Source organism: Burkholderia sp. AU33545 (genome assembly GCF_020419685.1).
Classification (GTDB): domain Bacteria; phylum Pseudomonadota; class Gammaproteobacteria; order Burkholderiales; family Burkholderiaceae; genus Burkholderia; species Burkholderia diffusa.
In genome coordinates this window covers 738,948-793,714 of record NZ_JAIZRQ010000002.1, presented here as the reverse complement: position 1 = coordinate 793,714, position 54,767 = coordinate 738,948, and the positions used below count along the sequence as shown (strand labels likewise).

At 66.9% G+C, this 54,767-nt stretch carries 59 protein-coding genes and 1 tRNA gene (2 of these 60 cut by a window edge); 33 read left to right on the top strand and 27 right to left on the bottom strand.

Annotated elements, in window-relative coordinates:
* The 7 genes from LGM71_RS09510 to LGM71_RS09480 all read left to right on the top strand — a co-directional run.
* A protein-coding gene (locus LGM71_RS09510; protein WP_226114712.1) for a LysR substrate-binding domain-containing protein crosses the window boundary here: on the top strand, positions 1-350 show its final stretch. The gene continues 622 nt to the left of window position 1, outside the view; only the last 350 of its 972 coding nucleotides appear in the window; the start codon falls outside the window, past its left edge; it ends in the stop codon at positions 348-350.
* Between the two features lie 317 nt (positions 351-667).
* Positions 668-1,621 (top strand): choline ABC transporter substrate-binding protein, encoded by a 954-nt coding sequence (locus tag LGM71_RS09505; protein ID WP_059600224.1) that lies wholly within the window; start codon positions 668-670, stop codon positions 1,619-1,621.
* A 100-nt stretch (positions 1,622-1,721) separates the two neighbouring features.
* The gene (locus LGM71_RS09500; protein WP_124622092.1) at positions 1,722-2,651 is read left to right on the top strand and encodes a 3-keto-5-aminohexanoate cleavage protein; all 930 of its coding nucleotides are present in this window, start codon (positions 1,722-1,724) and stop codon (positions 2,649-2,651) included.
* Positions 2,652-2,738: 87 nt separating this feature from the next.
* Positions 2,739-3,704 carry an L-carnitine dehydrogenase gene (locus tag LGM71_RS09495; protein ID WP_059600223.1) on the top strand — a complete coding sequence of 322 codons (966 nt, stop codon included), beginning with the start codon at positions 2,739-2,741 and terminating at the stop codon, positions 3,702-3,704.
* A gap of 6 nt (positions 3,705-3,710) precedes the next feature.
* Positions 3,711-4,199, top strand: coding sequence for a thioesterase family protein (locus tag LGM71_RS09490; protein WP_059534242.1), 489 nt, complete (start codon positions 3,711-3,713; stop codon positions 4,197-4,199).
* A gap of 43 nt (positions 4,200-4,242) precedes the next feature.
* Entirely contained in the window at positions 4,243-5,199 is a 957-nt protein-coding gene (locus LGM71_RS09485) for an alpha/beta hydrolase (protein ID WP_226114711.1), read from the top strand.
* 22 nt (positions 5,200-5,221) lie between these two features.
* On the top strand, positions 5,222-6,418 hold the full coding sequence (locus LGM71_RS09480; protein ID WP_226114710.1) for a TauD/TfdA family dioxygenase: 1,197 nt from the start codon (positions 5,222-5,224) through the stop codon (positions 6,416-6,418).
* A gap of 192 nt (positions 6,419-6,610) precedes the next feature.
* On the opposite strand, the gene LGM71_RS09475 is transcribed toward LGM71_RS09480, so the two are convergent.
* The 3 genes from LGM71_RS09475 to LGM71_RS09465 form a co-directional block, all read right to left on the bottom strand.
* Complete coding sequence (locus LGM71_RS09475; RefSeq protein ID WP_059600219.1) at positions 6,611-6,913, bottom strand: DUF4148 domain-containing protein; 303 nt, start codon at positions 6,911-6,913, stop codon at positions 6,611-6,613.
* A gap of 212 nt (positions 6,914-7,125) precedes the next feature.
* Positions 7,126-8,112: an oxidoreductase gene (locus tag LGM71_RS09470; RefSeq protein ID WP_226114709.1), complete on the bottom strand. Its 987-nt coding sequence runs from the start codon at positions 8,110-8,112 to the stop codon at positions 7,126-7,128.
* Between the two features lie 130 nt (positions 8,113-8,242).
* Positions 8,243-8,533: a DUF3331 domain-containing protein gene (locus LGM71_RS09465; protein WP_044847789.1), complete on the bottom strand. Its 291-nt coding sequence runs from the start codon at positions 8,531-8,533 to the stop codon at positions 8,243-8,245.
* A gap of 697 nt (positions 8,534-9,230) precedes the next feature.
* On the opposite strand from LGM71_RS09465, the gene LGM71_RS09460 reads away from it, so the two are divergent.
* The 9 genes from LGM71_RS09460 (at position 9,231) to LGM71_RS09420 (ending at position 18,447) form a co-directional block, all read left to right on the top strand.
* Positions 9,231-9,995, top strand: coding sequence for an SDR family oxidoreductase (locus LGM71_RS09460; protein WP_059600218.1), 765 nt, complete (start codon positions 9,231-9,233; stop codon positions 9,993-9,995).
* A 38-nt stretch (positions 9,996-10,033) separates the two neighbouring features.
* Positions 10,034-10,876, top strand: coding sequence for an ureidoglycolate lyase (locus LGM71_RS09455; RefSeq protein WP_226114708.1), 843 nt, complete (start codon positions 10,034-10,036; stop codon positions 10,874-10,876).
* 23 nt (positions 10,877-10,899) lie between these two features.
* Complete coding sequence (locus tag LGM71_RS09450) at positions 10,900-12,177, top strand: L-fuconate dehydratase (protein WP_124622079.1); 1,278 nt, start codon at positions 10,900-10,902, stop codon at positions 12,175-12,177.
* Between the two features lie 81 nt (positions 12,178-12,258).
* On the top strand, positions 12,259-13,035 hold the full coding sequence (locus LGM71_RS09445) for an SDR family oxidoreductase (RefSeq protein WP_226114707.1): 777 nt from the start codon (positions 12,259-12,261) through the stop codon (positions 13,033-13,035).
* 12 nt (positions 13,036-13,047) lie between these two features.
* A complete protein-coding gene (locus tag LGM71_RS09440; RefSeq protein WP_226114706.1) occupies positions 13,048-14,589 on the top strand; it encodes a sugar ABC transporter ATP-binding protein in 1,542 nt (513 codons plus the stop codon).
* A 30-nt stretch (positions 14,590-14,619) separates the two neighbouring features.
* Complete coding sequence (locus LGM71_RS09435; protein WP_059685655.1) at positions 14,620-15,657, top strand: ABC transporter permease; 1,038 nt, start codon at positions 14,620-14,622, stop codon at positions 15,655-15,657.
* A 76-nt stretch (positions 15,658-15,733) separates the two neighbouring features.
* Positions 15,734-16,675 carry an ABC transporter substrate-binding protein gene (locus tag LGM71_RS09430; RefSeq protein WP_059600212.1) on the top strand — a complete coding sequence of 314 codons (942 nt, stop codon included), beginning with the start codon at positions 15,734-15,736 and terminating at the stop codon, positions 16,673-16,675.
* A gap of 48 nt (positions 16,676-16,723) precedes the next feature.
* Positions 16,724-17,614, top strand: coding sequence for an amidohydrolase family protein (locus LGM71_RS09425; RefSeq protein WP_226114705.1), 891 nt, complete (start codon positions 16,724-16,726; stop codon positions 17,612-17,614).
* Between the two features lie 71 nt (positions 17,615-17,685).
* A complete protein-coding gene (locus LGM71_RS09420; protein WP_226114704.1) occupies positions 17,686-18,447 on the top strand; it encodes a FadR/GntR family transcriptional regulator in 762 nt (253 codons plus the stop codon).
* 16 nt (positions 18,448-18,463) lie between these two features.
* On the opposite strand, the gene LGM71_RS09415 is transcribed toward LGM71_RS09420, so the two are convergent.
* Positions 18,464-19,705, bottom strand: coding sequence for an NAD(P)/FAD-dependent oxidoreductase (locus LGM71_RS09415; RefSeq protein WP_226114703.1), 1,242 nt, complete (start codon positions 19,703-19,705; stop codon positions 18,464-18,466).
* A gap of 609 nt (positions 19,706-20,314) precedes the next feature.
* Between LGM71_RS09415 and LGM71_RS09410 the strand changes: the two genes are divergently transcribed.
* The 9 genes from LGM71_RS09410 (at position 20,315) to LGM71_RS09370 (ending at position 29,401) form a co-directional block, all read left to right on the top strand.
* The gene (locus LGM71_RS09410; protein WP_151047557.1) at positions 20,315-21,022 is read left to right on the top strand and encodes a YfiR family protein; all 708 of its coding nucleotides are present in this window, start codon (positions 20,315-20,317) and stop codon (positions 21,020-21,022) included.
* Positions 21,019-22,287: a diguanylate cyclase domain-containing protein gene (locus LGM71_RS09405; RefSeq protein ID WP_124622068.1), complete on the top strand. Its 1,269-nt coding sequence runs from the start codon at positions 21,019-21,021 to the stop codon at positions 22,285-22,287. The genes LGM71_RS09410 and LGM71_RS09405 overlap by 4 nt, the downstream gene beginning before the upstream one ends.
* 84 nt (positions 22,288-22,371) lie before the next feature.
* Positions 22,372-22,881 carry an OmpA family protein gene (locus LGM71_RS09400; protein WP_226114702.1) on the top strand — a complete coding sequence of 170 codons (510 nt, stop codon included), beginning with the start codon at positions 22,372-22,374 and terminating at the stop codon, positions 22,879-22,881.
* A gap of 363 nt (positions 22,882-23,244) precedes the next feature.
* On the top strand, positions 23,245-23,688 hold the full coding sequence (locus tag LGM71_RS09395; protein WP_226114701.1) for a hypothetical protein: 444 nt from the start codon (positions 23,245-23,247) through the stop codon (positions 23,686-23,688).
* Between the two features lie 739 nt (positions 23,689-24,427).
* A complete protein-coding gene (locus tag LGM71_RS09390; RefSeq protein ID WP_059534285.1) occupies positions 24,428-25,546 on the top strand; it encodes a branched-chain amino acid ABC transporter substrate-binding protein in 1,119 nt (372 codons plus the stop codon).
* Positions 25,547-25,720: 174 nt separating this feature from the next.
* Positions 25,721-26,647, top strand: a complete 927-nt coding sequence (gene livH / locus LGM71_RS09385) for a high-affinity branched-chain amino acid ABC transporter permease LivH (protein WP_124622061.1) — start codon at positions 25,721-25,723, stop codon at positions 26,645-26,647.
* An 11-nt stretch (positions 26,648-26,658) separates the two neighbouring features.
* Complete coding sequence (locus LGM71_RS09380; protein WP_059447699.1) at positions 26,659-27,930, top strand: high-affinity branched-chain amino acid ABC transporter permease LivM; 1,272 nt, start codon at positions 26,659-26,661, stop codon at positions 27,928-27,930.
* Entirely contained in the window at positions 27,927-28,700 is a 774-nt protein-coding gene (gene livG, locus LGM71_RS09375) for a high-affinity branched-chain amino acid ABC transporter ATP-binding protein LivG (protein WP_059600203.1), read from the top strand. Before LGM71_RS09380 ends, livG begins: the two co-directional genes overlap by 4 nt.
* Positions 28,700-29,401: an ABC transporter ATP-binding protein gene (locus LGM71_RS09370; RefSeq protein WP_006484776.1), complete on the top strand. Its 702-nt coding sequence runs from the start codon at positions 28,700-28,702 to the stop codon at positions 29,399-29,401. The genes livG and LGM71_RS09370 overlap by 1 nt, the downstream gene beginning before the upstream one ends.
* A gap of 148 nt (positions 29,402-29,549) precedes the next feature.
* Here LGM71_RS09370 and LGM71_RS09365 read toward each other — a convergent pair whose 3' ends face one another.
* The 3 genes from LGM71_RS09365 to LGM71_RS09355 all read right to left on the bottom strand — a co-directional run bounded on the left by LGM71_RS09365 (position 29,550) and on the right by LGM71_RS09355 (position 31,991).
* Complete coding sequence (locus tag LGM71_RS09365) at positions 29,550-29,957, bottom strand: DUF2000 family protein (RefSeq protein WP_059600202.1); 408 nt, start codon at positions 29,955-29,957, stop codon at positions 29,550-29,552.
* A 44-nt stretch (positions 29,958-30,001) separates the two neighbouring features.
* Positions 30,002-30,859: an AraC family transcriptional regulator gene (locus LGM71_RS09360; RefSeq protein ID WP_226114700.1), complete on the bottom strand. Its 858-nt coding sequence runs from the start codon at positions 30,857-30,859 to the stop codon at positions 30,002-30,004.
* A 154-nt stretch (positions 30,860-31,013) separates the two neighbouring features.
* The gene (locus tag LGM71_RS09355; protein ID WP_226114699.1) at positions 31,014-31,991 is read right to left on the bottom strand and encodes an AraC family transcriptional regulator; all 978 of its coding nucleotides are present in this window, start codon (positions 31,989-31,991) and stop codon (positions 31,014-31,016) included.
* A 41-nt stretch (positions 31,992-32,032) separates the two neighbouring features.
* Here LGM71_RS09355 and LGM71_RS09350 point away from each other — a divergent pair, with 41 nt between their 5' ends.
* Positions 32,033-32,782, top strand: coding sequence for an SDR family oxidoreductase (locus tag LGM71_RS09350; protein ID WP_151047543.1), 750 nt, complete (start codon positions 32,033-32,035; stop codon positions 32,780-32,782).
* Between the two features lie 84 nt (positions 32,783-32,866).
* On the opposite strand, the gene LGM71_RS09345 is transcribed toward LGM71_RS09350, so the two are convergent.
* A complete protein-coding gene (locus tag LGM71_RS09345) occupies positions 32,867-34,168 on the bottom strand; it encodes an aspartate aminotransferase family protein (protein ID WP_226114698.1) in 1,302 nt (433 codons plus the stop codon).
* A gap of 78 nt (positions 34,169-34,246) precedes the next feature.
* Between LGM71_RS09345 and LGM71_RS09340 the strand changes: the two genes are divergently transcribed.
* Positions 34,247-35,131: a LysR family transcriptional regulator gene (locus LGM71_RS09340; protein ID WP_226114697.1), complete on the top strand. Its 885-nt coding sequence runs from the start codon at positions 34,247-34,249 to the stop codon at positions 35,129-35,131.
* A gap of 172 nt (positions 35,132-35,303) precedes the next feature.
* Here LGM71_RS09340 and LGM71_RS09335 read toward each other — a convergent pair.
* Positions 35,304-35,388: transfer RNA gene (locus LGM71_RS09335), tRNA-Leu, on the bottom strand.
* Positions 35,389-35,529: 141 nt separating this feature from the next.
* Here LGM71_RS09335 and LGM71_RS09330 point away from each other — a divergent pair.
* Positions 35,530-36,852, top strand: a complete 1,323-nt coding sequence (locus LGM71_RS09330; RefSeq protein ID WP_226114696.1) for a leucine-rich repeat-containing protein kinase family protein — start codon at positions 35,530-35,532, stop codon at positions 36,850-36,852.
* 55 nt (positions 36,853-36,907) lie between these two features.
* Here LGM71_RS09330 and LGM71_RS09325 read toward each other — a convergent pair whose 3' ends face one another.
* The 9 genes from LGM71_RS09325 to LGM71_RS09285 all read right to left on the bottom strand — a co-directional run bounded on the left by LGM71_RS09325 (position 36,908) and on the right by LGM71_RS09285 (position 42,259).
* A complete protein-coding gene (locus LGM71_RS09325) occupies positions 36,908-37,537 on the bottom strand; it encodes a LysE family translocator (protein WP_226114695.1) in 630 nt (209 codons plus the stop codon).
* A 92-nt stretch (positions 37,538-37,629) separates the two neighbouring features.
* Positions 37,630-37,806, bottom strand: a complete 177-nt coding sequence (locus LGM71_RS09320; protein WP_170296371.1) for a hypothetical protein — start codon at positions 37,804-37,806, stop codon at positions 37,630-37,632.
* A 32-nt stretch (positions 37,807-37,838) separates the two neighbouring features.
* The gene (locus LGM71_RS09315) at positions 37,839-38,285 is read right to left on the bottom strand and encodes a copper chaperone PCu(A)C (RefSeq protein ID WP_059600194.1); all 447 of its coding nucleotides are present in this window, start codon (positions 38,283-38,285) and stop codon (positions 37,839-37,841) included.
* A 52-nt stretch (positions 38,286-38,337) separates the two neighbouring features.
* Positions 38,338-38,703, bottom strand: coding sequence for a copper homeostasis periplasmic binding protein CopC (gene copC, locus LGM71_RS09310; RefSeq protein WP_124622044.1), 366 nt, complete (start codon positions 38,701-38,703; stop codon positions 38,338-38,340).
* On the bottom strand, positions 38,700-38,837 hold the full coding sequence (locus LGM71_RS09305; RefSeq protein WP_226114694.1) for a hypothetical protein: 138 nt from the start codon (positions 38,835-38,837) through the stop codon (positions 38,700-38,702). The genes copC and LGM71_RS09305 overlap by 4 nt, the downstream gene beginning before the upstream one ends.
* 92 nt (positions 38,838-38,929) lie before the next feature.
* Positions 38,930-39,307: a DUF2946 domain-containing protein gene (locus tag LGM71_RS09300; RefSeq protein WP_151047530.1), complete on the bottom strand. Its 378-nt coding sequence runs from the start codon at positions 39,305-39,307 to the stop codon at positions 38,930-38,932.
* Between the two features lie 104 nt (positions 39,308-39,411).
* Positions 39,412-39,906: an SRPBCC family protein gene (locus tag LGM71_RS09295; protein ID WP_226114693.1), complete on the bottom strand. Its 495-nt coding sequence runs from the start codon at positions 39,904-39,906 to the stop codon at positions 39,412-39,414.
* A gap of 56 nt (positions 39,907-39,962) precedes the next feature.
* Complete coding sequence (locus tag LGM71_RS09290; protein WP_059527056.1) at positions 39,963-40,265, bottom strand: 2Fe-2S iron-sulfur cluster-binding protein; 303 nt, start codon at positions 40,263-40,265, stop codon at positions 39,963-39,965.
* Between the two features lie 104 nt (positions 40,266-40,369).
* Positions 40,370-42,259 carry a sigma-54-dependent Fis family transcriptional regulator gene (locus LGM71_RS09285; RefSeq protein ID WP_059600190.1) on the bottom strand — a complete coding sequence of 630 codons (1,890 nt, stop codon included), beginning with the start codon at positions 42,257-42,259 and terminating at the stop codon, positions 40,370-40,372.
* A gap of 281 nt (positions 42,260-42,540) precedes the next feature.
* Here LGM71_RS09285 and LGM71_RS09280 point away from each other — a divergent pair, with 281 nt between their 5' ends.
* Both LGM71_RS09280 and LGM71_RS09275 read left to right on the top strand, forming a co-directional pair.
* A complete protein-coding gene (locus LGM71_RS09280) occupies positions 42,541-42,732 on the top strand; it encodes a DUF2964 family protein (protein WP_059527249.1) in 192 nt (63 codons plus the stop codon).
* Between the two features lie 241 nt (positions 42,733-42,973).
* The gene (locus LGM71_RS09275) at positions 42,974-43,261 is read left to right on the top strand and encodes a DUF1488 domain-containing protein (RefSeq protein WP_014898618.1); all 288 of its coding nucleotides are present in this window, start codon (positions 42,974-42,976) and stop codon (positions 43,259-43,261) included.
* Positions 43,262-43,413: 152 nt separating this feature from the next.
* Here the strand turns inward: LGM71_RS09275 and LGM71_RS09270 are convergent, their stop codons facing one another.
* From LGM71_RS09270 to LGM71_RS09260, 3 genes are read right to left on the bottom strand one after another with little or no spacing between them, the layout of a single operon-like run.
* Positions 43,414-44,277, bottom strand: coding sequence for an MBL fold metallo-hydrolase (locus tag LGM71_RS09270; RefSeq protein ID WP_226114692.1), 864 nt, complete (start codon positions 44,275-44,277; stop codon positions 43,414-43,416).
* Positions 44,278-44,280: 3 nt separating this feature from the next.
* Positions 44,281-44,607, bottom strand: a complete 327-nt coding sequence (locus LGM71_RS09265) for a hypothetical protein (RefSeq protein WP_226114691.1) — start codon at positions 44,605-44,607, stop codon at positions 44,281-44,283.
* Between the two features lie 13 nt (positions 44,608-44,620).
* Positions 44,621-45,151, bottom strand: coding sequence for a sugar ABC transporter (locus LGM71_RS09260; protein ID WP_226114690.1), 531 nt, complete (start codon positions 45,149-45,151; stop codon positions 44,621-44,623).
* A gap of 199 nt (positions 45,152-45,350) precedes the next feature.
* On the opposite strand from LGM71_RS09260, the gene LGM71_RS09255 reads away from it, so the two are divergent.
* Complete coding sequence (locus tag LGM71_RS09255) at positions 45,351-46,202, top strand: LysR substrate-binding domain-containing protein (RefSeq protein WP_226114769.1); 852 nt, start codon at positions 45,351-45,353, stop codon at positions 46,200-46,202.
* 109 nt (positions 46,203-46,311) lie between these two features.
* On the opposite strand, the gene LGM71_RS09250 is transcribed toward LGM71_RS09255, so the two are convergent.
* Positions 46,312-47,613, bottom strand: coding sequence for an NCS2 family permease (locus LGM71_RS09250; RefSeq protein ID WP_059600185.1), 1,302 nt, complete (start codon positions 47,611-47,613; stop codon positions 46,312-46,314).
* Positions 47,614-48,374: 761 nt separating this feature from the next.
* On the opposite strand from LGM71_RS09250, the gene LGM71_RS09245 reads away from it, so the two are divergent.
* Positions 48,375-48,653, top strand: a complete 279-nt coding sequence (locus LGM71_RS09245) for a hypothetical protein (RefSeq protein ID WP_174906510.1) — start codon at positions 48,375-48,377, stop codon at positions 48,651-48,653.
* 173 nt (positions 48,654-48,826) lie between these two features.
* Here the strand turns inward: LGM71_RS09245 and LGM71_RS09240 are convergent, their stop codons facing one another.
* From LGM71_RS09240 to LGM71_RS09220, 5 genes are all read right to left on the bottom strand, one after another.
* Positions 48,827-49,201 carry a DUF2917 domain-containing protein gene (locus tag LGM71_RS09240; RefSeq protein WP_059600333.1) on the bottom strand — a complete coding sequence of 125 codons (375 nt, stop codon included), beginning with the start codon at positions 49,199-49,201 and terminating at the stop codon, positions 48,827-48,829.
* A gap of 251 nt (positions 49,202-49,452) precedes the next feature.
* Entirely contained in the window at positions 49,453-49,740 is a 288-nt protein-coding gene (locus tag LGM71_RS09235) for a hypothetical protein (protein WP_059600184.1), read from the bottom strand.
* 88 nt (positions 49,741-49,828) lie between these two features.
* Positions 49,829-50,734: a metal-dependent hydrolase gene (locus tag LGM71_RS09230; protein WP_226114689.1), complete on the bottom strand. Its 906-nt coding sequence runs from the start codon at positions 50,732-50,734 to the stop codon at positions 49,829-49,831.
* Between the two features lie 34 nt (positions 50,735-50,768).
* Positions 50,769-52,556, bottom strand: a complete 1,788-nt coding sequence (locus LGM71_RS09225) for an SDR family oxidoreductase (RefSeq protein WP_226114688.1) — start codon at positions 52,554-52,556, stop codon at positions 50,769-50,771.
* 49 nt (positions 52,557-52,605) lie between these two features.
* Positions 52,606-53,484 (bottom strand): M24 family metallopeptidase, encoded by an 879-nt coding sequence (locus LGM71_RS09220; protein ID WP_124622029.1) that lies wholly within the window; start codon positions 53,482-53,484, stop codon positions 52,606-52,608.
* Positions 53,485-53,956: 472 nt separating this feature from the next.
* Between LGM71_RS09220 and LGM71_RS09215 the strand changes: the two genes are divergently transcribed.
* Positions 53,957-54,767: the 5' portion of a haloacid dehalogenase-like hydrolase gene (locus LGM71_RS09215; RefSeq protein WP_226114687.1), read on the top strand. It continues 467 nt past the right edge of the window; only the first 811 of its 1,278 coding nucleotides appear in the window; the start codon lies at positions 53,957-53,959; the stop codon falls past the right edge of the window.

Below are 54,767 nucleotides of genomic sequence, written 5' to 3'. Positions count from 1 at the left end.
TGGACTGGATTCTCGGCGCGCCGCACACGCCGATGCGGGAGCAGGTGACCGACCTGTTCCTGTCGGCCGGCATCGCGCCGCCCGTGCCGATCGTCGAAAGCTACTCGTCGAAGCTGATCGGCGAAATGATCGCATCGAGCGACGACGCCGTATCGATCGTGCCGACCGATATCGCGGAAGAAATGGTGCGCATCGCCGGCGTGGCGATCGTGCCTTACTCGCTGGTCTGGACGCTGCCGCCCATCGCGCTGTTTACCCGCGCCGCCGAATCGCATGCGCCGACGCGGGATCTGCTCGTCCAGGCGCTGCGCGAGATCTGCAGGGAAACCTACGTCGAGGGACCGCGATAACGCGTCGGGCGCCGGCCCGCACCCGCCCGGCCGGAAGCGGCGCCACGCCCGCTCCGGCATCGCCGCCGAAGCACGCTCCGTCGGCATCCGTTACGCCGCATCCGGACAAACCCATCTTCACCGTAATTCGCCTGAAACCCCCGCCATACAAGCCATTGCCCGAGCGTAGTGGTTTTCACCCATAGTCGCAAATAGTCAAGAAAAGGTCGCCGCCGGTCGTCTTTCGACCAATATGGCTCGTTACTTTTACTCCCACGATGCAGGCCGGGACGCACTCCGCGAACCCGTCGGACATCGGTCCAATCGGGAGAGAAACCATGAAGTCGACAAAGATCGCCGCGTTCGTCGCGGCCGTGCTGGCGACCGGCGCATTCGCGACCGCGGCGCACGCCGAAACGGATGCCGCGACCTGCCGCAACGTACGCTTCGCGGATATCGGCTGGACCGACATCACGTCCACCACGGCGCTCGCCTCGACCGTGTTCGAAGGGCTCGGCTACAAGCCGACGACGACAATCGCATCGGTGCCGATCTCGTTCGCCGGCCTGAAGAGCAAGCAGCTCGACATCTCGCTCGGCTACTGGTGGCCGGTGCAGCAAAAGCAGCTCCAGCCGTTCCTCGACAGCAAGTCGATCAACGTGGTCGAGCCGCCGAACCTGTCGGGTGCGAAGGCGACGCTCGCGGTGCCGAGCTACGCATACCAGGCCGGCCTGAAGAGTTTCGAGGACATCGCGAAGCACCGCGCGGAACTCGACGGCAAGATCTACGGGATCGAACCGGGCAGCAGCGCGAACGCGACGATCCAGAAGATGATCGACACGAATCAATACGGTCTCGGTGGCTTCAAGCTGGTCGAATCGAGCGAAGCCGGGATGCTCGTCACGGTCGAGCGCGCGATCCGCGAGAAGAAGTGGGTCGTGTTCCTGGGCTGGGAACCGCATCCGATGAACATCCAGATCAGCATGAACTACCTGTCCGGCGGCGATGCGAGTTTCGGCCCGAACTATGGCGAAGCGCGCGTGTACACGCTGACGGCGCCCGACTTCATCTCGCGCTGCCCTAACGCAGGCAAGCTCGTCGAGAACCTGCGCTTCACGACGCAGCTCGAGAACCAGCTGATGCAGTCGGTGATGAACAAGACGAAACCGGCGGACGCCGCGAAGGCGTACCTGAAGAAGAATCCGCAGGTGCTCGATGCCTGGCTCGCCGGCGTCAAGACGTTCGACGGCAAGGACGGCCTGCCCGCGGTGAAGGCGTATCTCGGCCTGTAACGGCCCGTGCGCGCCGCAAGCGAGCGGCGCGCAGCGACAAATAATCTGCAGTACGACAGAAGTCGAGCGACACGAAACGAATCAAGCGAGGGCATTCAGCATGAACCACGAAGTCATCATCACCTGCGCGGTGACCGGCGCGGGCGATACGGTCGGCAAGCATCCGGCGATTCCGGTCACGCCGAAGGAAATCGCGGCCGCCGCGATCGAAGCGGCGAAGGCCGGCGCGACGGTTGCGCACTGCCACGTGCGCGATCCGCAGACGGGCCGCGGCAGCCGCGACCCGAACCTGTACCGCGAAGTGGTCGACCGGATCCGCTCGGCGGACGTCGACGTGATCATCAACCTGACGGCCGGCATGGGCGGCGATCTGGAGATCGGCCCGGGCGAGGACCCGATGCGCTTCGGCAAGGGCACCGATCTTGTCGGTGGCCTCACGCGCCTCGCGCACGTCGAGGAACTGCTGCCGGAAATCTGCACGCTCGATTGCGGCACGCTGAATTTCGGCGACGGCGACTACATCTACGTATCGACGCCCGCGCAACTGCGCGCCGGCGCGAAGCGCATCCAGGAACTCGGCGTGAAGCCGGAGCTGGAAATCTTCGATACGGGCCATCTGTGGTTCGCGAAGCAATTGCTGAAGGAAGGGCTGCTCGACGATCCGCCCCTGTTCCAGCTGTGCCTCGGCATTCCGTGGGGCGCGCCGGCCGACACCGGCACGATGAAGGCGATGGTCGACAACCTGCCGCCGGGCGCGCACTGGGCCGGCTTCGGGATCGGCCGCATGCAGATGCCGATGGTCGCGCAGGCGATGCTGCTCGGCGGTCACGTGCGCGTCGGCCTCGAAGACAACATCTGGCTCGATCGTGGCGTGCATGCGACCAACGGCACGCTCGTCGAGCGTGCACGGGAAATCGTCGAACGCCTCGGCGGCCGCGTGCTGACGCCGGCCGAAGGGCGTCGCAAGCTCGGCCTGCCGGCGCGCGGCGAGCGTCTGCTCGAACGCCGCGCGGTGACCGAATTCGCGTGAGCGTTCACGGCTGATTCCGATTCAATGCGGCGGCGCGCACGAGCGCGGTCGCCGTCCGATTTCCCTCGATTTGAAGGATGCGTTGACATGGCAGTGAAGACCGACATCAAGACGTTCGCCGCGATCGGCACCGGTGTGATCGGCAGCGGATGGATTTGCCGTGCGCTCGCGCACGGTCTCGACGTGGTCGTGTGGGACCCGGCGCCGGGCGCCGAGGCGCGGTTGCGCGCGAATGTCGCGAATGCCTGGCCTGCGCTCGAACGCGTCGGCCTCGCGCCGGGCGCCGATCCCGCGCGGCTGCGTTTCGAGTCGACGATCGAGGCCTGCGTCGCCGACGCGGACTTCATCCAGGAAAGCGCGCCCGAGCGGGAGGCGCTGAAACTCGAACTGCACGAACAGATCAGCCGCGCGGCGAAGCCCGACGCGATCATCGCGTCATCGACATCGGGGCTGCTGCCGACCGACTTCTACGCGCGCGCGACGCATCCGGAGCGCTGCGTGGTCGGCCATCCGTTCAATCCGGTCTACCTGCTGCCGCTCGTCGAGGTGCTCGGCGGCGCGCGCACGTCGCCGGAAGCGGTCGAGGCGGCGATGGCGATCTATCGCAACCTCGGCATGCGGCCGCTGCACGTGCGCAAGGAGGTGCCGGGCTTCATCGCGGACCGGCTGCTCGAAGCGCTGTGGCGCGAGGCGCTCCATCTGGTCAACGAAGGCGTCGCGACGACTGGCGAGATCGACGATGCGATCCGTTTCGGCGCGGGCATCCGCTGGTCGTTCATGGGCACGTTCCTGACCTACACGCTGGCTGGCGGCGACGCAGGCATGCGACACTTCATGCAGCAGTTCGGCCCCGCGCTCGAACTGCCATGGACCAAGCTGGTCGCGCCGAAGCTGACCGACGAACTGATCGACAGCGTCGTCGAAGGCACGAGCGAGCAGCAGGGCACGCGCAGCATCAAGGAACTCGAACGCTATCGCGACGAGTGCATCACCGAGGTGCTGAAGGCGATCGCCGCGGTGAAGGCGCGGCACGGGATGCGATTCGAGGACTGAACGAACATGACCGGCGATACCCCGCTGACGATTTACCACGACGTCGTGCGGCCCGAGTGGGTCGACTACAACGGCCACCTGCGCGACGCGTTCTATCTGCTGATCTTCAGTTTCGCGACCGATGCGCTGCTCGACCGCATCGGCCTCGACGACGCCGCGCGTCGCGAGCGGTGTCGCTCGGTCTACACGCTCGAGGCGCACGTGAACTATCTGCAGGAGATCAAGGAAGGCACGCGCGTGCGCGTCGACGCGCGGGTGTTCGCGCACGACGCGAAGCGGCTGCACCTGTATCTCGAGCTGTTCGCGGACGGTCATGACGGCGCGGTGTCGGCGAGCGAGCAGATGCTGCTGCACGTCGACACGCGCGACGGCGCGAAATCGGCGCCGTTCGACGACGACGTCGCCGCGCGCGTGGCCGAACTGCATGCGTTGCAGCGCGATTGCGCGGCGCCCGCGTATGCGGGCCGCGTGATCGGGCTGCCGCCGCGTCGCTAGCATCGGCGTTCGACTTTCGACCGTCGACTGCGGAGCGCACACGATGCTCGAACCGGAAATCGCGGCATTCGTTGCGGCCGTCGACGCGTGGTATCCAGCCGACGCGGCGGCGCGCTCGCCCGTCGAGCAACGCCGCGTCTACGATCGCTTCGCGGCCGCATGGACGCCCGCCGAACTGCCGGCCGGCATCGTGCGGCAGGACGCCGTGTGGCATGCGCCGGACGGACGCGCGATCGCACTGCGGCGCTACGCGCCCGCGCAGGGCAAGCCGCGCGGCACCGTGCTGTTCTTTCATGGCGGCGGCTTCGTCGTCGGCTCGCTCGACAGTCACGCGTTGATCACCGCGCAACTGGCGGCCGACACGGGGCTTGCCGTGATCGCGGTCGACTACCGGCTCGCGCCCGAGCATCGTGCGCCGGCCGCGCTCGAGGATTGCCTGGCCGTCACGCGTGCCGCGCGCGACGCGGTCCGCTGGCCGTTCGACTCGTGCGCACGACCGCTGACACTCGCGGGCGACAGCGCGGGCGGCAATCTCGCGGCGGCCGTCGCGACCGCGCTGCGCGACGCGGGCGAAGGCGGCATCGACGGGATCGCACTCGTATATCCGATGCTCGGCATCGAACCGCAATCGCCGGCGCGCGAAACGGAAGCGCGCGCGCCGATGCTGACGCTCGACGACGTCCATCGTTATCGCGCGCTGTACTGGGGCGATGCGGATGAAGCCGCATTGAACGACGATCCGCTGCTGCGTGCATCGGTGCCGCTCGCGGCGTCGCGCTTCGACGGGCTGCCGCCCGTGCTCGCGATCGGCGCTGAACACGATCCGCTGCGCGACGATGCACGCGTCTATGTCGAACGAATCCTTGCGGCCGGCGGCGCCGCGCGTTACTGGAGGGGAGAGGGGCTGGTGCACGGTTGCTGGCGCGCGCTCGGAACGAGCCCGCAGGCGGCGCGGATGCACCGGATGATCGGCGGGTTTCTGCTCACACCACACGCGTAGCGGGCGTTTCCGGGAGACAACGATGCAGGCAGCGCAACACCGTATCGAGGACTGGCGGACCTATTCCGCCGACGCGGCCATTGCGGCTGCGACGATTGGCGATGGAGCGGTGAACGTCGAGTGGAGCGACACGCGACGATCGCCGTTTCACTTCGACTGGCTGCGCGACAACTGCGCGTGTTCCGCGTGCGTGCATGCGCTCACGCGCGAACAGGTGTTCGAGATCGCCGACGCGCGCGAGGATCTGTCGGCGCTCGCCGTGCATGTCGAAACCGACGGCGCGCTGCACGTCGAGTGGAACGACGGGCATCGCAGTACCTGGTCGCCGGGATGGTTGCGCGCGCATGCATACGACGATGCGTCGCGCGCGGAACGCCAGGCCGCGCACGGGCGGCACGTATGGGCCGGCGACGATGCGACGGCGATCGGGGTGTTCGCGTGGCGTGACGTGATGGAGGACGATGGCGCGTTGCGCGCGTGGCTCGCCGCGTTGCAGCGCACGGGGTTGACGCTCATCGAGGGCGTGCCCGCCGAACGCGGCCGGGTCGACCAGATCGCGCGTCGTGTCGGTCTGATCCGCGAAAGCAATTTCGGCGTGCTGTTCGATGTCGAGTCGAAGCCGCGACCGGACAGCAATGCCTACACGTCGCTCAACCTGCCGCCGCACACCGACCTGCCGACGCGTGAATTGCAGCCCGGCGTGCAGTTCCTGCATTGCCTCGCGAACGACGCGGCGGGCGGAGACAGCATTTTCCTCGACGGCTTTGCGCTCGCGGAAGCGCTACGGCGCGACTATCCGGCCGATTTCGAACACCTTGCCTCGACGCCGTTCGAGTTCTGGAACAAGAGTGCGAACAGCGACTACCGCTGTTCGGCGCCGGTGATCGGCCTCGATGCACGCGGCAACGTGACGGAAGTGCGCGTCGCGAATTTCCTGCGCGGGCCGCTCGATGCGCCGGCCGGATCGGTCGCGGCCATCTACCGCGCGTACCGGCGCTTTCTCGGGCTGGCGCGCGAGCCACGTTTCCGGGTGCAGCGCCGGCTGCGGGCGGGCGACATGTGGGCGTTCGACAACCGGCGCGTGCTGCATGCGCGCACGGAGTTCGATCCGTCGACGGGCCGCCGGCATCTGCAGGGCTGCTACGTCGATCGCGACGAACTGCTGTCGCGCTGGCGCGTGCTGTCGCGTGCGGCGCCTGCGGCAGCCGCGGGGCGTTGACCGGCGCATACGGCATCGCCACGCATACCTCGCCGCGGAAAAAGCGCCCGGACGCAGCGCGCCCGGGCGAAGCCACCCGCTGCCGGGCGGCGGAGGTATGCGTTTCACAAAAAAAGACGAGCCCGCATCAGGGGCTCGTCCGGGTACAGCTTCGTCGCGCCGTGCGCGGTGCGCCCGTCAGGGCGCGTCGGCTTACTGGCCGAAGAAGATCGAGTCGCGAGCGTTCGACGACGCTGCGGCAACCGGGGCGCCCGAGTGGACGACCGGAGCCGGTTGCGCGCCATAGCCGCTGGCGTCGGCACCATGAACACGCGCTTCCGCCGACTGGATGTCGTTCGGGTAATACGGGCTCGACACGCCCGGCTTGTAGCCGGCTTGTTCGAGCTGGACCAGTTCGTTGCGGACTTGTGCGCGGGTCACGGTGCTTTGTGCGAAAGCGCCGAACGAAGCGGACAGGGCGACAGCGGCAACGACTGCGGAAACGAGCGATTTCATGATGACCTCCGGTGTTTTATTGGGTTCGCTTGCGACACCATGTCTGCAGCGATTGACTAAATCTTAGTCACCGGGTGGTTGAGGGTAAACGCTGATTTTGACGATAGATTGTTTCCGGACTGGTAACAGTGGGCTGTCCAATCAGGCTTTCACCAAGCTTTCGTTTCTGTAAATGTAATAAGTATGATGAATGTTGAGGCGAGGGGCGCGATTCAACGTGTCTCGGCCGACGTGTCGAGCGGCGTGGCGGGCAGGCGACCCTCGGCCACGCCCGAGCTCAGGAAACGCACGCCCGTCGCGGCTTCGGAGGCCTCCCACAGCAGCGCGGCGGTCGCTACATCGCGTGCCGCGCGCGGCACGCTTGCCGGTGCCGGCAGGCCGCGCGACTCGAACCAGCCGGACGGTCCGATGTACGAGCCGCCGGTGAGGTCGGGCGACGTCGCCGCGTGAATCGCGGGAAGCGCACCCTGGTCGGCCGGTTGCGCGAGATAACGGTTCGCCGCGCGCATCAGCGCGGCGCGCGTGGGCGAACGGTCCATCGCGGGGCCCGCGAACTGCAGATTGGTCGCCGCGTAGCCGGGATGCGCGGCGACGCTGATGCCCGCGAACGCCGCGCGCTGGAAGCGGCGCTGCAGTTCGATCGCGAACACGAGGTTGGCGAGCTTGCTGTCGCAGTAGGCGAGATAACGGTTGTAACGGTGTTCGGCCCGAAGGTCGTCGACGCGGATCCGGCCGCCGCGGTTCAAGCCGCTCGACATCGTCACGACCCGCGCGCGCCGCGCGGCGCGCAGCGCGGGCAGCAGATGGCCGGTCAACGCGAAATGGCCGAGGTGGTTGGTGCCGAACTGCATCTCGAAGCCGTCTTGCGTGTGCCGCAGCGGCAGGAACATCACGCCTGCGTTGTTGCAGAGGATGTCGACGCGGCCGTGGCGGTCGGAGACGTCGGCGGCGAAGCGCTGGATCGACGCGAGATCGGCGAGGTCGAGCGGATCGACTTCGACCCGTGCGGCGGGATGGAACCGACGGATCGCATCGGCGGCCTGCGCGGCGCGCGCGGCATCGCGGCAGCCCATCACGACGGTTGCGCCCTTGGCGGCCAGCGTTTCCGCGATGTGCCAGCCGAGCCCGCTGTTGGCGCCGGTCACGACCGCAACTTTGCCGCCTTGCGCCGGGACGTGGCGCGCGCTCCATGCGTGCATGTCTGCCTCCATCGGCGTGGCCGGTGCGCCACGACGCGTAATCGTTACATTGAATGCTGTAACGATAGTCCGCGCGGGCGGGGCAGACAAGCGGGGGAACTAGATCGGTGGTTCTAGGCCGGCTTGCGCGTTACCGGCTGCCGGCCAGGGCCAGCACTTCGGCGGCGGAGATCATCGCGGCCGCGTTCGCCGGTGCCGGGCGCTCGGCCGGGCGGAAGACTTCGTCGCCGCGCTGGATGACCTGGCGCGACAGCGCACAGGTGCCGGTGCGCTGCGCGAAGCGGCGGCGCCAGCGCTGTTCGCCGTAATGACAGCGGCCGGGTTCGACCCAGCGAACGACGAGCAGCGTATCGGAACGTTCCAGAATTTCGACGTGGACGTCGGCGGGATCGAGCACAGGCAGGGATTTGGAGGCCTTCATTTGCCGTTTCCTAAAGCTCGTGCGGTTTCGGCCGTGGCAGTGGATGTCACTACCCGACGGCGATTCCGTAGCGGTTTCCATGAGTGGTGCGCTAAATGTAAGCGTCTGTGACCGGAAAAAACATCCTGTCTGGCTCAAATTACCTTTTGCCGATTCAGAAACAATCGACGCGCATTTTCTTGAAAAACCAACGACAAAAGCGTGTAAGACCAACGACAAAAGCGCCCCGGACGCGAACGCCCGGGGCGGAAAATCGGCCCGCGCCGCCGTGTCTGCTCGCTCAGTCACGTGGACACCGCGGGGGACGGAGGTGCCCGTCAGGGATCGGCGACGGGCGGGGGGCGGTGATCCGGGAAGCGCGGTCCGGCATCATCATGATCGCGCGCGCCCCCCGTTGATACCCTGACGGGAACATGACTTTTTTGTCAGTTTCGCCGCGACGGCGGCGCGACCCAGGCGCCCGTGGCCGGCGCAAACCCCCGCCGACATTGGCTTTGCGGGACAGGTGGTTGGGCGCCGGAATCAGAACAAGACGGTCGCCGAAGTCCGGGGCACCGCCGCCGGCCCGATTCTGCTGTTCGGGAAAATACTGAATCCCGCGATCGTGACAAATCCGGAATCTGTCCTATGATTGGTTGGACCTTTGGTCCTTTGTGCCAATCAGTCGGCTCGGCCGGCTTCTACAGGAGTGGTGCTCATGAGATTGCAGGGCAAGCGCGCGCTGGTGACGGCGGCCGGGCAGGGTATCGGCCGCGCGACCGCGCTGCGGTTCGCAAGCGAGGGGGCCGACGTGCTGGCGACCGACATCAACGAGGCTGCGCTCGCGCAACTCGCGGCCGACGCCGAACGCGCCGGCGGCAGGCTGGCCACGCGGCGGCTCGACGTGACCGATGCGGGCGACGTTTCGGCACTCGCCGCGCAGGCGCGCGCGTTCGACGTGCTCTTTAACTGCGCGGGGTTCGTGCACCACGGCTCGATCCTCGATTGCGACGATGCCGCGTGGGCGTTCTCGCTGAACCTCAACGTCACGTCGATGTACCGGCTGATCCGCGCGCTGCTGCCGGCGATGCTGGAAGCGGGCGGCGCGTCGATCATCAACATGGCATCGGCCGCGTCGAGCGTGAAGGGCGTGCCGAACCGCTTCGTCTACGGCACCACCAAGGCGGCCGTGATCGGCCTGACCAAGGCCGTCGCTGCCGATTTCGTCGAGCGGGGCATCCGCTGCAACGCGATCTGCCCGGGCACGATCGAGTCGCCGTCGCTGGAGCAGCGGATCGCGGACCAGGCGCGCACGCGCCAGGTGTCGACCGACGAGGTGCGCCAGGCGTTCGTCGCGCGCCAGCCGATCGGCCGCATCGGTACCGCGGAAGAAGTGGCCGCGCTCGCGCTGTACCTCGCGTCCGACGAAGCGTCGTTTACGACCGGCGCGATTCACCTGATCGATGGCGGCTGGTCGAACTGACCGCGTCTTCCTCTTCACCTTCCGTTTCCTCACACAACATGAAACTGCTGAGATTTGGCGACAAGCACCACGAAAAGCCGGGCCTGCTCGATGCGCAGGGAAGGATTCGCGACCTGTCGGGCGTGATCGACGACATCGCAGGCGATGCGCTCGCACCCGCGTCGCTCGCGCGGCTGCGTGACATCGACCCGTCCTCGCTGCCGTTCGTCGAAGGCACGCCGCGGCTCGGCGCGTGCGTCGGCCGCGTCGGCAAGTTCATCTGCATCGGGCTCAACTATTCCGACCACGCGGCCGAATCGGGGATGGAAGTCCCGAAGGAGCCGGTCGTGTTCGGCAAATGGACGAGCGCGATCTCGGGGCCGAACGACGACGTCGAGATTCCGCGCGGCTCGGAGAAGACCGACTGGGAAGTCGAGCTCGGCGTGGTGATCGGCCAGGGTGGCCGCTATATCGACGAAGCCGACGCGCTGTCGCATGTCGCCGGCTACTGCGTGGTGAACGACGTGTCGGAGCGCGAATACCAGCTCGAGCGCGGCGGCACGTGGGACAAGGGCAAGGGCAACGACACGTTCGGCCCGCTCGGCCCGTGGCTCGTGACGGCCGACGACGTCCCCGATCCGCACGCGCTGCGGCTGTGGCTCGAGGTGGACGGCCACCGCTACCAGAACGGCACGACCGCGACGATGGTGTTCCGCGTGCCGCACCTGATCAGCTATCTGAGCCGCTTCATGAGCCTGCAGCCGGGCGACGTGATCTCGACCGGCACGCCGCCGGGCGTCGGCCTCGGGCAGAAGCCGCCGGTCTATCTGCGCGCCGGGCAGGTGATCACGCTCGGCATCGACGGGCTCGGCGAGCAGCGCCAGCGCACCGTGCAGGCCTGATTTCCTTTTACGGACCGTTCGTCATGCCTATCATTCGATCGATGCGCGTCCTCGACGTGCGCTTCCCGACCTCGCAGCAGCTCGACGGCTCCGATGCGATGAATCCGGACCCCGATTATTCGGCCGCGTACGTCGTGCTGGAAACCGACCACGACGGGCTCGAAGGCCACGGGCTCACGTTCACCATCGGGCGCGGCAACGAAATCTGCTGCGCGGCGATCGACGCGATGCGTCACCTCGTCGTCGGCCTCGACCTCGACTGGATTCGCGAGGACATGGGCCGCTTCTGGCGGCACGTGACGTCGGACAGCCAGTTGCGCTGGATCGGCCCCGACAAGGGCGCGATCCATCTGGCGACGGGCGCCGTCGTCAACGCGGTGTGGGATTTGTGGGCGAAGTCGGTGGGCAAGCCGCTGTGGCGGCTCGTCGCGGACATGAGCCCCGAGGAGATTGTGCGCGCGATCGATTTCCGCTACCTGACCGACTGCCTGACGCAGGACGAGGCGCTCGACCTGCTGCGACGGCAGGCGCCGGGCAAGGCGGCGCGGATCGCGACGCTCGAGCGCGAAGGCTACCCGTGCTACACGACGTCGGCGGGCTGGCTCGGCTACAGCGACGACAAGCTGCGTCGGTTGTGCCGTGAGGCGGTGGACGCCGGTTTCGACTACGTGAAGCTGAAGGTGGGCGCGAACCTGGAGCACGACATCCGTCGCGTGACGATCGCGCGCGAGGTGATCGGCCCGGACCGCAAGCTGATGATCGACGCGAACCAGGTGTGGGAGGTGGACGAAGCGATCGACTGGGTGCGCGAGCTGGCGTTCGCGAAACCGTGGTTCATCGAGGAGCCGACGAGCCCCGACGACGTCGAAGGGCATCGCAAGATCCGCGAGGCGATCGCGCCCGTGCAGGTCGCGACCGGCGAGATGTGCCAGAACCGCGTGCTGTTCAAGCAGTTCATCGCGCGCGGCGCGATCGACATCGTGCAGATCGACGCGTGCCGGCTCGGCGGCGTCAACGAGATTCTCGCGGTGATGCTGCTGGCCGCGAAATACGGGCTGGCGGTGTGTCCGCACGCGGGCGGTGTCGGGCTGTGCGAATACGTGCAGCATCTGTCGATGATCGACTATGTGTGCATTGCCGGCACGAAGGAAGGGCGCGTGACCGAATACGTCGACCACCTTCACGAGCATTTCGTCGAGCCGTGCGTCGTGCGCGGCGCGGCCTACATGCCGCCGACGGCGCCCGGCTTCTCGATCGAGATGAAGCCCGAATCGCTGGAGCGGTATCGATTCCGCGGCTGAAGCACGCGGCACGCAGCACGACGACGCGCGATGCACCGCGCGCGGCCCGCGCGGCGACAACATGAACGACGGAGACGCGAAGTGGATTTGAATCTGCAAGACAAGATCGTGATCGTGACCGGCGGCGCATCGGGCATCGGCGCCGCGATCTCGATGCGGCTGGCCGGCGAAGGCGCGATTCCGGTGGTATTCGCGCGCCACACGCCGGACGACGGCTTCTGGCGCGCCCTCACGCAGCAACAGCCGCGCGCCGCGTGCGTGTCCGTCGAACTGCAGGACGACGCGCAATGCCGCGATGCGGTCGCGCAAACCATCGCGCGCTTCGGCCGCATCGACGGCCTCGTCAACAACGCGGGCATCAACGACAGCGTCGGGCTCGACGCCGGGCGCGACGCGTTCGTCGCATCGCTCCAACGCAACCTGATCCACTACTACGTGATGGCGCATTACTGCGTGCCGCACCTGAAGGCGACGCGCGGCGCGATCGTCAACATCTCGTCGAAGACGGCCGTCACCGGGCAGGGCAACACGAGCGGCTATTGCGCATCGAAGGGCGCGCAACTCGCGCTGACGCGCGAATGGGCCGTCGCATTGCGCGACGACGGCGTGCGCGTGAACGCCGTGATTCCGGCCGAGGTGATGACGCCGCTCTACCAGACCTGGATCGCCGGTTTCGACGACCCCGAAGCGAAGCTCGCGGAAATCGCCGGCAAGGTGCCGCTCGGCAAGCGCTTCACGACCGCCGACGAGATCGCCGACACGGCCGTGTTCCTGCTGTCGGCGCGCGCGTCGCACACGACGGGCCAGTGGCTGTTCGTCGACGGCGGCTATACGCATCTCGATCGCGCGATCGGCTGAGGCCATCGAGTCATGCAACCCGATCTGAACCCGACCGCCGCACCCGCCGCGCTGATTGCGCTGACAGGCATCGGCAAGCGCTTCCCGGGCGTGCAGGCGCTCGACGATTGCCGGTTCGACCTGCATGCCGGCGAAGTCCACGCGCTGATGGGCGAGAACGGCGCCGGCAAGTCGACGTTGATGAAGATTCTCGCGGGTGTTTATCAGAAGGACGAAGGCGAGATCCGGATGGACGGCCGCGCGGTGGAGATCGACGATCCGCGCGCCGCGCAGGCGCTCGGCATCGGCATCATTCATCAGGAGCTGAACCTGATGAACCACCTGAGCGTCGCGCAGAACATCTTCATCGGGCGCGAGCCGCGCGGCCGCTTCGGCGTGTTCGTCGACGAGGACACGCTCAACCGCGACGCGGCCGCGATCTTTCAACGGATGCGGCTCGATCTCGATCCGCGCACGCCGGTCGGCCGGCTGACGGTTGCGAAGCAGCAGATGGTCGAGATCGCGAAGGCGCTGTCGTTCGACTCGCGCGTGCTGATCATGGACGAGCCGACCGCCGCGCTGAACAACGCGGAGATCGCCGAGCTGTTCCGCATCATCGGCGACCTGCGCGCGCACGGCGTCGGCATCGTCTACATCTCGCACAAGATGGACGAGCTGCGCCAGATCGCCGATCGCGTGACGGTGATGCGCGACGGCAAGTACGTCGCGACCGTGCCGATGGCGGACACGTCGATGGACGCGATCATCGCGATGATGGTCGGTCGCCAGCTCGATACGACGTTCCGCACGCCGCCCGATACGTCGGCCAACGAGGTCGCGCTCGACGTGCGCGGGCTGTCGCGCGGCCGCGCGATCCGCGACGTCGGCTTCACGGTGCGGCGCGGCGAGATTCTCGGCTTCGCGGGGCTGATGGGTGCGGGCCGCACCGAGGTCGCGCGCGCGGTGTTCGGCGCGGACCCGGTCGACGCGGGCGAGATTCGCGTGCACGGCAAGACCGTGACGATCCGCACGCCGGCCGACGCGGTCGCGCACGGGATCGGTTATCTGTCGGAGGACCGCAAGCACTTCGGGCTCGCGCTCGGGATGGACGTGCAGAACAACATCGCGCTGTCGAGCATGCAGCGCTTCGTGCGCCGCGGCATGTTCCTCGATGCGCGCGGGATGCGGGACACCGCGCAGTCGTACGTGCGGCAGCTCGCGATCCGCACGCCGTCGGTCGCGCAGCCGGCGCGCCTCCTGTCGGGCGGCAACCAGCAGAAGATCGTGATCGCGAAGTGGCTGCTGCGCGACTGCGACATCCTGTTCTTCGACGAGCCGACGCGCGGCATCGACGTCGGCGCGAAAAGCGAGATCTACAAGCTGCTCGACGCGCTCGCCGCCGACGGCAAGGCGATCGTGATGATCTCGTCGGAGTTGCCCGAGGTGCTGCGCATGAGCCACCGGATTCTCGTGATGTGCGAAGGGCGCGTGACCGGCGAATTGCGCGCGGCCGACGCCACCCAGGAAAAGATCATGCAGCTCGCAACGCAGCGCGAGTCGACCGTTTTGTCCTGATTCGGACGCCGATTCATACGCCTACCGACCATGTCCAACGATACGCATCCCGTCCCGCCCCTGGCTTCCGGCGACACGCCGGCCGCCGCATCGAGCCTGAAGTCGCGATTCTTCAACCCGGCCGCGCGGCAGAAGCTGCTCGCGTTCGCGAGCCTCGTGCTGCTGATCGTGTTCTTCAGCTTCGCGTCGTCGAACTTCCTCGAAGTCGACAACCTCGTGACGATCCTGCAGGCCACCGCCGTGAACGGCGTGCTGGCGGTCGCGTGTACCTACGTGATCATCTCGTCGGGCATCGACCTGTCGGTCGGCACCCTGATGACGTTCTGCGCGGTGATGGCCGGCGTCGTGCTGACGAACTGGGGCATGCCGCTGCCGCTCGGGATCCTGGCCGCGCTGTGCTTCGGCGCGTTGTCGGGCAGTGTGTCGGGTTTCGTGATCGCGAAGATGAAGGTGCCGCCGTTCATCGCGACGCTCGGGATGATGATGCTGCTCAAGGGGCTGTCGCTCGTGATCTCGGGCACGCGGCCGATCTACTTCAACGACACGCCGGGCTTCACGTCGATTGCGCAGGATTCGCTGATCGGCAGTCTGATTCCCGCGCTGCCGATTCCGAACGCGGTGCTGATCCTGTTCCTCGTCGCGGCCGGCGCGTCGATCGTGCTGAACCGGACCATCTTCGGCCGCTACACGTTCGCGCTCGGCAGCAACGAGGAAGCGCTGCGGCTGTCCGGCGTGAACGTCGACGCGTGGAAGATCGCCGTCTATACGTTCAGCGGCGCGGTGTGCGGGATCGCCGGGCTCCTGATCGCGTCGCGGCTGAATTCCGCGCAGCCCGCGCTCGGACAGGGCTACGAGCTCGATGCGATCGCGGCCGTCGTGATCGGCGGCACGTCGCTGTCGGGCGGCGCGGGCAGCATCGTCGGCACCATCATCGGCGCGTTCATCATGAGCGTGCTGACCAACGGCCTGCGCATCATGTCGGTCGCGCAGGAATGGCAGACGGTCGTCACGGGCGTGATCATCATCCTCGCCGTCTACGTGGACATCCTGCGCCGGCGGCGCCGCTGACGCACGCACGAACACACATGTGCTTCACCGCCGGCCCGTCCGGCATTTCAGTCGATACCAACCAAGGAGACGCGAAGTGATCAGGAGCAAGGTGTTGAACGCGATCGTCGGACTGGCGTTCGCCGTTGGCGTGACGGCCGGCGCGCAGGCGCAGGAAACCTACATCCCGCTGATTTCGAAGGGCTTCCAGCATCAGTTCTGGCAGGCCGTGAAGGCGGGCGCGATGCAGGCAGCGAAGGACTACAAGGTGAAGGTGACGTTCGAAGGCCCCGAAACAGAGGCGATGGTCGACAAGCAGATCGACATGCTGTCCGCCGCGATCGCGAAGAAGCCGGCGGCGCTCGGCTTCGCGGCGCTCGACAGCAAGGCCGCGTTACCGCTCCTGAAGAAGGCGCAGGCCGAGAAGATCCCGGTCATCGCGTTCGACTCGGGCGTCGACAGCGACATCCCGGTGACGACCGCGGCGACCAACAACAAGGCCGCCGCCGCGCTCGCCGCCGACAAGCTCGCCGCGCTGATCGGCGACGAGGGCGAGGTGGCCGTGGTCGCGCACGACCAGACGAGCCGCACCGGCATCGATCGCCGCGACGGTTTTCTCGAACGGATGAAATCGGCGCACCCTAAGGTGCGGATCGTGACCGTGCAGTACGGCGAGGGCGACCAGCTGAAGTCGACCGAAGTGACGAAGTCGATCCTGCAGGCGTACCCGAAGCTCAAGGGCGTTTTCGGCACCAACGAAGGCTCGGCGATCGGCGTGGTGAACGGCGTGCGCGAGATGAAGCGCAAGGTCGTGATCATCGGCTACGATTCCGGCAAGCAGCAGAAGGATGCGATCCGCAGCGGGATCATGGCCGGCGCGATCACGCAGAATCCGGTCGGGATCGGCTACAAGACCGTCGAGGCGGCCGTGAAGGCGATCAAGGGCGAGAAGCTGCCGAAGGTCATCGATACCGGTTTCTACTGGTACGACAAGACCAACATCGACGACCCGAAAATCACGGCGGTGCTGTACGACTGAACGTGACGTGACCTGACACGGCGGACAACGGCGAAAGGCGAGGACACCATGGGCGCAGTGCGCATCGATTCTCATCAGCACTTCTGGCGTTACCGCGCGGCCGAATTTCCATGGATCGGCGCCGGAATGGGCGTGCTCGCCCGCGATTACATGCCCGACGCGCTGTGGCCGCAGATGCATGCGCAGGCGTTCGGTGCGTCGATCGCGGTGCAGGCGCGCGTCGGACGCGACGAGACGGCATTCCTGCTCGATCTGGCCCGCGACGAAGCGCGCATCGCGGCGGTGGTCGGCTGGGAGGACCTCGGTGCGCCGGCGCTCGCCGAGCGTATCGCGGAATGGCGCAGCCCGAAGCTTCGCGGCTTTCGTCACTTGCTGCAGGACGAGGCCGACGTCGGCGCGTTCGTCGCGGATCCCGCGTTCAATCGCGGCGTCGCATGGCTGCAGGCGAACGGTTACGTGTACGACGTGCTCGTGTTCGAACGTCAGTTGCGCGACGTGCGCGCGTTCTGTGCGCGCAACGATGCGCACTGGCTCGTGCTGGATCACGCCGGCAAGCCCGCGCTCGCCGAGTTCGACCGCGACGACACCGTGCTCGCACGCTGGCGCGCGGCGTTGCGCGAACTGGGTGCGATGCCGCACGTCGTGTGCAAGCTGTCGGGGCTCGTGACCGAGACGGACTGGCGGCGCGGCCTGCGCGGGCAGGACATCCGCCACATCGAACTATGCCTCGATGCGGCGCTCGACGCGTTTGGCCCGCAGCGGCTGATGTTCGGTTCGGACTGGCCCGTGTGTCTGCTCGCGGCGTCGTACGACGAAGTAGCGTCGCTGGTCGAGCGCTGGGCACAAGCGCGGTTGTCGGCGGCCGAGCGCGACGCGTTGTGGGGCGGTACGGCCGCGCGGTGCTATGCGGTGCCGGACGATATGAAGCCCGGCATATAGAATAGGCGCGATCAGTCTGGTGCGGCATTCGTCAGACCGTCCGCAACGCAACCGCTTACCTGTATCAACGTATGTCCATCCAGCCGATTCAGAACCGCCGCCTCTACCAGCAGATCGCCGACAAGCTCAGCGCGATGATCGAGTCGGGCGACTTCCCGCCGGGCAGTTACCTCCCGCCCGAGCGCGAACTGGCCGAGCAGTTCGGCGTGTCGCGCACATCGGTGCGCGAGGCGCTGATCGCGCTCGAGGTGAACGGTCTCGTCAGCGTGCGTGTCGGCGACGGCGTGAAGGTGCGCCAACCCGAGGCGGCCACCGTACCGCAACCGCGGATCGACACGACGGTCGCGCCGTTCTCGATCGTCGAGGTCGATCCGGAGCTCGGTATCGCTGTCGACCTCGATACCGAAATCCCGCCGTTCGCGTTGTTGCAGGCGCGCCGGCTGATCGAGCCGGAAGCCGCGTCGCTCGCCGCGAAACACGGCTCGGACGCGCAGATCGAGGGGATTCACGAGGCGTTCCTGCGCAACCAGGAAGACAACCGTAGCGGGTCGCTCACGCATCCGGGCGATCGGCTGTTCCATATCCGTATCGCGGAAGCCAGCGACAACCCCGCGTATGCGCTGATGATCAAGCAACTGCTCGCGCACAAGTACGACCTGATGTTCCAGCGGCTGCAGTCGCTGTACATGCCGAACGACATGCCGCATCGGTCGGAGCTCGAACACCGCGCGATCCTCGATGCAATCCGCGCGCGCGACCCGGAGGCCGCGCGCCGCGCGATGGCCGAGCATCTCGACGAAGTGATCCGGATCTTCGGCCGCGCCCTCGACTGAGCGCGGGCGATCGGCATCAGAAGCGGTCGGCGCGGTAGGGCGTCGGATCGGTGAACGGCGTCTCGCCGGTCATCATCTCGGCCAGCAGGCGGCCGGAGACGGGGCCGAGCGTCAACCCGTGATGGTTGTGCCCGAACGAGAACCACATCCCGCGATGCGCCGGCGCGGGGCCGATCACCGGCCGCATGTCGGGCGTGCACGGCCGGAAGCCGAGCCACGGGTGCGGGTCGAGCCGCTCGCCGAAGCCGAACACCGGGCGCGCGACGCGTTCCGCGCGATCGAGCTGCACGCCCGTCGGCGGCAGGCCGCGCCGCGCGATCTCGACGCCGGTGGTCAGCCGCAGTCCGCGCCGCATCGGCGCGATCACGTAGCCGTATTCGCGATCGACGATCGGCGCCGACGGCGCGCCGCGTTCGGACGGCGCGTAGTGCATGTGGTAGCCGCGCTTCTCGCGCAGCGGAATCTTGTAGCCGAACTTGCCGAACACCGTGTCGGACCACGGGCCGAGCGCGACGACGACGGCCGGCGCGGCGATCTTGCCGTCGTCCGTCGTGACCTGCCAGCCGGGCGACAGCGCCTCCAGGCTCGCGGCATCGCCGGTGAGCAGCGTGCCGCCGCCTTGCACGAAGAGTTGCGCGTAGGTTTTGACGAGCGCGGACGGATCGACGACGCTTTTCGGATCGAGCCAGTGCAGCGCGCCGCAGAAGCCTGCAGCGAGGCTCGGCTCCCGTGTGCGAAGTGCCGCGGCATCGAGCGGTGTGATGCCGAGCCCGTGGCGGCGCGCGGTGAGTCCGGCATCGGCGACCGCGCGCTCGAACGCGGCGGGCGTGCGGAACGCTTCCATCCAGCCGCTGGCGCGCACCAGTTCCCCGGCGCCGGCGCGCGCGATCAGTGCGTCGTGCTCGACGATGCAGCGCTCGATCAGCGGCAGCATGTCGCGCGAGGCTGCCGCGTGACGCAGCGGCGCCGATTCCCACCAGAAACGCGCGAGCCACGGCGCGAACGCGGGCAGCGACGCGCTGTGCCAATAGAGATCGGTGGAGCGGTTGAGCGCATAGCGCATCAGCGTGAACGGGCTGCGCGGGAACGGATACGGTTCGATCGACGAGCGCTCGATCAGCCCCGCGTTGCCGAAGCTCGTGCCTTCGCCGGGCGCGCCGCGGTCGACGAGGGCAACCTTGCGGCCGCGATCCTGCAGGTGCAGCGCGGCGGAGACGCCGACGATGCCCGCGCCCAGAACGATTACGTCGAAGTCCATGAGGGAAGACGAGATAGACGGTTGATGATCGACACTCGGCGTCGGCGACGCGCGCTTCGGCCGGGTGCGCGGAACTGCAATCGAATGATCAGCAAGGATACTCGCGAACGCGGTGATGCGCGAATCGCGCTCCCTCGTCCGGCGCGATGGGGGCATCTGGCGACGGGTTGCTTCGATCGAATTTGCCGACTGCTCGTCTGAGCCCGCCATGTCCGTGAAGGACGGGAACGGGTATGCGTTCCGGGGGCGAATGAAACGTCGTTGCGTCGAGCATCGCGTGACGGTTTCGTTGCGTCCGGCGACGGAATCGCGCGGCAACTTCCACCGGCGTCGCATCGTTGCGTGGGGAAACCAGTCTGGCGCAACCCTGCGGAACGTATGAAGTTTGACTCGTACGTTCGTCCTGTTCGCTGGCCAATCCTTCGGCGTCGCATCGCCACGAACAGCACCGATTCCGCATACTTTCCGACATGAATCGCGGGTGTATCCCACTGGTTTGGGATACGAATATTTACCTAAGATGGAAGCAATCGTGCGTGTGATACGGTGCCGGCACGCGCATGGCAGGAAGGGGCAGCGCCGGGAACGACTGCAGCAGATGTTTCCATCATGGATGCGAGTATGTGCGCGGCGGCCGAGAATCATGCGGCCGCATCGACGCCAGCGGGCGCGGCGGTAATCGCCGCGCGGAAGGCATCCGGCCGGTCCGGCCGAGTCGCCACGCTGCGCCACGCATGCATCGCAATCGTTTGCGCTCTGAGCGTCGCGCCCTCCGTTCTCGCCGGGGCGCCTGGCGATGCCGACGCGCCGATCGACACGGTGCGGCTCGTCGCCACCACGACACCCGTCAATCCCACCAGTCCCGCCTTTTCGTCACACGACTCCGCCGTGCGCCAGGTCGTGCTCGGCATCATCAGTTTCACGCGCTGGCCGACGACGCCGGTTCGCCTGCATCTGTGCGTGACGGGCAGGTCAGACTACGCGGGCGACCTGACCGGCACGATACAGGCCGGCTCGACCGTGCTCGACGTGCAGCGGGTCCGCTTCGACGACCCCGCGCTCGGCGTCGCATGCGACGTCGTGTATCTCGGCGTGCTCGGAGACGATGAGCGAAAGCGGGTGAGGACCGCGCTGGTCGGCCGCCCGGTACTGACCATCGCCGAACACGATCCGTCCTGCACCGCGGGCAGCATGTTCTGTCTCGCGGTCGAAGGCGAACGCGTCACGTTCGACATCAATCTCGACGCCGTCGCGCGCAGTGGCGTGCGCGTGCATCCGAACGTGCTCAATCTCGCGCGGCGGACGCTGACGCCATGACACGTTCGGGGCCCGCCATTTCGCCTTCACGTGTATCGCGCTCGACGCTGCAAAGCGTGTTGCGCCGCGCGCATTTGCGCCTTGCGTTCGTCGCGGTCGCGATGGCCGCCGTGTCGCTGATCGTCGTCGCCGTGATCGCGTTGCGCGCGTACGCCGGCAACAACCTGAACCTGCTGGCGCGCTCGCTCGGTTACACGGTCGAGGCAGCGCTCGTGTTCGGCGACCGTGTCGCGGCGAACGAGGCGATCGCGACGATCGCCAACGACGAGGACGTCGCGCAGGTGGTCGTCACCGATGGCAAAGGCCAGTTGTTCGCGACGTGGAAACTGCCCGCCGCAGGCCGGATCGCCCGTCTCGAGCGCGGCGTCGCCGCGCTGGCGCTGCCCGGGCCAGTGAGCGCCGCGGTGATGCACGACGGCATCGTCATCGGCCAGGTCATCGTGCGTGGCCGGGGGCACCAGTTCTTCGGGTTCCTGATCGGTGGCATCGGCGGCATTCTCGGTTGTCTGGCAGTCAGCGTGATCGGCGCGTATGTCAGCTCCAAGCGTCTGTTGCGCAACATCGTTGCGCCGCTGCGCGCGCTGGCCGACGTCGCGCACGCCGCGCGCCGCGAGCGTGCGTTCGCGCGTCGCGTCGAGCCAGTGGCGATCGCCGAACTGAATCAGCTCGGCGACGACTTCAATGCATTGCTCGACGAATTCGAAGACTGGCAGAACACGCTGCGCGACGAAAACGCGTCGCTCGAACACAAGGCGACGCACGATGCGCTCACGGGCCTGCCCAACCGCGTGCAGTTCGAGTCGCGTCTGTCGGTTGCCCTCTGCGACGCCGTGGTGACGGGGCAGCGGGTTGCCGTCCTGTATCTCGACTGCGACCGCTTCAAGGAAATCAATGACGGTCTTGGCCACGATGCGGGCGACGCGGTGCTGATCGGCATCGCGGCGCGGTTGCGCGCGCAGGTGCGCGAGACCGATCTCGTCGCGCGGCTGGGCGGCGATGAATTCGCGGTGATGCTGACGGCGGTGCGCGATACGGACAGCGTGTGCCAGATCGCCGACGAGATTTTGTCCGGCATGGTGCCGTCGATCGAGCTGTCCGACGGGCGCATGGTGGCCACCATGATGAGTGCCGGTATTGCGCTGTATCCCGATCATGCGTCCGACGCGAGCGGCTTGCTGCGCGCGTCGGATGCCGCGATGTACCGCGCCAAGCGTGCGCGGCCGGGGTCGTGGCAGCTGGCGGAGGGCGTAGCGGGACGGGTTTGATGTCTGTCGTTTCGCGCCGTGGGCGAGGCCGCGGCGGCGGGATAATAAGCGCGCGCGAAGCGGGCGCGTACGAAGGGGTCGATCATGGATGACTCGTTGCCGGTGAGCATTGGGCGAATGTGCGTCGCGAGCGCGGTGCTTCTGTGCCTGCTGCTTGGCGGATGCAAGACGCCGCCGCTTCATCGGGGGCTCACGCAGACGCAGGTCACGGCGCTGAAGTCGGCCGGGTTCCAGGAGACGCAGCAGGGGTTCGAGTTCGGGTCGACGGGGCCGATTCTGTTCGATTTCGATCGGTATAACCTCAAGCCGGATGTCAGGCGGGTCGTCGAGCGGATTGGCAGGACGTTGAGGTCGGCGGGGATCAACGGGGTGCGGGTGTACGGGTACTCCGACGAGGAGGGGGAGGCTGCCTACGATCTCGAGTTGTCCCGGCGGCGGGCGGAGGTGGTGGCGATCGAGCTTGTGGACGTCGGGCTGGACAGGAAGCGGATTGCGATCGTGGGGAAGGGGAAGAGCGATCCGGTGGGGGATAACCGGACGCCAGCCGGGAGAATGCAGAATCGGCGGGCGGCGATTGTGGTTTCGCCGAGGTGAGGCGGCTTTAGCGCGATGTCGCCGTTTGGCGATGCGCATCGTGCGCTTTGCGTGCGTGACCAGACTGAGATTGCGCAACTTGCTGTGTGAGGCCGCTGCCGATCGCCCCGTGCCTCACCAAGCAATATTGCAAGATGACCGCGACGTTCCCGCACCGCCGGTCGCCGTGCAATGCGAACCCGCGCCGTTGTCATAGAACGTCCGCGTCTCCGGTTGCGGCACTGACGGATCGTGCGGATTCGGCGCGCCGTGCGGACCGCGCGCGGCATCGAAAGGTCGCGTGGGCGCATACGAATTCCTGTCGCCAGGCGCTTGCGACCCGTTGGCCCTCAGATATTCATTCCAGTTCAGCGCGCGCTGTTCGTGTCGTGGCAACGCGCGACCGAAGCTATCGCTGCCGCCCGCGCCGAGCGCGACGCGATTCGAGGGCCATACAGAATCGCCGGGCTCGCGTTCGACCGAAGGCTGCGGCTCGAGCGTATCGCCCGAAACCCGCAACGGCCGCGTATCAGGCGTATCGAACGGATTGCGTTCAACCGGCGCCGCGTACTTCGCGCGCCGCGTCGTGAGCGCCGCACGCGCATCATGCGCAGCCCCAGCCCGACGTTCCGAACGAAACACGTTGGCACTGCCCGGGCGATCGACCAGCGAATCGCGGCCCGAAGCGTCGGCAATGGAAACGGAAAGCGCACAAGCAAGCGCGGCGGCGGAAGAAAAACGGAGAGGGTGATTCATCGGGATCCGAACCAGGTGACATGTATCGAGAAAAAACGGCAGATCACTGGCTGGCGGCTCGGTGACGTGTGAGCGTCGAAGCGGCCCTGAAGCGACTGCGAATCGCGGAGGGGCGACTCGCAGGAAGGCTGGCTGGATTGCAGAAGCGAGCGCGAATTATTTCATGAAAATAACAATCTGCTTTCGTTGTGCTGGTCGATGTCGGCAAAAAGAAGGATTGACCGCACAGATACATCGCCCCGACTCGGTGCGCGTCGACACAATCATCAGTTGATTGATCTTCGACGATCGGACCCCAAGCATCCAAAGAAGCAGGCAACGCGTGACACCAAATCGCCGAAACCCACACCCGGCAAGGAATCTGCCCACCAACTCACTCAAAATCGCAACCCAATTGCACCCACCGCAAACGTTCTCCGCCCATCTCGGTTGCTCCCGAATCGCCACCTCGCGCGAACCAAGTTTCTCCGTGTTTTCCCTCATAGAAGCGGCATTTTTGACAGACGATTTAAAAACCCCCATATAATTTCGACTGCCTTGCCAACGGCTGTCGGACCATCCCTCCGAACTAGCGATTTGGCAAGCGGGGCAGGCGAAACGCTTGCGCAATGCAAGACGCATCACGATGTCTTTCCGAACCAGACGTCCCCGTTGGGGACTGCAAGAGCCGGGCCCCGCTACGCAACATCCATCCGCAGGTCCGTCTTCATGTGTCTCGGGCGTGTCCCATGTCCTCGCCCCGGGTGCTGTTCGATTGCGCAAGTCATGCCGCCTTTGCCCGTATGACTAAACAACATCGAGGAGCTCCCAGATGACGCTGTCCCGTCTTACGTCCATTTCCGCCGCCGCCGTGCTGTTCGCCGCCGGCGCCGCCGCCGCGCAAGCGGAAACCGTGAAGATCGCCATCGCTGGTCCGATGAGCGGCTCGGTCGCCCAGTACGGCGACATGGTGAAGGCCGGCGCGCTGACCGCGATCGAACAGATCAACGCGGCCGGCGGTGCGGGCGGCAACAAGTTCGAAGTCGTGCAGATGGACGACGCATGCGAACCGAAGCAGGCCGTCGCCGTCGCCAACAAGATCGTCAGCCAGAAGATCAAGTACGTGATCGGCCACGTGTGCTCGGGTTCGACGATCCCCGCATCCGACATCTACGAAAACGAAGGCATCGTGATGGTCACGCCGTCGGCCACCGCGCCGCAGCTGACGGAAGGCAAGAAGCGCCACTTCATCTTCCGCACGATCGGCCGTGACGACCAGCAAGGCCCGGCCGCCGCGCACTACATCATCAACAACGTGAAGCCGAAGAAGGTCGCGGTCCTGCACGACAAGCAGTCGTACGGCCAGGGCATCGCGTCGTCGGTGAAGAAGGACCTCGAAGCCGCGAAGATTCCGGTCGTCCTGTTCGAAGGCATCAACGCCGGCGATTCGGACTACTCGGCGATCATCACGAAGCTGAAGTCGCAAGGCGTCGATTTCGTCTACTTCGGCGGCTACCACCCGGAAATGGGCCTGCTGATGCGCCAGGCGCGCGAGCAGGGCGTGAAGGCCACGTTCATGGGGCCTGAGGGCGTGGGCAACAAGGACGTGACGGCGATCGCCGGCCCGGCTTCGGAAGGCATGCTGGTCACGCTGCCGGCCGACTTCTCGGCCGACCCGGCCAACGCGGCGCTGGTGAAGGCCTTCGCGGACAAGAAGCGCGACCCGAACGGCCCGTTCCAGATGCCGTCGTACGCAGCGGTGAAGATCATCGCCGACGCGATCGCAGGCGCGAAGACGACGGACCCGACGAAGGTGGCCGCGTACATGCACAAGACGACGTTCGACACGCCGATCGGCAAGGTCGCGTATGACGCACAGGGCGACCTGAAGGCGTTCAAGTTCGTCGTCTACACGTGGCACAAGGACGCGACGAAGACCGCCGCCAAGTAACAACGGAGTATCCGCCCCGCGCACCCGCTCTGCCCGTCACCCGGGCAGGGTGCGTGCGCATTTGGCCGTTGCGCGGCCAACGGGCGGCCCGAGACGACACCGTGCGTTGCGCGCGGCCGAGCGCCGTGATCCGGCGACGGCACGCGACCCAGCGCCAACGGGAGCTTCCCGCACATGACTGACTTCTTTCCTCAATTCGCCCAGCAGCTGGTCAACGGCCTGACGCTGGGTGCGATCTATGCGCTGATCGCCATCGGCTACTCGATGGTCTACGGCATCATCGGCATGATCAACTTCGCCCACGGCGAGATCTACATGATCGGCGCGTACGTGGGCCTCGTGACCCTGACTGCCATCGGCATCTCCGCCGGCTATCCGCTGCCGCTCGTGCTCGGCGCCGCACTGATCGTGTCGGTGATCGTCACCGGCCTGTACGGATTCGCGGTCGAGCGCGTCGCGTATCGGCCGCTGCGCGGCGGCCCGCGCCTCGTGCCGCTGATCTCCGCGATCGGCATGTCGATCTTCCTGCAGAACTACGTGCAGATCGGCCAGGGCGCGCGCGACGTGTCCGTGCCGATCCTGATCTCCGGCGCGTTCGACATCCATCTCGGCGGCGACTACGACGTGACGATTCCGTATGCGCGTCTCTTGATCGTCTGCGTGACGATCGTGCTGATGATCGCGCTGACGCTGTTCATCTCGCATTCGCGGATGGGCCGTGCCTGCCGCGCATGCGCTGAAGACATGAAGATGGCGAACCTGCTCGGCATCGACACGAACCGCGTGATCTCGTTCACGTTCGTGCTCGGCGCGATGCTGGCGGCCGTCGGCGGCGTGCTGATCGGGCTGACGATCGGCAAGCTGAATCCGTACATCGGCTTCGTCGCCGGCATCAAGGCGTTCACCGCCGCGGTGCTGGGCGGGATCGGCAGTATCCCGGGCGCGATGCTCGGCGGCGTGCTGCTGGGCCTTGCCGAAACCTTCGCCGCAGGCTACATGCCGGCCGAGTACAAGGACGTCGTCGCGTTCGGCCTGCTCGTGCTGATCCTGCTCTTCCGCCCGACCGGCCTGCTCGGCAAGTCGGACATCGAAAAGGTTTGAGGGAGACGCAGATGAGTCAAGTCATTTCCGTTCGCCGCCCGGCCGCCGACGCCTCGATCGGCCAGGCGCTGAAGAATGCCGCGGCCGCCGCGCTGCTGACGGCGATCCTCACGATTCCGGTGCTCGGCCTGCAGTTGAAGCTCGACGGCTATCAGGTGGTGCTCACGCCGCACTGGCGCCCGGTGTGGATCGCGGTCGCGGCCGTGTTCCTGTTCCAGTTGTTCAAGCCGTGGCTCGTGCGCGCGAAATCCGCGGTGAAGCTGCCGGCGATGCCCGCGATGGGCGCGCAGCAGCAGCGCGCGATCATCTGGGTGCTGCTCGCGGTCGGGCTCGTGTGGCCGTTCTTTGGTTCGCGCGGCGCCGTGGACGTCGCGACGCTCGCGCTGATCTACGTGATCCTCGGCCTCGGGCTGAACATCGTGGTCGGTTTCGCGGGGCTGCTCGATCTCGGCTATGTCGGGTTCTACGCGGTCGGCGGCTATACCTACGCGATGCTGAACCAGTATTTCGGGCTGTCGTTCTGGGAGTGCCTGCCGATTGCGGCGATCGCCTCGGCGACGTTCGGCTTCCTGCTCGGCTTCCCGGTGTTGCGTCTGCGCGGCGACTATCTCGCGATCGTCACGCTCGGCTTCGGCGAAATCATCCGCCTGCTCGCGAACAACCTGACGAGCCTCACGGGTGGCCCGGACGGCATCTCGAGCATTCCGAAGCCGACGGTGTTCGGCTTCGAGATGGCGCGCTCGGCGAGCGTCGAAGGCGCGAAGACCTTCCATGAACTGATCGGGCTGGAATACAGCGGCGAGCACATGGTGATCTTCCTGTACCTGATCGCGCTGGTACTGGTTGGCTTCACGCTGTTCGTGACGAGCCGCCTGATCCGCATGCCGATGGGGCGTGCGTGGGAAGCGCTGCGCGACGACGAGATCGCATGCCGTTCGCTGGGGCTGAACCCGACGCGCATCAAGCTGTCGGCGTTCACGCTCGGCGCGGCGTTCGCGGGCATCGGCGGCGCGTTCTTCGCCGCGCGTCAGGGCCTCGTGAATCCTGAATCGTTCACCTTCATCGAATCGGCGCTGATCCTCGCGATCGTCGTGCTCGGCGGGATGGGTTCGCAGCTCGGCGTGATTCTCGCGGCGATCCTGCTGACCGTGCTGCCGGAAGTCGCGCGCGGCTTCGCCGAGTACCGGATGCTGATCTTCGGTCTGGTGATGGTGTTGATGATGATGTGGCGTCCGCAGGGCCTGCTGCCCGCGAGCCGTCCCCACGTGGAGCTGCCGCAATGAGCGCGAATGCAGAACTGTTGAAGGTCGCCGGGCTGCAGATGCGCTTCGGCGGGTTGCTCGCGGTGGACGGCATCGATTTCGACGTGCGCCGCAACGAGGTGTTCGCGATCATCGGGCCGAACGGTGCGGGCAAGACCACGGTGTTCAACTGCGTCGGCGGCTTCTACAAGCCGACCGGCGGCGACGTCGTGCTCGACGGCCACGCGATCGCCGGGCTGCCGAGCCACAAGATCGCGTTGAAGGGCCTGGTGCGCACGTTCCAGAACATCCGCCTGTTCAAGTCGCTGACGGTCGTCGAGAACCTGCTCGTCGCGCAGCATCGCAAGGTGAAGTCGGGGATGCTGCACGGCCTGTTCGCGACGCCCGCGTATCGCCGCGCCGAGAAGGAAGCGCTCGAACGCGCGGCCGTCTGGCTCGACCGGATGGGGCTGACGTCGGTCGCCAACCGGCAGGCGGGCACGCTGTCGTACGGGCACCAGCGGCGTCTCGAGATCGCGCGCTGCATGATCACCGAGCCGCGTCTGTTGATGCTGGACGAGCCGGCGGCCGGTCTCAACCCGCAGGAGAAGATCGAGTTGCAGCACCTGATCGACAAGCTGCGCCACGAGTTCGGCGTATCGGTGCTGCTGATCGAACACGACATGAGCCTCGTGATGGGCGTGTCGGACCGCATCCTCGTGATGGAGCACGGCCGGCCGATCGTGATCGGCACGCCGGAAGCGGTCCGCAACGACCCGCGCGTGATCAAGGCGTATCTGGGGGAAGAGTGATGCTGAAGCTGGAACAGGTCCATACGCACTACGGCGCGGTCGAGGCGCTCGCGGGCGTGTCGATCGAGGTGAACAAGGGCGAGATCGTCACGCTGATCGGCAGCAACGGCGCCGGCAAGACGACGCTGATGATGACCGTGTGCGGCACGCCGCGCGCATCGTCGGGCCGCGTGCTGTTCGAGGGCAACGACATCACAGCGATGTCGACGCACCAGATCATGCGGCAGGGGATGGCGATCTCGCCCGAAGGGCGGCGCGTGTTCCCGAGCCTGACGGTGCTCGAGAACCTGAAGATGGGCGGGTTCTTCGCGAGCCGTCATGAAATCGACGACGGCATCGAGCACGTGTTCAAGTTGTTTCCGCGCCTGAAGGAGCGCGCGGCGCAGCGGGCCGGCACGATGTCGGGCGGCGAGCAGCAGATGCTGGCGATCGGCCGTGCGCTGATGAGCAAGCCGCGCTTGCTGCTGCTCGACGAGCCGACGCTCGGCCTCGCGCCGCTCGTGATCGCGCAGATCTTCGACATCATCCGGACGATTCGCGACGAGGGCGTCACGGTGTTCCTGGTCGAGCAGAACGCGAACAAGGCGCTGGGCGTGGCCGATCGCGGCTACGTGCTCGAAACGGGACGCGTGGTGCTGGCGGACACGGGCGCGAACCTGCTCGCGAACGACCGGATCAAGCAGGCGTATCTCGGCGGTTGATGGAGAAAGCCGCCGGCCTGCAACGGGCCGGCGGCGCAGCCCATCATCTTGCAAGAAAAATGTCGCCGGATTTGCGTCATTCGTCGCAAATTCGGCGACATGGGCCCAAACGCGAATCGAACGAAAACGACGGCGTTGCACGACCCGCTTACGCGTGCAACGCGAGCCCCTTCACCGCCTTGTCCACGGCCTTCTTCGGCCCGTGCAACGCGAGGCCGACCAAATCCAGATTCTCCGCATCCTCGGCGCGAAACACTGCGCGGTTGGCCGCATCGTGCCCGGTCGAAAACATCGCGCGCACGTACGGCACGATCCTCACGTCGCGCGACAGCGCATGCCGGTGCGCGGCCTGCAGGCCGTTCAGGTCGGCCGCGAATACCAGCATCGGCTGGCCGAGCATGCGGCCGTAGCGGTTGCCCGCCGCATCCTCGTACGGTTCGCCGAGCGCGTCGGGCGCGCCGGCCGCGACGCCCGTCGCGAGAAACGCGACGACATTGAGTTTCTGCCACGCCGCGAGATCGTCGCGCACGATCAGTGCCACTTTCGTATCGAACATGCTTGCTCCTCATTGGGGCACTCATGATCGGATGCCGCGTGCGATCAGTCTGGAACGTTTGTGCACATTTGCCGGTACGCGGCCGGCGTGATCCGGTACGCGCGGCGGAACCAGCGGCCCAGGTGGCTCTGGTCGGCGAAGCCGACATCGGCCGCGACCTGAGCGGGCGTGCGGCCGATCGCCAGCAGCCGGCGCGCGGCGCGCAGCCGCAAGCGCACCAGATACGCGTGCGGCGACGTGCCGAACGCGCGCTGAAACAGCCGGGTCAGCCGGAACCGGTCGATCCCGGCGACGCTGGCGAGTTCGTCGAGCCCGATGTTGCCGTCCATCTGCGCATGCAGCAGATCGCGCACGCGCGCGATCGCGGGCGGCACGACACCGCTTTCCAGCGCGAGCGGGCCGCGCAGTTCGCCGCCGAGCCGCGTCAGCAGGCGGTCGAGCGTCTGGTCGCGCGCGAGCCTGCCTTCGTTGCCGTGGATCGCCAGAAACGCTTGCCGGATCGTGTCGACGAGCGTGGGATCGTCGACCAGCGTATGGCCGAAAGCGGCCTCGACGCCACCCATGCCGGGAAGATTCAGCCGGCGCGCCGCGCGCTCGACCCATGCTTGCGGCAGGTACAGCATGCCGTAGGTGAAGCCGCCGGCTTCGGGCGCATGGCCGTCGTGCATCGCGCCCGGCTCGATCAGGATCGCGCGGCCGGGCACGCTCGTATGCAGCGACCGGCGGCACTGGAATTGCTGCACGCCTTGTTCGGTGAAGCCGACCAGCATGTCGTCGTGATCGTGTGCATCGTATGCATGGCCGTTGAAATGCGCGTGCAGGCTTTCGATGCCGGTTTCCTGATCGCGGCGCGCGATGAGCCAGTGGTCGGTCGTGCCGATGTCCTTTGCCGCTGTCGTCATCGAATGCCTCGCGCGTCGTTGTTGCGTGTCGGGCAGTGTACGCAGATCGCGTGATGCCGGTGGCAAACGCGGGCCGTTCGTCCGGCAATCGGGCGAGAAGCGGAGCGGGATCCCGGCGCGTGTCGCGACACGCGGTGTGGCGTGCATGCGCGGTTCATGCTTCGTTCGCCACCGCCTGCTCGTCACGCGCATATTGCGCCGGCGGCCGCCCGACATGCCGCGTGAACGCGACGCTGAAGGTGCTCGCGGAACTGTAGCCCACACGCCCCGCGATTTCGGCGATGCGGCCTTCGTTGCGGCGGAGCAGGTCCTTCGCGAGCGCCATGCGCCACGTGAGCAGGTATTCCATCGGCGCGACGCCGACCGCGCGGCTGAAGCGTTCGAAGAACGTCGAGCGCGACAGCGCCGCTTCCTTCGCGAGTTCGACGACCGTCCACGGATAGGCGGGGCGCGCGTGCATGCCACGGATCGCGGCCGCCAGCCGATTGTCGGCGAGCCCGCGCACGAGGCCGGGCGACGCGTTCGTTTCGGTCGTGAACCGCAATGCCTCGATCAGCAGCACTTCCAGCAGGCGCGCCAGCACGATCTCGCGCGCGGGCCGCTGCGCGCGCGATTCGTCGCGCACCAGTTGCACGAGCGTGGTCAGCCGCGGTTCGCCGCGCACGTGCACGAATTGCGGCAGCAGCGACACCAGCAGCGCTGCGTCCGGCGAACCGAAGCTGCAATTACCGGCCATCATCCGCGTGTCGACCGGGTTGCCCGGATCGCCGATCCGGTATTCGCCGTTGTCGAGTGCGACCGGCGGCGCGGTTTCGACGCCCGGCGGCGGCGGTTCGAGGCTGGACATCGCGACGCCGTAGGCCGCCGGAATCAGCACGAAATCGCCGGGCAGCAGCTCGATCGGCGCGTGCCCGTCGATGGCGATCCGGCACCCGCCGTCGAGGATCGCGCAATAGAACGGCTCGCCGGCGACCGTGCGGTTGATCGACCACGGGCTCGCACCGTGAACCGACTTGGAGTACCGCGCGCCCGGTTGCAGCAGCGTCACGACTTCGGTCAACGGGTCGATCATCGCCGGACTCTCGCAAAAGAAAATCGGATTTTTGATTGTAGCGAATACGGATCCGGCCATCTATCGTACGGACACATGCCCAACACATCCCAGGAGTTCGCATGAAGACCGTACTGATCACCGGCTGTTCCTCCGGCTTCGGCCTCGAGATTGCCCGCCATTTCCTGGCCCGCGACTGGCAGGTCTTCGCGACGATGCGCACACCGCGCGAGGACGTGCTGCCGCCATCGGAACGCCTGCGCGTGCTGGCGCTCGACGTGACGAACACGGACAGCATCCGCGCCGCCATCGACGCGGCCGGCCCGATCGACGTGCTCGTCAATAACGCAGGCTTCGGCGCGGCCGCGCCGGCCGAGCTCACGCCGCTCGACACGGTGCGTGCGCTGTTCGAAACCAACACGATCGGCACGATTGCGGTGACGCAGGCCGTGCTGCCGCAGTTTCGCCGGCGTGGGGCCGGCGTGATCGTGAACGTCACGTCGAGCGTCACGCTGAAGGTGTTGCCGCTGGTCGGCGCATACCGGGCCAGCAAGGCGGCGGTCAATGCGTTCACCGAATCGATGGCGGTCGAACTCGAACCGTTCGGCGTGCGCGCGCATCTCGTGCTGCCGGGCCGTGCACCCGACACGCGTTTCGGCGACAACGCGCGTGCGCACATGCATGGCTTCGAACACGAGGCTTATGCGGAGTTCGCCGGAAAGGCCGTCGCGAGGATGCTCGATGCGTCGGGGCCGATCACCCATGCGCAGGATGTTGCCGAAGCCGTGTGGCGCGCGGCGACGGACCCGTCGAGCCCGATGCGCATTCCGGCCGGTGCCGATGCCGAAGCGTGGGCGGCCGAAACGCGCTGATCGATCGGGAATCCGTCGCGCCGGTCGCTCGAACCGGCGCGACGAATCGCACGATGCGGAGAAGGGCGTTACCGCGCGGCGGCGTTACAGCGCGCGTTCGATCGCCTGACCGAGCAGCGACAAGCCGAGATCGATCTCGTCCTCGCTGACCGTCAGCGGCGGCGCGATCCGGAACACGCCGCCCATGCCGGGCAACTGCACGATGTTCATGCTGAGCCCGAGGTTCATGCACTCGCGCGTGATCTTCGCGCCGAGGCCGTCCGCCGGCTCTTTCGTGCGGCGATCCTTGACGATCTCGACGCCGAGCAGCAGCCCGCGCCCGCGCACGTCGCCGATGCAGTCGAACCGCTCCATCAGGTCGAGCAGGCCGCGCCTGAGCCGGTCGCCCATCACGTTCGCGCGTGCGACGAGCCCGTCGCGCTGCACCACGTCGAGCACGCGCAGGCCGACGGCCGCGGGCAGCGGATCCGACACGTGCGTCGTATAGAACAGGTAGCCGAGTTCGTGCGCGCGTTCCTCGATCGCCGCGGACGTCACGATGGCCGCGAGCGGCAGCCCGGCGCCGAGCGTTTTCGACAGCGTCAGGATGTCGGGCGTCACGCCGTCGCGCTGGCACGCGAACATCGTGCCGGTGCGTCCGACGCCCGTCTGCGCCTCGTCGAGGATCAGCAGCATCCCGCGCGCCTCGCACTTGCGCTTGAGCGCCGCCATATAGCCGTCCGGCAGTTCGATGATCCCGCCCGAACTGAGGATCGGCTCCGCGATGAATGCCGCGAGGTTGCCGCTCGACTGGCGGTCGATCAGGTCGAACGCGTAGTCGAGTTCGGCAAGATAGTCGTACGCGCCGTTGCGCTCGAAGCGCGGCCGGTACGTGAATGGCGCCGGAATCGCGAATGAGCCGACGGCGGCCGGGCCGACACCCTTGCGGCCCGCGCTGTACGTGGCCGATGCGGCCGCGCCCGTCATCCCGTGCCACGACTGCGCGAAGCCGACGATCTCGTACTTGCCGGTGACGAGCTTCGCCATCCGGATCGCCGCTTCGTTCGATTCCGCGCCGGTGCTGAGCAGCAGCGCGCGGTCGAGCCCGGGCGGCGTGATGTCGGCGAGGCGCGTCGCGAGGTCGACGACGGGCCGCGACAGCATTCCGCTGAACAGGTGATCGAGCTTGCCCGCGTATTCGCCGATGACGGAGAGGATCTCCGGATGGCAGTGGCCGAGCACCGCGCTCATCTGCCCCGACGTGAAATCGAGGATCGCGCGGCCGTCGGCGTCATAGACGAAGCTGCCCTTCGCGCGCTCGATGATCATCGGCTCGAACGTGCCGCCGTAGCGGACCAGGTGCTGCCTGGCGTTGCGCCAGAAGGTTGCGTCGTCGTTCAGGGACATCGGGCTTCTCCGGGCAAGGGGGCAGGGATCGCTTGCAGTCTAGGCGCGCGTCTGGTTTGATGGAAACGAATAGTTCTTATGCAAGGTAGAAAGGGGGCTAATACCTTGGGACGCTCGCTCGAAATCGACCTGCTGCGTTCGTTCGTCGTGATCGCCGAGGTGCGCGCGCTCAGCCGCGCGGCCGCGCGCGTCGGCCGGACGCAGTCCGCGCTCAGCCAGCAGATGAAGCGGCTCGAGGATATCGTCGACCAGCCGCTGTTCCAGCGCACTGGCCGCGGCGTGGTGCTGACGCACCCCGGCGAGCGGCTGCTCGTGCATGCGCAGCGCATCCTGCGGCAGCACGACGAGGCAATGGCCGACCTGTGCGGCACGGGGTTGACGGGGACGATCCGGTTCGGGTGCCCGGACGATTACGCGGAGGTGTTTCTGCCGCCGCTGCTGCGGCAGTTTTCGTGCCAGCATCCGCAGGCGATCGTTGAAATCGTATGCGGGCCGACGCCGCGGCTGCTCGAACAGCTCGAGAAGCGCGCGGTCGATCTCGCGATGATTTCATTGCCGGACGACGGGGCGAACGACGACATCATTCGTCGCGAGCAACTGGTCTGGATCGGCTATCCGGGGCTGGAGCCCGCGCATTTCGATCCGCTGCCGCTCGCGCTGTCCGATCCCGATACGCTCGATCACATCGCGGCCTGCGACGCGCTGCATCGCGCCGATCGCGATTACCGCGTCGCGTATGCGAGCAGCAGTCTCGCGGGGCTGATCGCGCTGGTGCGCTCGGGGCAGGCGTTCGCGGTGATGACGCAGACGGCCGTGCCGGCCGACCTGGCGATCGTCAACGGCGATCCGCGGTTGCCGCCGTTGCCGGCGGTGGGCATTACGCTGAGGTTCGACCGGAAACGGCCGTCGCATCTGACGGCGGCGTTCGCCGAGCATATCCGGGCGGTGTTGCCGATGCTGTGACGCGAAGTCGTCGCGCCGGAAACGCAGGCATCGACGCGGGATTCGAGGCGTCGACGTTTGCCGTCCATCTGACCGAGCGCTTCGTCCCGCATCGCCGACGCAATAAAAAAACCCGCGAAGCCATGCGCTGTCGCGGGTTTTGCAAATGCACGAAACACGGAAAAACCGTATTTGGTGCCGACGGCGAGACTCGAACTCGCACAGCTTTCGCCACTACCCCCTCAAGATAGCGTGTCTACCAATTTCACCACGTCGGCACTGCAAGGGGCCGAATTGTAGCGTTACATCGCGCGTTTGTGAAGAGGGTGTGACACGGCGAGCGGATGCGTGAAAGCGATCCCGGTAGAATTCGGGCGATCGGTCCGACGACCATCGCTACTGCCATCCGCATTCTCCCCGTGACCACCACCCTCGAACAACTGCAGGCCGGCCAGCTGTCGGGCGCCCGGCAACTCAAGCTCGCGTGCGGGCTGACCGAATTGCCGCGCGAAATCTTCGATCTGGCCGACACGCTCGAAGTGCTCGACCTGTCCGGCAATGCGCTGTCGGCGCTGCCGGACGACCTGTCGCGGCTGCATCGCCTGCGCATCCTGTTCGCGTCCGGCAATCGCTTCACCGAATTTCCCGAGGTGCTCGGCACATGCGCCCAGCTCGACATGATCGGCTTCAAGGCGAACCGGATCCGCACGGTGCCGCGCCGTTCGCTGCCGCGCGCGCTGCGCTGGCTGATCCTGACCGACAACGAAATCGGCGCGCTACCCGCCGAGATCGGCGACTGCTCGCGCTTGCAGAAGCTGATGCTCGCGGGCAACCGGCTGCGCACGTTGCCGCCCGAAATGGCCGCGTGCCGTGCGCTCGAACTGGTGCGGCTGTCGGCGAACCGGCTGGACGAACTGCCCGACTGGTTGCTGCGTCTGCCGCGTCTCGCGTGGCTCGCGTCCGCGGGCAATCCGTTCGGCACCGCGCCGGAAGCGGCGGCTTCGGCCGAGCCGGGTGTCGCGGATATCGACTGGACGTCGCTTGCCCTCGATCGGAAGCTCGGCGAAGGCGCATCGGGTGTCATTTATCGCGCGCAGTGGCGGGTGGACGGCCAAGCGCCGCGCGCGGTCGCGGTCAAGCTGTTCAAGGGGGCCGTGACGAGCGACGGGCTGCCCGATTGCGAAATGGCCGCGTGCCTGCACGCCGGGCGTCACCCGAACATGATTCCGGTGATCGGCAAGGTGCACGGCCATCCGGACGGCACGCACGGCCTCGTGATGGAACTGGTCGATCCGGCGCTGACGAACCTCGCCGAGCCGCCGAGCTTTGCGTCCTGCACGCGCGACGTCTATGCGGCCGATGAGCGATTCGCGCCGGCCGAGGCATCGCGGATCGCGCTCGGCATCGCGTCGGTGGCAGCGCATCTGCACGCGCGCGGCATCATGCACGGCGACCTGTACGCCCACAACATCCTGCACGACGGCAAGGGCGGCGCGCTGCTCGGCGATTTCGGCGCGGCGTCGGTCTACGACGTGAACGACCGCGTGCGCGCGGCGCGGCTCGAACGGCTGGAAGTCAGGGCGTTCGGCCATCTGCTCGGCGAGTTGCTGGCGCGATGCGAGCCGCGTGCGTGGGAAGGTTCGCACGTACTCGACGCGCTGGCCGCCGCCTGCCTGAACGAGGAGATCGACGCACGGCCGTCGTTCGGCGAGATTGCGGCCACGCTGGCCGTGAAGGACTGACGGTTCCGACCACGCCGCGGCACCGGCCATCGCCGGCCGTCGCCGGGGCGGACGCTTACGCCTGCCGTGCGGTCAGCAGCTTGATCCCGAGGCCAACGAACAGCAGCCCGCTGGCGCGCTTGGCCGCGCGTACCCACGGGCTGATGCCGATACCACGATGGAGCCGGCGCACGCCGAACGAATAGACGCTGTGCACGACGACGACGGTGCATGCGATCGTCGCATACATCACGACGAACTGCATCGCGAGCGGGCGACCGTGTGCGATGAACTGCGGCATGAACGCCGACAGGAAGATCATCGTCTTCGGATTGCTGCCCGACACGAACAGCGCTTCGCGGAACAGCTTCCTGCGGTCGGGCTCGACGATCTCGGCCCGGCCGTCGGGCGAGCGTGCGTTGCGGTCGCCGCGCAGTTGCCGGATGCCCAGCAACATCAGGTACGCGGCGCCGACGACCTTCATCGCGATGAATAGCGGTGGCATCGCGGCCAGCACCGCGCCGACGCCCAGCGCGACGAGCATGACCACCGCGCCTTGTGCGACGAGGTTGCCCGCGATCGTCGCGGCGGTGCCGCGCGAGCCGTAGCGCACCGTGTTGCGGATGACGAGCAGCACGTTGGGGCCCGGCGACAGCGTCGTCGCGAGATAGGCGGCGGCAAACAGCATCCAGGTCTGAATGGACATGCGTTGCTCCGGGAGGGGGTTCCGGCGGTCGGGATGAAGCGATGATGCCACGCCAAAATGACGCGGACCGCCGCCGGAACCGGCGCGGCGCGTCAGCGTGTGTCGCGCACGCAGTATGCGGCGATCGACGACGGCGAATCGATCGCCGAAGGCCGCGTCATCCACGCGATCCATGCCGCCCATAACCCGCAGGCGATCAACACGGCGACGTTCAGCGGCGTCCGGTAGCGGACGATCAGGCTGGCCAGCGGCACGCGTTCCTTGCTCATGTGCGTCTCCTTCGGTCGATGCGGTTGCGGCGTTACTGGCCGGTGTAGGAGGGCGCCTTCGCGTCGCAGGTCACGGACACCGTCGCGCCGTCGGCGAAATGCAGCCGCAGCGGTACCTTCGCGCCGGGCGCGACGGGCTGGCGCGGTTCCTCCAGCATCACGTGATAGCCCTTCGGCCTGAACGTCACCGTGCCGTGCGCGGGCACGTCGACCGCTTCGACGTGAACCATTTTCGCGGTGCTGCCGGCCGTCTGCGTTTCGTGCATCATCGCCATCCCGAACGCGGGCGTATCGATGCCCGTGAGCGTGACGGGCTTGTCGCCGTCGTTCTTCAGCGTGAAATAACCGGACGACGGCACCGTCGCCGGCATCGTGCGGATCCAGCATGCATCGGCCTGGACGGCCGATGCGGCGAACGTGGCGGGCGCCTGCAGCGCCAGCAGTGCAAACAGCAGGCTGGTCGGAATCGAGCGTTTCATCGAGTGTGTTCCTGATCGGGTAGGGAAGATCGCCGCGCGGGCATCGTGTGCGTTACTTCAGCGTGAACGTGTAGTGGCCCTGCGTGCGATGCCCGTCGGTCGCCACTGCAACCCAAGCGACCGTGTACGTGCCCGGCGTCAGGTTCGCCAGCTCCACATGCATCCGCTTCCGGTTGCCGGCGTCGATGGCGGCTTTCCCGTCGACGACCGACTGTCCATGGCTGTCGGTGACGGCGATCGAACTGAATGCGGGTTCGAGCGTTTCGCTGAAGTCGATCGTGACCGCGTGCGGCGCGCTCGACAGCGTGGCGTCGGCGGCCGGGTCCAGGTTTTTCGGGTGTGCGTGCGCGTGAGCGGCCTGTGCGACGACGAAGCCGAGTGCGACGAGTGCGCCGCGAATGAAAGCAGTGGTTTTCATGACGGGATGATCCGGTTGGAAATGACGAGGAGAACGATGCATTCGACGAATGGTCGCGCGTGCGTGCACGCGTGGCCGCCGGAGGCGGGCGAGCGCGCGCACGGCACGATGCCTCGAGCAATACGGTCGAACATGAGATCGTCCTTCGAAACGTGACACGGCATGCACGCGCGGCGCGCGTGCTCACGGCGTGATGCGCGAGGGCATCACGCGCGGTGACGACGAATCAGGACGCGAACGGCGGGGCGCGCGGTTGCGCGGCCGTGAGCGGCAGCGTGCGGCGCAGGCTTTCGAAGCGGGTTGCTTCGCGATGCTGGAGCGGGTGGAAGTTGGCCGCGAACGTCAGTTCGGGCGCGGGCAGGGCGGGTGTATGGGCGAGCAGGCTGCAATAGCCGCAAGCCTGCAGATGGGCCTGCAGGCTTTTCGACGACGCATCGCCGGCATGGTTGCCGCCCGCCGGCCCGGCCGTGCAGTAACCGGCAAGGAGCGAGTCGACGCGGTCTTGCGTTGTCAGCGCCTGCGAGATCGTCGGCGCGAGCGTTGTCATCAGGATGGCGAGCATCCCGATCAGACTGACGATCTTCCGGAAACGACGGCTCAGCATGCGATGCGCGGGGCGGGGTATGAACGGCGATGGAGCGGATTATGCCACGCACCCGCCACGAGGGCATGCGGGCACGCGGATACCGGGCATGACGCGCGGCACGCTTACGCGTGCTTCGCGAGATATTTCGTGATCAGCGTCATCTGCGCGGCCCAGCCTTGATCGTTCATCTCGCGAGCCTTTGCGCGGCGCGCTTCGATCAACTGGTCGAAGCCCGTTTCGGTGATCGTCAGCAGCGTGCCGCCGTTCGCTTCGGCGAGTGCGAACGTGACGAGCGTCATCGGCTCGGACGCGTAATCGAAGTTCGGATCGATCGCGAACGGGTGCCAGCGAAAGGAGAATCGGTGCATCGGCTCGACGCGATCGACGACGATCTCGAACACGGTGCCGGCATACGGCTCCTGTGCCCGGGCGACGTCGTCGTCGACGCGCGTCGGCGTGATGCGGCCGAACAGCGGCCGGTCGGCGACGAACGGCCCGTCGAACGTCACGCCGAACCAGATGCCGAATTCCCCGGCATTGCTGACGGCTTCCCAGACGCGCGCCAGCGGCGCGGTGAGCAAGGCTTGTTTCTCGATGCGATCGGTGGACTGGGTCATCACGTTCTCCAGGCGGGCATCCTTGCTGCGGGACGGCGCACGCGCGCTCGCCGCGTTCAGTCGATCATCACCGCGTCGGGCACGTCGAGCACGACATCCGAGGTCGCTACGGCCACGCACGGCAGCGTATAGCCGTCGGCCTTTTCCTCGCGGCTCAGACCCGGCCATTCGATCGTATAGCGTACGCTGCCGCTGACGATCCTGCACAGGCAGCTTCGGCACGTGCCGTTGCGGCACGAGCGCGGCAGCCTGACGTGCGCGAACGCGGCGGCCTCGAGCAGCGTCAGCGAATCGGGGGCGTCGAACGTCGCGCCGAGCGGCTCGATGCGTACGAGAGGCGGGTGGTCGGGATCGGTCATGGGGCGAAGCGGGTGCCGGCGCGGCGGCAAGACAAGGCAAGGCAAGCGCCAAGCATACCCGAAGGCGGCGCGGCCGGCCCCCGTCGGGCAGCCGGCGCGGGACGTCAGTGTCGGCGCAGGTAGCGGTACACGGTATTGCGCGCGAGCCCAAGCTCCCGCGCGGCGGCCGATACGTTGCCGCCGTGCCGCGCGAGCACCGCGTCGATCACCGCGGCCTGGTGGCTCTGCAGTGTCGTCGCTTCGCGCGTGTCGGCCGGTGCGGCCTGTGCCGCCGGTGTGTCGTCGCAGTCGAGCCAGAAATCGTCGGGCAGGTGCGCGAGCGTGATTTCGGCTTCGTCTTCGGCGAGCATGCCGGCCGTGCGCAGCACGTTGGTCATTTGCCGCAGGTTGCCGGGCCAGCGGTGCCGCATGAACGCGTCGAGCACGTCGGTCGCGAGGCGGCTCGGCATCGGCTCGCTGCGACCGAGCCGCGCGAGGATCCGCTCGACCAGTGTCGGCAGGTCGGTGCGCGCGGCGAGCGGCGGCAGTGTGACCGCGAGCCCGTTGATCCGGTAGAACAGGTCTTCGCGGAACGTGCCTTCGGCGATCATCGCACGCAGGTCGCGGTGGGTCGCGCAGACCACGCGCACGTCGACCGGCACCGCGCGTGCGCCGCCGAGCGGCATCACCGCGCGCTCCTGCAGCACGCGCATGAGCCTGACCTGCTGCGCGAGCGGCATGTCGCCGATTTCGTCGAGAAACAGCGTGCCGCCGTCGGCCTGCGCGATCTTGCCGGGGCTGCCGCGCTTGCGCGCACCGGTGAAGGCGCCGTCCTCGTAACCGAACAGTTCGGCCTCGATCAGCGAATCCGGCAGTGCCGCGCAGTTGACCGCGACGAACGGGCCGTCCGCGCGCGGCGATGCCTGGTGCAGCGCACGCGCGAGCCATTCCTTGCCGGTGCCGGTCTGGCCGAGGATCAGCAACGGCAGATCGCGTCCACGAATCTTCGCGACGCGTTCGAGCACGGCGGCCATCCGCGCATCGCCGGTGTCGAGCGTCGCGAACGTGATCGCGTCGGGGTCCGGAGCCCGCATGCGCACGGCGGGCGCGGGCGGCGTGACGGCGACGGCCGTCTTGTGCGCTTCCGCGAATTCGCAGCGTGCGAGCACGCGCACACCGGTCGACAGCGTGAGGCTGAACGGCGCGCCGGGTGCGCGGGCTGCCTGCTGCGCGAGCTGGCCGAAGTGCATGCCGAACAGCGCATCGCAGCCTTGGTGCTGCAACGCATCGAAGGTCGCGCCGAGCTGGAATTGCGCGCTGCGGTTCGCGGCGATCAGCCCGCCGTCGGGGCCGAATGCGACGAGGCCGGCGAACAGCGAGTCGACGCAGTCCTCGTGGGCGTGGAAGCGCAGCCGCAGTGCTTCCGCGCACTGGTTCGCGAACAGATGGTTCTCGATCAGCTGCGCGGACATCCGCACGAGCGCGAGCGTATGGGAGCTGAAGCCGCGCGGATCGCCGCTCACGTCGAGCGTGCCGAGCGTGCGGCCGAACGAGTCGATGATCGGCGCACACGAGCAGGTGAGGATATGGTTCGCGCGCAGGAAGTGCTCGGACCCGTGCACGGCGACCGCCTGGCCCGATGCGAGCGCGGTGCCGATCGCATTGGTGCCGCGTGCGCCTTCGGCCCACGACACGCCGGTGCACAGCGCGACGCGGTTCGCCTTTTCGATGAAGTCCGCGTCGCCGATGCTGTGCAGGATCACGCCGTCGGCGTCGGTGAGCAGCACGAGGCTTTGCGTGTCGGCGATCTGCGCGTGGAGGTTCTCCATCACCGGGCGCGCGTGTGCGAACAATGCATGGTTCGTGTCGAGCAGTTCGCGCAGCGCGAGCCGCGACAGCGGCGAGAAATCGGGTTGCTCGTTTGCGCGCAGGCCGATCGCGGTCGAACGGGCATGCGCCTGCGCGAGCAGGTCGTTGCGGCCCGCGGTGGCGGGCAGCACGAAAGATTGAGGCATGTCTTGTCTCCTGTCGGCCCCAGTTGGCGCTTCAGCGCTTACTGGGGCTCCATGCTTCGCGGTCGCCCCGCCTTGACGCTTTGCGCCGCACCATCCGCCACCCGGGCCGCCGCTATCGATATCGCCTCATCATACAAGCGCCGCACGCGTTGTGCGACTGCGTACAAAAACCCCTTGCTTTTAAGCGCCCGCATGCAATGATGAAAGTGGAACGCGCACGCGCCGTGTTCCGCATCGCAACATGCATGCGACGTGACATGCATCCGTTCGGGAGACCCATCATGGTTCGGACGGAACTGAGAGTCGTGCTGGCGGCCATCGCCACCTTCATCATGCTGGGCGGCATCGCCGTCGCGATCCACGGTCTGCTGTTCGACCTGAGCGACGCGGTGCAATACGGGGCGGCCGCGATCGCGGTAGGCGCCACGACCGCCGCGATCGCACTGAACATCTGGCCCACCGATCCCCACTGACGCCACCCGGCAAACGGTGCCGGATGTCGCGCTGGTCTGATGAAAATGCGCGTCGGAACGCCGCACATCGCAAAATTTGCCTCCTGCGCGAAACCGTCTAAAGTGGAATGCAACCGGCATGCGGTGTCCGCGCCATACCCCGTGGATCCTGCCTCTGCCGGCGAGCCCGCGTAAATTTTCGTCCGGCCGGTAGCGGACGATGGACGCGGTCATTTGCTTTCTACCGGACAAGGCGGCTCCCATGCAGATTCATTTCACGAATGAGAAGCCCGAATATTCGGGGCGCGACCTGATGCTTGGTTTCACGGCGCTGGTCAATGGCGAGCGCGTTCAATGTCAGATCACCGCCGAGGCGCTGGAGGATCATTTCGGTGCGGCATCGCCGCGCTTCGAGGACATGGTCGGTGCGTACGATCAGCACCGCGAGCGTATCGAGGCGGCCGCACGGCGGTTGCTGTCCGAGACGCGCGCGCAATGCGTGACGCTGCGCAGCGGCTACGTGCGCTTCTACGAAGCGAACTGGCGCTGAGCCGGACGACCGGGCAGCGACGGAGCGGGCGCCGGATACCGGCGCCCGTGTCATATCGGCGCATGCTCGTCCGGTAGCGCGCTCGCCCGGAGCGGTGCGTGGCACGATTCGAGCATCGTGCGGCGCACTGGCGTGCCCGCGTTCCGTTTCGCTCAATCCACCCCGCCAAGCACATACGCGCCGCCGGTTGCGCCATTCGTGCGCGCGATGCGTGCGAAGCCCGTGTCGGCGAGGTGCATGCCCGCAATCAGCAAGTTATCCGAAGCGACTTCGGCGAGCGTGGCCGCGCGCGTCGATGATGCCTGCGACGGATCGTGATCGAACGCGATCGACACGTCGGGGCGCGCAACCTGAATCGGCGCGAAATGCACGAGATCGCCCCAGATCAGCAGGCGCTCGCCGCGCGATTCGACGCGATAGCCGGTGTGGCCGGGCGTGTGCCCCGGCAGCGGGACCGCGACGATACCGGGCAGCACGTCGCCTGCCTCGATGGTGCGTAGATGCGCGCGATACACGTCGAACGTGCGCCGCGCGATCCGGAAATTGACGCGTGCGCGCTCGTTTGCCCGCTCGTACATGGCGTCGTCCAGCCAGAACGCACGTTCCCGTTCGTGAATGAGCACCTCCGCTTGCGGAAAGGCCGGATGTCCGTCCGTGTCCAGGAGGCCGCCGATATGATCCGGATGCGCGTGCGTCAGCAGGACCGTGTCGATGTCGCGTGCATCGATGCCGGCTTGCGACAGCGACGGACGCAGCAGGCCGCCCCAGTTCCGGATGCCGCCGGCGCCGGTGTCGACGAGCACGGTCCGCCCGTTCCCGCGTATGACGTAGCAGTTGATGTTGACGTCGGACGGCGCGTGTATGCCGGCCCGGTGCATGATGCCGGTCGCGTCGTCGACGTCGATGTTCGACAGCAGGTCGAGGCCGGCCGTCAGCGTGCCGTCGCTGATCGCGATCACTGTGAAATCGCCAATCTGGCGACGCGGGAAGGAAGGGAGTTGAACAGGCGTGCTCACGGGTCAATGTCGGGCGTGAAGGTGGGTGGCGTCGTAGCCGAAGCAGCGGATGCGTGCGACGAATCCGGTGTGGCGAAGAATCTCGCGATCCAGTTCGGTCATGAACCGGTCCATCAGTTCAGGGGTGCGAAATGACGAGGTGCGAAAGCGGATCTCCGCGCTGACCGGATGTCCGCAGCCGTGCCGGACCGGGACGTACGCGACGTGGACCGTGCCGGGTGCGGCGCTCAGCACGTCGGTGCAGAGCCTCTCGCAGGCCGACGACAACGCGTCGAGCGCCGTGCTGGCCGGCATGCTCGCCTCGGGAATCAAGATCGTGACGCTGGGCATGGTCGGGCTCCGGTCAGCGTGCGGTTGCCGACGTCGGTGTGCTGACGAGTGGGTCACCCATCGGTGCATAGAGCCGGATCGCGGCATCGGACCCGAGCCGAGCCTGATCGTGCGTGAGGACGGCCAGCCAGCGCGCGGCCGGCCGCCGATCCAGCGCGACCGCATGCATGGCCGTGGCTGCGATCGCTGCTCGCGCGAACGGGGCGGGGTCGTCGCAAACGGCCAGCCATTGATGGCCGGAGACGGCCGGCGCGGGGGCCGCGCAGTCGTAGACGTTGCGGCGCCACTCGACGATGTGCGGCTGCCAGCGCGCGAAATTGCCGCCGCCCTTGTCGCGATACTCGGCCGACGTCAGCACGTCCGGGCCGTCGATCGTATGCAGCGCGAGGTAGACGGGGCCGTCGCCGCCGAGTGCGCGAAAGCGTTGCGACGTGCGGAAGCCGGATACGGAGATGAGCGCCGGCAGTTTGACGCGGCTGTAGAAGTCGTTCCACTCGGCTTCGACGGCGGGCTCGGCGATGCTGCATTCAACGGCATAGATCATGGTTTCTCCACGGGGGCGAGCAGCCTTCGGGGCCGATGGCTGCTCGACGGGTTGAGTTTTTGTCATGATAATGAGCCGGTGGAAGGCAGAAAAACGATGATTCGTCACCGTTCACTGACATTTGATCAAGCCATGACCGACGGCGGTCGGACCGGGAGCAATCGTGACGCGACGCAGGATTCCGAGCAATTCGGCATTGATGGCATTCGAGGCCGCGGCGCGGCATGGAAGCTTCGCGCGCGCCGCCGACGAACTGGCGTTGACGGAAGGCGCGATCAGCCGGCAGATCGGCCGGCTGGAGACGTTCCTGGGTGTCGCGCTGTTCGAGCGGGTCGGCAACCGCGTGCGGTTGGCGCCGAACGGCGTGCGCTACGCGGCGCAGGTTCGCGAAGTGCTGGACCGGCTCGAGCGCGACAGCCAGTACATGATGGGGCAGCCCGGCGACGGCGGCAGCGTCGATATCGCCGTGACGCCGACATTCGCGACGCGCTGGCTGATTCCGCGGCTCAAGGGATTCCAGACGCAGCATCCGAACATCACGGTGCATTTCGCCGATCGCGCGGAGCCGTTCGTGCTGGCCGGCAGCGGCTTCGATGCGGCGATTCACTTCGAGCATCCGGCCTGGGCCGGCATGCATACGTACCGGTTGTGCGAGGAGGTGCTGGTGCCGGTCTGCCATCCGTCGCTGCTCGCGGCCGGGCAGCCGGACGTGTTGCTGGGCACGTTGCCGCGCCTGCACAAGCGCCAGACGCCTGATGCGTGGTCGGCGTACGTGCAGGAGACGGGGCTGCCGGTGAACAATCCGGCCGCCGGCGCACGCTACGATCTTTACTCGATGCTGATCGCGGCGGCGCTCGCCGGGCTCGGCGTCGCGCTGGTGCCGCGCCTCTATGTCGAGGCCGAGATCGCGCAAGGGTTGCTCGCGGCGCCCTGGCCCGATGGGCGGGGCGTGGTCAAGCGCTTCTGTCTCGTGTTGCCCGAGGCGCTGGAACTGGGCGAGGGGCCGTTGCAGACCTTCGCACGCTGGGTGCTCCGGCAGGCGGAGGTTTGACCGGCGCTCGCTTGCACCACCCCGCGTAGCCAAAACGAGAACAAAACGAAAACGCCACCCGAAGGTGGCGTTTTCGTTTCATCTTGCCGCGCACAGGGGCGCGCGTGCGTCACTCGCTGCCGAGATAGAAGAAGCGGAACAGGAACACGGCCGCGATGATCCACACGATCGGCTTGACCGTGCGGGCCTGGCCCGTCAGCAGCTTCAGGCCGCCGTATGCGATGAAGCCGAACGCGACGCCGTTCGCGATCGAGTAAGTGAACGGCATCAGCAGCGCGGTCAGCGCGGCCGGCACGGCTTCGGTCGCATCGTCCCACGGCACCTCGACCATCTCGCGCAGCATCAGGCACGACACGTACAGCAGTGCCGGTGCCGTGGCGTAGGCCGGCACGACGCCAGCGAGCGGCGCGATGAACAGGCACGCGAGGAACAGCACGGCGACGGTGATCGCCGTCACGCCCGTGCGGCCGCCGGCCTGCACGCCCGACGCGCTTTCGATGTACGCGGTGGTCGACGACGTGCCGAGCAGCGAGCCCGCGACGATCGCGGTGCTGTCGGCAAGCAACGCCTTGTTCAGGCGGTTCATCTTGCCCTCGACGAGCAGGCCCGCGCGGTTCGCGACGCCCATCAGCGTGCCGGTCGCGTCGAACAGTTCGACGAGGAAGAACACGAGGATCACGTTGATGATGCCGGTCGACAGCGCGGCGCCGATGTCGAGCTTGAACAGCGTCGCGTCGATCGACGGCGGCGCGGAGAACACGCCGTGGAACTGGTTGTCGCCGAAGAAGAACGACAGGATCGTGACGCCGATGATGCCGATCAGGATCGCGCCGCGCACGCGCAGGTGGTCGAGCGTGACGATCGTGAAGAAGCCGATGATCGCGAGGATCGTATCGTGCTTGTGCAGGTCGCCGAGCGTGACGAGCGTGGCGGGGTTGCCGACGATCACACCCGAGGTCTTCAGCGAGATGATGCCGAGGAACAGGCCGATGCCGGCGGTGATCGAGATGCGCAGCGATTTCGGAATGCCGTTGACGATCGCCTCGCGCACGCGGAACAGCGTGACGAGCAGGAACAGGCAGCCGGAGATGAACACCGCGCCGAGCGCGGCCTGCCACGTGAAGCCCATCCCCTTGACGACCGTGTACGCGAAATACGCGTTCAGGCCCATGCCGGGCGCGCAGGCGATCGGGTAGTTCGCGTACAGCCCCATGATCATCGACGCCAGCGCCGCGACGAGGCAGGTCGCGACGAACACGGATTCCTTGGGCATGCCGGCATCGCCGAGGATCGCGGGGTTGACGAAGATGATGTAGGCCATCGTCAGGAACGTGGTGACGCCCGCGAGTATTTCGGTGCGGAAGTCGGTGCCGGCTTCGTCGAAGCCGAAATACCGCTTGATGGATTCCATGAAGGCGTTTCTCCGGTCGGGTTGTCGTGTTGCTTGTTGTTCGTGCCGAATTGTTGTAAGGCAGCGCGAGGCCGGCGTACTGTAACCAGCCACTATTGCGACGCTATCGGCGGATTGTAATAGCGCGGATAGCTCGGACGATATAGTTGCGGGGCACGATCGGCAGCGTTCGCGCGAACGGCTGGACAGGCCGGCCGCGCGAGGAAGGCGCGCATTTTACCGGTTCTGACGAGGCGGGCAGGTAGAAACGATGGAAACGATTCGACGACGGGCGGGCCGTGTCAGCCGATGCGGGCGCAACGGCATGATCGACATGCGGGGGGCTGCCGCAACGCGACGGCATGCGACTGCAATGGCACGCCCGCACGAGGGGCGAACGCAGGACGGACGCAATACGTGCGCGAGCGCGCGCATGACCGGCGCGGGTGCGCGGCGGCATGCAGCAGCCATTCGTCAGTCCAGGCGGTTGCAGATATCGGGCTATCCTGCGCCGAAGCCGTCGCGTCCGCAACTGTCATTTCGCGGTGCGAGCCCGACTGTGGTTTCTGTGTAAAAGATTGCAAGACGTCATCGCGTTAACCGGCAAGTCTTTCTAGGATAGATACACCGCGCGCACACGTCGGCCAGATGTTGCCGACGCGGGGGAGTCGCAGTCCGTGCAGGCCGGGCGGTGAAGCGCGGTGACGGTCGTTGCGCATTCGGGCAGGCGCGACCGGTTGCGATTGCCCGATGCGGGTTCGCCCGTCATCACGGAGGTCAGCATGTTGAACTGGATCAGCCGTTGGGCGATGCGGCACGCCCCCACGCCGGAAAAAACCGCTGCATCGATGCTCGTGACGGCGCGCATGGAACTGTTCGCAGCCGAACAGCGCGTCATCGATGCGAAATTACAGGCGGATTACTGGCGTACGCGGGTGTCATTTCTCGAGGAGGTGCAAAAGCAAGGCATCGACCCGTGGGTGACCTCGCACGCGGCGCAACGCCCCGACCTCGATTCCACGCCTCGCAGCACGGGCCCGCGTCTCGCCGCCAGCACCTGATGCACGTGATGCATGCGAAGGTTGCGCACGGCGCGCGATCGCACGCGGCACGCACGTGCGTGCCGCGTCATTCGATGCGCACCCGCGACGCGTTGCGTCGCGGGTGCGTCCGTTTCCGCATACGGTGATTCCGCGCGTTCCGGCATCCCCGCCGCGCGCGTGAGCGCGCATCGTCAATCCCGTCTTCGCCATCGTCCGGCGAGCAAACGTTGCATTCGCGCGAGCGTGCGCCTCAGCCGTTCGCCGCGCCTCACGTACGCCGTCGTGATCGATGCTTCGGCCGGCCGGTCGTCATCGGTGCCGAGCCAGATGCGATCGCCGCGCGCGATGCGCAGCACGTCGCCGGGTTGTACCCAGTAGTCGTCGACGCTCGGCGGCCGCGTGATCCACAGCGGTGCGCCGTGCGCGCGAATTTCCGCATCGCTCGGCGCGCGCCAGGTCAGTGTCGTGCGCGGCGCGACCGCGAAGCGGATCACGACGGTCGGTAACGCGATCGCACCGACGCGGCGCGAATCGGGACGGTCGAACAACGGGCTTGCCTGGTCCATCGTCTGCTCCATTCGTTGAGCCGGACGGATGACGCGCACCAGAACAAAAAGGCCTCATCCGTTTCCGGTGAGGCCTTGTGTGACATGCGGTACTGCTCGGATGCTAACGCACAAGCGCCTCCCGTGATCCATTCTTTCGAATGTTCACCGGGCAATGATTCGCGATGGCGATGAGCTTGAACGTAGGCATGCGAACGAGTTTGTCGATGTCGTACGGCGTTGTCAACGACTATTTTCGAGATTTGCGACGATCACGCGTCGCGCTGGGCGAGGCCGTTGACGAGCAGTTCGGACAGCAGGCCGGTCATCCCGTTCGGATGGGTGGCGGCGCGAGCCTTCAGCTGTTCGACGAGTTCGGCGTTCAGCTTGCACGCGAACGGCACGAGACCCTGTTCCTGGTCGAGCTTGCGCTGCGCGCGGCGGTCGAGCTTCGCTGCGTCCTCGGCAGCCTTGCCGAAGCGGGCGGAGCTGGACTGCTTCATCGCGTGCGTCAGCTTGAGCGCCTTGTTCTTTTCTAGATCGGTTTTCTTCATGGCCATCGCGGCACCTCCGGGAAATGAAGCCGCGATTGTACGCATTTCGGCCGGCGCCCCGCCGAAACTGTCGCGAACCCGCTTGCGGACGCGGTCACGCGCCCTTCGTCGTGCCCCAGTTGCCGCCATGCGCCGCCGCTTGCGCGGCCGGCGAGCGCGCCAGATACGCAAGCGCCTGCTCGGTCGAGCCTTCGTGGTGGGGCGTATAGCCCGGCTTGAAATAGCGCAACGCCGCGCCGATCACTTTCCAGAACGACGGCAGGTGCCCGCGTCGAGAACCCTTCCACCACGACAGCACGAAACCCCGGTAGCGGCCGGCGGCGGGATCTCGCCGGTACATGAATTTCGCGCCGCTCGTGATGAAGTAGAGCAACAGCACGATCACGAACGCCATGTGCACGCAGCGCTCCGGATAGTTGCCGCCCATGTGGTTGTAGATGTCGAACGCGACGGTCCGGTGTTCGACTTCCTCCGCGCCGTGCCAGCGCAGCAGGTCGACCATCGTCGGGTCGGCACGGCCTTCGTCGAGCCCGTGCGCATTGAGCACCCAGTTGCCGAGATAGCCGAAGAAATGTTCGAGCGATGCGATCACCGCGAGCTGCTGACGCAGCCAGAAACGCGTATGGCCGATCTTCAGCCCGAACGGCGCTTCGCCCAGCACGCGCGTAAACAGCCAGTTCAGCTTCTGCGTGAACGGCTTCGTGTCGATCCCGTGCCGGTCGTAGTAATGCTTGAGCACGCCGCCGTGCGAGCGCGAATGCACGGCTTCCTGGCGCAGGAAGCCTTCGGCTTCGTCGCGCAGGCGCGCATCGGTGATGTTCGGCAGTGCCTTGTTGTACACGCGGCAGAACCACAGTTCGCCCTCCGGGAACAGCAGGTTCAGCGTGTTGATGATGTGCGTGCTGCCCGGGTCGCTTGGCACCCAGGTGATCGGCGTGTCGCTGAAGTCGAACTTCACGTGCCGGGCCTTGATCTTGTGATAGTCGGCGGTAGAGGTCATCTGTGTCTCCGTTTCCGTGCGGCGCGCCGCGCCGTCAATGCGATGCCATGCTGACGCGGGCAAGCACCCGGCCGAGCCACGGCATGAAGCGGCCGACGAAGCGCAGTGCGTGCGCCTCGGTGCCGACGGCCACGACCGGCCGGTTGCGCAGCACGCCGTCGACCATCGCCTGCGCGACGGTTTCCGGCTTCAGGCCGCGCATCTGGTACAGCTTCGTCGCGCGTTTGCGCAGCCGCGCCTCGTCCTGTGCGCTGGCGCCCGCGTATTGCGTCGACGCCATGATTCCGGTTTCCGCGAAGCCCGGGCAGACGGCCGTCACGCCGATGCCTTTTTCCGCGAGTTCCGCGCGCATGCATTCGCCGAGCATCAGCACGGCGGCCTTCGTCGTCGCGTACGCGGGCAGGTCGCGCGACGGCCCGAACGCGGCGGCCGACGCGGTGTTGACGATGTGGCCGCCCGTGCCGCGTGCGGCCATCTGCTGCGCGAACAGCCGCGAGCCGTGGATCACGCCCCACAGGTTCACGTGCAGGATGCGCTCCCAGTGCCGCTCGCTGGTGTCGAGAATGCCGCCGGCCATGCCGATGCCCGCGTTGTTGATCACGACGTCGGCGCCGCCGAGTTCGCTGCCGACCCATGCCGCGAGCGCTTCCATCTCGTCGGCGGAGCCGACGTCCACGCGTTTTGCATGCGCCTGCGCGCCGGTGAGTCCGAGCAGCAGGGCGGTGCGCTCGGCGCTCGCGAGATCGATGTCGCACGCGACGACGGTCGCGCCTTCACGGGCAAATGCGTGTGCCGCGCAGCGGCCGATGCCGCTGCCCGCGCCGGTGACGACCGCGACCTTGCCGCTGAAGCGGCCGCTGGTCGCGCGGCGGCGTGCGTTCGCGAGCGCGGGCGGCTCGTCGCCCGATTCGACCGCGTCGATCAACTGTTCGGCGAGGCCCGCGAAGCGCGCGGGATCGGCGAGCGGCAGCCAGTGGCCGGCCGCGACTTCGCGGCGGTAGTACTGCGGCACCCAGCGCGACAGGTTCTCGGACAGCGCCGGGCTCACGTACTTGTCGCCGAGCGGCACGATCGTCTGCACCGGCGCGTGCGCGTAGCGCTCGCGCGGCGCGAACAGGCAGCGGATGAAGTTCGCGCGATAGAGGCGTACGCCGCGCGCGCCGTCGTCGGCCTGCGTCGCGCGCGGCGTGGCGGGGGTTTTTTCGACCCGGCGCAGCAGGCCCGGCCATGCGCGGCCGAGCCACAGCTGCCAGCCGAGCTCGGGGATGAACGGCAGATGGAACAAATACACGTACCACGAGCGCACGAGCTGCCCGCCGAGCCTGGCTAACGACGCGGGCGTCGGATGCAGCACGCGTTCGCGCAGCCAGAAGCCGACGTGGTCGAGGCACGGCCCCGAGCACGACGTGTACGACGCGATGCGGCCGGCGAGCCGCGGATCCGTGACGAACTCCCAGCCCTGGATCGAGCCCCAGTCGTGCGCGATCAGGTGCACCGCGCGGCCGGGGCAGAGCGCGTCGATCACCGCGATGAAGTCGTCGGTCAGCTTCGCGAGGTGGTAGTCGGCCGTGCGCTTGGGCGCGCCGGACAGGCCCGCGCCGCGCACGTCGTAGGCGATCACGTAGTGCTTGCGCGCGAGCAGCGGCGCGACCTGCTGCCAGACGCTGCTGTCGTCGGGGTAGCCGTGCACGAGCACGACCGGCGAGCGGGCCGGGTCGCCCCAGGTCCTGACCGCGAGCGTCAGGTCGCCGGAGGCGACGGCCGTCTCGCTGTGAACCGATTCGAACAGGGCCAGCGGCGCTTCATCGGAAAGAGGCTGCATCGTGAGTCCGTCGTTCAGGGATTCGGAAAGAGGGCGAGACGCGTGCGTGTCAGGCGACGGCCTGCATGCGTTCGGCCTGGCGGCGCTGCCGACGGCGCACGTGCGGCAGGTCGTCGTCGAGCCAGTACGCGTCGTCGTCGGTGATCACCAGCAGTTCCTCGAATTTCGCGCCGACGCCGGCGAAGCCGAGATGCGGCTCCACGGCCCAAAGGCCCGGCACCGGCGCGTGTTCGGAGCGGCGGTCGATCGACCACAGCGGCGACCAGCCTTGCTGCTTCGCCGCGCGGCCCTGGTCGAGCAGCAGGTTGCGCGTCGCGTTCAGCCCGAAGCGCGCGACGAAGCGCGGTGTCGACAGCTTGTGGATCTTCGCGACGCGATGCGCGAGCACCTTGAACGGATAGGCCTTGTGGCGCGGCTCGACGCCCTGGCGGCGGCACAGCGCGTCCACCGCCTGCGCGACCTCGGCCATCGGGCGGCGCTCCTTCACGAGCCGCACGATCATGTCGCGATGGTCCATCAGGTCGTCCTGCAACTGTTCAAGGATGGGGTTGTGGCCGAGGCAGTGCGCGTAGCCGACGTCGGCCACGATGCCGTCGAGCACCGGCGCGACGTCGAGGATCACGGGCATGTCGGTCTCGAGCTGGCGGTTGCTCGGGAAGAACGCGAGGTTGAAGCCGCCCATGTGCTTCAGGCCGGAGAAACCTTCGAACGCGGTGCGGTCGCCGAACCACGCGAACGGCTTGTGTAGCCAGTCGTGCACGCCGTTGTCGCGCAGCCATTCGGTCAGCAGGCGCGCGGCTTCCTTCTCGGTGATGCCGGGATAGAGCATCGCGCCGACGGTCTCGACGCAGCGATAGGCAAGCTGCTGGACCGCGCGGAATTGCGGCAGCTCGTCGAGATGGACTTCCGGCAGCGGATGGTCGGGCATGAGGCGTCTCCATGTGTCGGCCCGCGTTCGCGCTTCGGCGACGCGGGGCCTGTGCAAGGCTGGGGCGCTGATCCGGAATCCATTCGCCGGTGATTCAGGGCGAATTATTCAGTCAGCATTTAATGTGTCATTGATCGATGTAAAGATCATAGCCGGTTCGACGTGACGCGGAGGTGAGGGCTTCTCCTAATGAAGGCCGAAATGGAGGGGAAGCTCTAGGTTTCCGGCGGTCGTGGCCGGATGGCTGTCGCCGCGCGCGTGTTCCGTGCGGGGGGAGCCGGCCGGAGTGCGCCCCGCGCGGTGCCGACGCAGGCCCGGCATGTCGCACCGGATCAACTCCCCGTCGTGTCGTGGCGAGACGCTGTCAAATTGCCGAAATAATTTCGTCACATCATTCGCCCCCGATTCGAAGCCTTTCCGGCTTCGCGGGGCTATGACCCAAGCCGATTCGACAATTCCACGGAGAGAGACCATGCAACGCCGCAAGTTCATGAACACCCTTGCCGCGGCGGCCGCTGCGACGCCGCTGATGCTCAAGGCCGGCATGGCCGGCGCGAAGAGCGCAACCGCGCCGGACGCGCTCGACCCGGGCCGCTGGTCGCCGTTCAACGCCGCGCGCCTGCAGGCGGTGCTCGACCAGCATGGCGTCGCGAGCGCGCGCTACGACGGAAAGCGCCGCCCGTATGCGGTATTCGACTGGGACAACACGTGCATCATGAACGACTGCGAAGAGGCGTTGCTGATGTACCAGATCAACCATCTGCAGTACAAACTGACCCCGGACGAGTTCGTCGATGTGATGTGGAAGGACGTGCCGAAGGGCGCGTTCATGAGGGACTACACGACCGTCGACGGCAAGCCGGTGACGATGGAGGATCTCGCCGCCGACGTCGAATCCGACTACCGCTGGCTCCATGCGAACTACAAGGGCCTCGGCGGCGACAAGAGCCTCGACGAGATTCGCGAGACCGACCAGTTCAAGGATTTTCGCGCGAAGCTGTACTTCATGTACGACGCGATCTGCGACACGCATCCGCTCGAAGTCGGCTACAAGTGGATCATCTACTTCTACAAGAACATGACGACCGCCGAGCTGCAGGCGATGGCGGAAGCGTCGAACAACTACGGTATCGGCGACGCGCTGCGCAAGGTCCGTTACGAAAGCCCGAAGGCGCTGCCTGGCAAGGCCGGCGTGGTGGCCGACACGCATTTCCATGGCATCCGCATTCACGAGGAAATCCGCGCGGTGATGCATACGCTGCGTGCGAATGGCATCGACGTGT

Bases quoted from the DNA above. Each gene is read 5' to 3' on its own strand.
- LGM71_RS09505 (WP_059600224.1), top strand. From the start codon at position 668: ATGAAGTCGACAAAGATCGCCGCGTTCGTCGCGGCCGTGCTGGCGACC.
- LGM71_RS09500 (WP_124622092.1), top strand. From the start codon at position 1,722: ATGAACCACGAAGTCATCATCACCTGCGCGGTGACCGGCGCGGGCGAT.
- LGM71_RS09495 (WP_059600223.1), top strand. From the start codon at position 2,739: ATGGCAGTGAAGACCGACATCAAGACGTTCGCCGCGATCGGCACCGGT.
- LGM71_RS09490 (WP_059534242.1), top strand. From the start codon at position 3,711: ATGACCGGCGATACCCCGCTGACGATTTACCACGACGTCGTGCGGCCC.
- LGM71_RS09485 (WP_226114711.1), top strand. From the start codon at position 4,243: ATGCTCGAACCGGAAATCGCGGCATTCGTTGCGGCCGTCGACGCGTGG.
- LGM71_RS09480 (WP_226114710.1), top strand. From the start codon at position 5,222: ATGCAGGCAGCGCAACACCGTATCGAGGACTGGCGGACCTATTCCGCC.
- LGM71_RS09475 (WP_059600219.1), bottom strand. From the start codon at position 6,913: ATGAAATCGCTCGTTTCCGCAGTCGTTGCCGCTGTCGCCCTGTCCGCT.
- LGM71_RS09470 (WP_226114709.1), bottom strand. From the start codon at position 8,112: ATGCACGCATGGAGCGCGCGCCACGTCCCGGCGCAAGGCGGCAAAGTT.
- LGM71_RS09465 (WP_044847789.1), bottom strand. From the start codon at position 8,533: ATGAAGGCCTCCAAATCCCTGCCTGTGCTCGATCCCGCCGACGTCCAC.
- LGM71_RS09460 (WP_059600218.1), top strand. From the start codon at position 9,231: ATGAGATTGCAGGGCAAGCGCGCGCTGGTGACGGCGGCCGGGCAGGGT.
- LGM71_RS09455 (WP_226114708.1), top strand. From the start codon at position 10,034: ATGAAACTGCTGAGATTTGGCGACAAGCACCACGAAAAGCCGGGCCTG.
- LGM71_RS09450 (WP_124622079.1), top strand. From the start codon at position 10,900: ATGCCTATCATTCGATCGATGCGCGTCCTCGACGTGCGCTTCCCGACC.
- LGM71_RS09440 (WP_226114706.1), top strand. From the start codon at position 13,048: ATGCAACCCGATCTGAACCCGACCGCCGCACCCGCCGCGCTGATTGCG.
- LGM71_RS09435 (WP_059685655.1), top strand. From the start codon at position 14,620: ATGTCCAACGATACGCATCCCGTCCCGCCCCTGGCTTCCGGCGACACG.
- LGM71_RS09425 (WP_226114705.1), top strand. From the start codon at position 16,724: ATGGGCGCAGTGCGCATCGATTCTCATCAGCACTTCTGGCGTTACCGC.
- LGM71_RS09420 (WP_226114704.1), top strand. From the start codon at position 17,686: ATGTCCATCCAGCCGATTCAGAACCGCCGCCTCTACCAGCAGATCGCC.
- LGM71_RS09415 (WP_226114703.1), bottom strand. From the start codon at position 19,705: ATGGACTTCGACGTAATCGTTCTGGGCGCGGGCATCGTCGGCGTCTCC.
- LGM71_RS09410 (WP_151047557.1), top strand. From the start codon at position 20,315: ATGGATGCGAGTATGTGCGCGGCGGCCGAGAATCATGCGGCCGCATCG.
- LGM71_RS09405 (WP_124622068.1), top strand. From the start codon at position 21,019: ATGACACGTTCGGGGCCCGCCATTTCGCCTTCACGTGTATCGCGCTCG.
- LGM71_RS09400 (WP_226114702.1), top strand. From the start codon at position 22,372: ATGGATGACTCGTTGCCGGTGAGCATTGGGCGAATGTGCGTCGCGAGC.
- LGM71_RS09390 (WP_059534285.1), top strand. From the start codon at position 24,428: ATGACGCTGTCCCGTCTTACGTCCATTTCCGCCGCCGCCGTGCTGTTC.
- livH (WP_124622061.1), top strand. From the start codon at position 25,721: ATGACTGACTTCTTTCCTCAATTCGCCCAGCAGCTGGTCAACGGCCTG.
- LGM71_RS09380 (WP_059447699.1), top strand. From the start codon at position 26,659: ATGAGTCAAGTCATTTCCGTTCGCCGCCCGGCCGCCGACGCCTCGATC.
- livG (WP_059600203.1), top strand. From the start codon at position 27,927: ATGAGCGCGAATGCAGAACTGTTGAAGGTCGCCGGGCTGCAGATGCGC.
- LGM71_RS09370 (WP_006484776.1), top strand. From the start codon at position 28,700: ATGCTGAAGCTGGAACAGGTCCATACGCACTACGGCGCGGTCGAGGCG.
- LGM71_RS09365 (WP_059600202.1), bottom strand. From the start codon at position 29,957: ATGTTCGATACGAAAGTGGCACTGATCGTGCGCGACGATCTCGCGGCG.
- LGM71_RS09360 (WP_226114700.1), bottom strand. From the start codon at position 30,859: ATGACGACAGCGGCAAAGGACATCGGCACGACCGACCACTGGCTCATC.
- LGM71_RS09355 (WP_226114699.1), bottom strand. From the start codon at position 31,991: ATGGCCGGATCCGTATTCGCTACAATCAAAAATCCGATTTTCTTTTGC.
- LGM71_RS09350 (WP_151047543.1), top strand. From the start codon at position 32,033: ATGAAGACCGTACTGATCACCGGCTGTTCCTCCGGCTTCGGCCTCGAG.
- LGM71_RS09345 (WP_226114698.1), bottom strand. From the start codon at position 34,168: ATGTCCCTGAACGACGACGCAACCTTCTGGCGCAACGCCAGGCAGCAC.
- LGM71_RS09340 (WP_226114697.1), top strand. From the start codon at position 34,247: ATGCAAGGTAGAAAGGGGGCTAATACCTTGGGACGCTCGCTCGAAATC.
- LGM71_RS09325 (WP_226114695.1), bottom strand. From the start codon at position 37,537: ATGTCCATTCAGACCTGGATGCTGTTTGCCGCCGCCTATCTCGCGACG.
- LGM71_RS09320 (WP_170296371.1), bottom strand. From the start codon at position 37,806: ATGAGCAAGGAACGCGTGCCGCTGGCCAGCCTGATCGTCCGCTACCGG.
- LGM71_RS09315 (WP_059600194.1), bottom strand. From the start codon at position 38,285: ATGAAACGCTCGATTCCGACCAGCCTGCTGTTTGCACTGCTGGCGCTG.
- copC (WP_124622044.1), bottom strand. From the start codon at position 38,703: ATGAAAACCACTGCTTTCATTCGCGGCGCACTCGTCGCACTCGGCTTC.
- LGM71_RS09305 (WP_226114694.1), bottom strand. From the start codon at position 38,837: ATGTTCGACCGTATTGCTCGAGGCATCGTGCCGTGCGCGCGCTCGCCC.
- LGM71_RS09300 (WP_151047530.1), bottom strand. From the start codon at position 39,307: ATGCTGAGCCGTCGTTTCCGGAAGATCGTCAGTCTGATCGGGATGCTC.
- LGM71_RS09295 (WP_226114693.1), bottom strand. From the start codon at position 39,906: ATGACCCAGTCCACCGATCGCATCGAGAAACAAGCCTTGCTCACCGCG.
- LGM71_RS09290 (WP_059527056.1), bottom strand. From the start codon at position 40,265: ATGACCGATCCCGACCACCCGCCTCTCGTACGCATCGAGCCGCTCGGC.
- LGM71_RS09285 (WP_059600190.1), bottom strand. From the start codon at position 42,259: ATGCCTCAATCTTTCGTGCTGCCCGCCACCGCGGGCCGCAACGACCTG.
- LGM71_RS09280 (WP_059527249.1), top strand. From the start codon at position 42,541: ATGGTTCGGACGGAACTGAGAGTCGTGCTGGCGGCCATCGCCACCTTC.
- LGM71_RS09275 (WP_014898618.1), top strand. From the start codon at position 42,974: ATGCAGATTCATTTCACGAATGAGAAGCCCGAATATTCGGGGCGCGAC.
- LGM71_RS09265 (WP_226114691.1), bottom strand. From the start codon at position 44,607: ATGCCCAGCGTCACGATCTTGATTCCCGAGGCGAGCATGCCGGCCAGC.
- LGM71_RS09260 (WP_226114690.1), bottom strand. From the start codon at position 45,151: ATGATCTATGCCGTTGAATGCAGCATCGCCGAGCCCGCCGTCGAAGCC.
- LGM71_RS09255 (WP_226114769.1), top strand. From the start codon at position 45,351: ATGGCATTCGAGGCCGCGGCGCGGCATGGAAGCTTCGCGCGCGCCGCC.
- LGM71_RS09250 (WP_059600185.1), bottom strand. From the start codon at position 47,613: ATGGAATCCATCAAGCGGTATTTCGGCTTCGACGAAGCCGGCACCGAC.
- LGM71_RS09245 (WP_174906510.1), top strand. From the start codon at position 48,375: ATGTTGAACTGGATCAGCCGTTGGGCGATGCGGCACGCCCCCACGCCG.
- LGM71_RS09240 (WP_059600333.1), bottom strand. From the start codon at position 49,201: ATGGACCAGGCAAGCCCGTTGTTCGACCGTCCCGATTCGCGCCGCGTC.
- LGM71_RS09235 (WP_059600184.1), bottom strand. From the start codon at position 49,740: ATGGCCATGAAGAAAACCGATCTAGAAAAGAACAAGGCGCTCAAGCTG.
- LGM71_RS09230 (WP_226114689.1), bottom strand. From the start codon at position 50,734: ATGACCTCTACCGCCGACTATCACAAGATCAAGGCCCGGCACGTGAAG.
- LGM71_RS09225 (WP_226114688.1), bottom strand. From the start codon at position 52,556: ATGCAGCCTCTTTCCGATGAAGCGCCGCTGGCCCTGTTCGAATCGGTT.
- LGM71_RS09220 (WP_124622029.1), bottom strand. From the start codon at position 53,484: ATGCCCGACCATCCGCTGCCGGAAGTCCATCTCGACGAGCTGCCGCAA.